Source organism: Nitrospirota bacterium, from assembly GCA_030645475.1.
In the GTDB taxonomy this organism is placed as follows: Bacteria; Nitrospirota; Nitrospiria; order Nitrospirales; family Nitrospiraceae; genus Palsa-1315.
This window is the reverse complement of sequence record JAUSMA010000014.1, coordinates 55,702-113,372: the sequence shown is the minus strand read 5'-3', so window position 1 is coordinate 113,372 and position 57,671 is coordinate 55,702. Positions and strand designations below refer to the sequence as shown.

Below are 57,671 nucleotides of genomic sequence, written 5' to 3'. Positions count from 1 at the left end.
GATGACTCTTGAGGTGCCGCTGGTGGTGCCTGAGGTGAACCCGCACGATATCCCACGGCATAAGGGCATCATTGCCAATCCGAACTGTTCCACGATTCAAATGGTCGTGGCCTTGAAACCCCTCCATGATCGGGCCAGGATTAAACGAATTGTCGTGACGACCTTTCAATCCGTGTCCGGCACGGGGAAGGATGCCATGGATGAGTTGATGACGGAGTGCCAAGACCTGTTGAGCTTCAAAGAGGCGAGTCCCAAGGTCTATCCTTTTCAGATCGCCTTCAACTGCTTGCCGCAGATCGATGACTTTCTTCCGTCAGGCTATACAAAAGAAGAGATGAAGATGCTCCATGAGACGAGAAAGATCATGGGCGATCAGTCGATTCAGGTGACGGCGACGACGGTGCGGGTTCCGGTGTATGTCGGGCATTCGGAAGCCATCAATATTGAGACTGAGAAAAAACTGTCGGTGAACGAGGCCCGCGCCATTCTGTCGACGGCGCCAGGCGTGTTGCTGTATGACGATCCGGCCCATCAGATCTACCCCATGCCGTTGGAGGTTGCGGGGAAGGACGAGGTCTATGTCGGCCGCATTCGTGAAGATGAGTCGATCTCGAACGGTCTCAATCTGTGGGTGGTGGCGGATAATTTGCGTAAAGGGGCCGCTCTCAATGCGGTGCAAATCGCTGAGCATTTGGCCAAAGGCTGATGGCTGAGTGGGGGAGTCTCGGGAAAGTCCTCGTGATCGTAGGGCTGTGCATCGCCTTGGCCGGTCTGTTGCTGTTGATCATCGATCCTGTTCCTGGAGCTGGGAGTCTCTTGGGATGGTTCGGGAAGTTGCCCGGGGACATCTCCATTCGGCGAGACAACTTCAGCTTCTCGTTTCCCCTCGCGACCAGTCTGCTCCTCAGCATCCTTCTGAGTCTGGTATTCTTTCTCGTATCATGGATATTTCGTCGGTGAAGTCATTCAAGGGTGCATTGTGCCAGGCTATCGCGGTCGGAGCCTGTCTTCTCGGCCTGTCCTCTGCCACGGAGGCTGCGCAGTCGATTCGTGTCCTGTTGTCAGCGAATGTCTCACAGTTCGATGTCCGTGCAGACCGCCCTCTGTGGGTGACGGATGCCAAAGGGCATAGCCAGACGCTGCGCACGTTGGTCCATGTTCAAGTCGGGGAGCATGGCTTCCTTTTGAACGGCGTCCCTGTGCCGACGGAGCGGTTGACGCTGCAGGGTGGAGAACAAGGCCTCACGTTGACCTTCCCGCGGCCTACCAGGAAGTCTCACGGGGCGGCGGTATCCTCTGGCGATTCCGGCGTGGCGATCTCGGTGGGTGGCCTTATTCACCTTGTGCGGAAAGGGAAAGGGTTTCTCGTTATCAACCGGGTCGATTTTGAAGAATACGTGAAAGGGGTCGTGCCAGCAGAGGTCAGTTCGGCCTGGCATCCTGAGATGCTGAAGGCCCAGGCGGTCGCGGCTCGAACCTATGCGCTCTATCAACAGATGTTGAGCGCGACACGCGACTACGACGTGGCGGCGACGGTGCAAGACCAAGTCTATCGGGGCAAGCAGGGGGTTGATGCCGGGATTCTTCGCGCAGTCGAAGACACTCGCGGGCTTGTCGTCACCTATGAGGATGCGCCGATCTATGCTGCGTTCTCATCGACGGCGGCCGGACTGACAGAAGATGCCATGAATGTGTGGTCCAAGGAGTATCCCTATCTGAAGGGCGTAGAATGTCCCTTTGACCTTGCCTCGCCCTACTATCAATGGAAATCCTCCTTCAAAGTCGATACTCTTGAACAGAACTTGCGGCAGCAGGGATTTTCCGTGGGAACGATTGCGACGATGACCCCGCTTTCATTCAGCCGCGGAGGGCGAGTCGCGACGCTGCGCATCCTGCACTCCGGGGGGGAGCTCATCCTTCGAGGCGAAGAGTTGCGGAAAGCGGTCGGCTACACCATTATCCCCAGTACGCAGTTTGCCATCGAGTCGATCGGGCGAGAGGTGGTGTTGTCGGGATTTGGTGCAGGGCACGCCGTCGGCATGTGTCAGTGGGGCGCAAAAGAACTGGCCGAGCTGGGGTACCCCTTCTCGACGATTCTTCGGTATTACTACCCCGGCACGGAATTGCAGAATATGACGTTGACTAAACCTCCGACCCCGCCGTCTTCCTGATGCAGCTCTCCGAGTTCGACTTTCCGTTCGACTCCTCGTTGATTGCGACGCATCCGGTTCTTCCACGCGATCATGCGAGGCTGCTCGTTCTGCAGCCGCACACACAGTCGCTTGCCCATCGACGCGTTGACGACTTGCCTGAGCTGCTTCAGCCCGGCGATCTCCTCGTGGTCAACAATACGAAGGTGTTGGCCGCGCGCGTGGTTGGACGGAAGCGTCCTTCCAGTGCGGAGGTCGAGATCCTTTTTGTGAAAGATCTTGGGGATGCGACATGGGAAGTGTTGATCAAGGGAACGTTTCGTCCAGGACAGACCATCGAGATGGATGCAGCGGCCTCTGCGGTGGTGATCGAGCGTGGCTCGGCCAGAACCACGGTGCGGGTGGAGAGTCCGGTTCCGTTCGTTGAATGGTTACGGGAGCATGGCCGAATGCCGCTTCCGCCCTATTTAAAACGAGCACCGACTGATCAAGATCGGGAATGGTACCAAACGCTGTTTGCGCAACATGAAGGTGCGATTGCCGCACCGACGGCCGGGCTCCATTTTACCGAGGAGTTGCTGGCAAGGCTGCAACGGCGAGGAATCGGTCTCACGAGCGTCACGCTCCATGTCGGTATCGGAACCTTCAAGCCGGTGAAGGTCGATCACATCGAAGACCATCAGATGGGCGCAGAATGGATCGAGGTTGGGGCAGAGGCGGTTCGTGCCATCGAACATGCGCGGGCGGCTGGTGGACGGATCGTCGCGGTCGGGACTACCGCGGTGCGTGCGCTCGAAACGGCGGCTCGTGCTGACGGCCAGGTCAGGCCCTATCGAGGCGAGACGGACATCTTCATGACGCCAGGGTATTCATTCAAGGTGATCGACGCGCTCTTCACGAATTTTCACCTGCCGCGCACCACATTGTTGATGCTGGTTTCCGCGTTGGCCGGGACGGAATTTCTTCGAGAGGCCTATGCCGAGGCAGTTCGCGAGCGGTATCGTTTTTACAGTTATGGCGATGCGATGCTGATTGTGTAGGCGGTGAGGGGCGATGGGCAAGCGGCTAGTGGAAAGAGGTGTCGCGAGGAAACGTTTAGCCTCAGGCTACGTGCCTGTTTGTTACAAGAGCTCGCGGTGAATGGTGATGGGTAGCGTCGTTTTGAGCGATTCGGTATAGGCCATCAGCGCGCGTTGTTGCTTTTGAAAGAGGACGTCCTGTAACGCACGGTCCTTGGCAGCGGCGGCCTTTGCCGGGTCCGACTCCGTTTGCCGCACAGTGAGGGCCTGTGCCTCGGCAAGTTCGGCGGGGGTCAGGGCTACGGCGTCACGGATGACCAGCCGGGCTTTGTTGCTCAGCACTTCTTTCGCTTCCATGGCTTCAAATATCGCGGGCGTCAGATGGTTCGCTGCCAGGAGTCGTTTGTAGATCTCCGGGTCAAATGCGCCGTTTTTTTGAAAGTCGGGGATCTGCATGATGACTTCGCGCAGATCCTCGTCCGCCACGGTGAGGCCCATGTTTTTGGCCGCGATGAGCCAGGTCCGATTATCGATGAGTTGATCCACAACAAACTGCTTGATCGTTTCGTCCTTGAACTCTCCGGGAACTTTATCCTTGTAGAAGCGGTAGGTATTTTCGTAGGCCCGTCGAAACTCGTCGCGGGATACGGTGAGGTCTCCGACTGAGGCCACGACGGCGCCGGACTGTTCGCCAAATCCCCACCAGCCCATGGTGATGACGAAGGCGAGGGCGATAATCCCCATGATGGACTTGAGGAGCCAGGGATAACTATGGGACGCTTCACGCATCAATTTGATCATGACAATTCCTCAGAAAGTTCGTGCAAACGGATTGTACTCAGGGATCTGTGTAAAGGCAAGGGACGACCGCGCTTCCAGCGTTGAGATTTCAGGATTGAGCACGGTCTCTGTCCGTGAAGCAAGACGCCGCATTCGTCATGTCGATCTGCGGGAGAGTGGTCTTTGTTTGTGCTAGGTAATGTGATTTGTTATACTTTGCCACTATTGTAAGGAGAGCACTTGGCCGAGGAGGTTCGCGGAGGTCATTCAGTCGGTGCCGGGATCTATCCGAAGGCGCAGGTCCTGAACCGATGTATTGCCAAGCTCATCGACGTATTCATCGTGGCAGCAGCCGATCAAATGATCGTGCCAGTAGGTTTTCTGGCAGGATTGGCGTATATACTGATTGCTGATGGATTTGCCGGCGGGCGCAGCATCGGGAAACGGTTGATCGGTCTCCAGACGGTGCTCCCAGACCGGCGTGAGGCTGCAGGATTTCGGGAATCCATTATTCGCAATTTGCCCTTTGCGGTCGCGCAATTAGCTTTTGCCGTCCCGTATGTGGGATGGATTGTATCGGTCGCTATCATGGCGCTCGAAGGGGTCTTGATCATTGGGAACGAACAGGGGCGGCGTCTTGGTGACGAGATAGCCGGTACTCAGGTGCTAGATGCGGGTCGACTGGCGTTGCCCGACTGAGCGCGCCGTCAGAGGTTGAGGGGAAGGGAGAGCAATCGTGGGCTTTGCAAGTGACATCTTCGGGTGGTTCTCAAACGACCTGGCCATCGACCTGGGGACGGCGTCGACGCTCGTCTATGTGCATGGGAAAGGGATCGTCCTGAACGAACCCTCGGTCGTCGCGGTTGAGAAAAAGACCGAACGAGTACTTGCGGTCGGCACGGAAGCGAAACGAATGTTGGGGCGCACGCCCGGCAATATTATTGCGGTGCGGCCGATGAAAGAAGGCGTGATCGCCGATTTCGAAATGGCCGAGCAGATGTTGAAGCGGTTTATTCAGAAAGCGCACAACCGCAGCGCGTTTGTGCGTCCGCGCATCATTATCGGCGTGCCGTCGCGTATCACGCAGGTTGAGCAGCGGGCGGTCCGTGACTCGGCCGAATTGGCCGGAGCCCGCGAAGTATATCTGATCGAAGAACCGGTGGCGGCGGCGATCGGTGCGGGTCTTCCGATCACGGAGCCCTCCGGCAACATGGTGGTCGATATCGGCGGCGGTACGACCGATATCGCCGTGATTTCGCTCGGTGGGATCGTCTATAGCGAGTCCGTGAAAGTGGCAGGCGATCGTATGGACGATGCGATCATGAATTACATTAAGAAGAAATACAATCTCCTCATCGGTGAACATATGGCGGAGCGGATCAAGTTCGAAATCGGATCCGCCTATCCCTTTGAGGAACGCAAGACTATGATGATCAAGGGGCGCGACTTGATTTCCGGAATTCCCCGCACGTTGGTGGTGGATGACTCGGAAATCCGGGAAGCGTTGCAGGAGCCGATCGGGACAATCGTCAACGCGATTAAAGTGGCACTGGAGAATACCCCGCCGGAGTTGGCGGGAGACATTATCGATCGTGGCATCGTTCTCACGGGCGGGGGATCTCTGCTGAAGGGCATGGATACGCGCTTTCGAGAGGAAACGAATCTGCCGATCATCACCGTGGACGATCCCCTGACTTCAGTTGTGTTAGGAGTCGGGAAAATCCTCGATGAGCTGGATCTGCTAGCCAAAGTGTCGGTCATGTCTCAGGCCAATACGTACCGATAAGGCTCCATCCCTCACTTCCTTATGTGGATGGTAAACTCTCGTTTTTCCTCCGGTGCCAGACGTCTGGCGTTTGCCTGCTTCGCATTGCTCGTGGCGGCGCTTTTCCTGCTTCCCGGTCAAATCCAAGGACTCTTACAATATCTGGATGGGCCAGTCGGACACGTCGTGCGTGTTCCGCTTGAGGCCGTTGCATCGATCGATACGGGCATCGCCGATCGGTGGCAGCAGTATGTGGCGTTGCAAGGGGTCCGGGAAGAGAATCTGCAATTACGGAAAGACATGGAGTCGTTGCGCGGGCAAAACAGCCAGTTGCGCGAGTCGGCTGCCGCCACTGAACGATTGACGGCCTTGCTGCAATTTAAGGAGCAAGCGCTTCCGACCATGGTGGCCGCGCAAGTCATCGGGCGTGATGCCACGAACCGCTATCGTGCCATCATCCTCAATAAGGGCGAGAGCGACGGAATCAAGCCGGACATGGGGGTGATCACGCCCGCTGGCGTCGTCGGGCGTGTGGTGAAAACGACGGGCGCATCCTCGGTGGTGCTCTTGATCACGGATCCGAACAACGCCATTGCCGGTCTCATTCAGCGGACAAGAGACGAAGGTATTGTGGAAGGGACCCAGCAGGGGCTGGCCCAGTTGAAATATATTCCGTTGCTCTCGACGCTTCGCGATGGCGATCGGGTCGTGACGTCGGGTCTGGTCGGAGGTTTCCCGCGCGGCCTCGCACTCGGCACGATTACACATATCGACAAGCAGGAAGGCGCATTGTTTCAATCGGCTGAGCTCATGCCGGAAGTCGATGTCGGCCGGGTCGAGGAAGTGTTGGTGATTCAGGCATCGTACGGACAGTCGACGAAGGCGATGGGAGGAATGGATCTTCCCGGAAAGCCGTCGCCATGAAATTTCTCTTCTATCTGACGTTGGTGCTACTGCTCGTTCCCCTGCAAACGACGGTGCTGCCGCATGTGAGTGTGTGGAATATCAAGCCAGATCTTGGGCTTATGACTGCCGTGTTTATCGGGCTTTTCGCCGGCGAAATGGAAGGCCTTCTCCTGGGGCTCGCGATCGGATGGGTGCTGAGCCTGTTTTCGGCCGGTGAACTCTGGCTCAGTCTTCTCACGTACGGTGGCGTTGGGCTCTTGGCCGGGTTCTTGGGGCGGCAGGTGTCGCAGGTGACGTCGATCTCGTTGGGTGTGGGGTTGCTGCTGGTATCCGTGGCGAGTGGGTTGCTGGCCTTGGCCAATTTCAAAAATATCGACATGTCTCAAATGTGGGGGATCGTGGAATCGATCGTCCTACCTCAGGCTTGTTTTGACGGGGCGGTTGGGGCGGGGCTCTATTGGCTGCTCTCCCAACGATTTGATGTGACCCGCCTGAGAACCGAATAACCCGTTTCTTTGATGGATGTGCTGGAATAGTGATTGTGAGTCATGGCAACAGCTGGTCTGCACGATTCTGAACTTGGTGAGCTCCAACGCCGGCTGATTATTCTGCGCGTGGGGTTGCTGCTCGTCGTGGCCTTATTGGCGTTACGGCTCTGGCATTTGCAGATTCGTGAAGGTCCCTACTACCGCGATCTCTCCGAGAACAACCGTACACGTTCCGTCATCATGGAGCCGGCTCGAGGCCTGATCTACGATCGCAACGGAGTGTTGCTGGCGAACAATGTCCCCAGTTTTACCCTCTATGTCTCGCTCGAAGACGTCAAGAATCGCGAGCTTCTCATCGAGCAACTGACCAATCTCTTGGGCCTGGACGAGGCCCTCGTGAGGAAGAAGCTGACGGCTCGCGGCAGCAAACAACTGCCGCGCAAGGTGAAGGATCGTCTCTCGCTTCGAGAGGCGACACTCATCGAGTCGCACCGTCTGGATTTGCCGGGCGTGATGGTGCAAGTCGAATCGCAGCGGAACTACCCCGGCGGCGTCACGGCCTCGCATCTGTTGGGGTACGTCGGGGAGGTCTCGCCCGAGCAGTTAGAAAAACCTGAGTTTGCCGACCTGCACCAGGGCAGCATTGTCGGGCAATATGGCGTAGAGAAATTTTTCGACCGGCTCGTGCGCGGGCAGGCCGGGCAGAAAAGTATTGAAGTCGATGCGTTAGGCCACGAGAAACGAACCGTGGTTGTGGAGCAGGCCCATGCCGGGGATAATTTATACCTCACGATCGATGTGCGGCTGCAAAAAGTGGCGGAAAGCCTCTTGGGGGAGGAGTCGGGTGCGATTGTCGCGCTTGATCCCAGGACGGGTGATGTCTTGGCCATGGCCAGCCGTCCCGGTTTCGATCCGAATGTCCTTTCGCGGGAACTCACGCCGAAACAATGGGCAGAGATCGTGCAAAATGAAGGGCGCCCATTGAACAATCGCGCCTCGCAAGGCCAGTACCCGCCTGGCTCAGTCTTCAAAGTGATGATGGCCGCTGCAGCGTTAGAGTCCAATACGGTCACGCCGTCGACGACGATTCATTGTAATGGAGGGTATCAGTTCGGGCGGCGGCTCTATCACGACTGGAAGGCCGGCGGGCATGGCTCGGTCGATCTCCGGCGCGCGCTCATACAATCGTGCGATGTGTATTTCTACACGGTCGGACAGCGGATGGGGATTGAGACGATGGCCTCCTTCGCCCATATGTTCGGGTTGGGTGAGGAGACAGGGATCGAGCTGCCGTCAGAACGGATTGGAATCGTGCCTTCTTCGGCTTGGAAGCAGAAAGCCAAGAATGAGCCCTGGTTGCCGGGCGAAACGATCTCGGCATCGATTGGACAGGGTTATGTCAACGTGACCCCGCTCCAGATGGCGAGTTTGATCGGTACGGTTGCAAACGATGGCGTGACCTTTCGTCCGCGATTGGTCAGGGCCGTGATGGATCGGGCGACCGGAGCACTTGAAGAAAGACCTGCGGTCCCTAAGCGCACCTTGAAGCTGAGGCCTGAAATTCTGCCATTGATCAAAGAGGCGTTGGCCGGGGTGGTGACAGAGGGCACAGCCACGCGGGCGAAGTCGGCGTTGGTGACCATTGCCGGAAAGACCGGTACGGCGCAGACGACGGCGTTGGGGAAAGACAAAAAGGCGGAAAAAGATATTCCCAAGAAGTTTCGCGATCATGCCTGGTTTGTGGCCTTCGCCCCGGTCGACGCGCCCACGATTGCCGTTGCGGTGCTGGGTGAACATATGGGCCACGGAGGGTCCGCTTCGGCCCCCCTCGCCAAAGTGCTGATCGAGACCTATGTGAAGTTGAATCTCCCCGCTCCTGCCGCTGTGCCGGATGGTGCCGTGGCGCGGGAAGCGGATGCCGGAGGACAGGAAACGAGATGATCGATCGGGTGATCAATAGCCGGGGCTTCGACAATTTCGACTTCCGTTTTATCGGGCTGATCTTTGTCATCCTGGGGGTCGGCGTTCTGTCGATTTATAGCGTGACGCATGACCAAGGCGTTGCGTTCCCGTTTTATGCCAAACAGATCGTGTGGATCGTGCTCGGCACGGTCGCATTTCTGGTGATGTGGCTCTCGGACTATCATCGAATCGCCCGGTTAGCGTATCCTGCCTATGCCATCATCCTCGTCCTGCTGGCGGTGGTGCTGTTTGAGGGGAAAAGCAGCCGGGGTGCGCAACGGTGGATCCCGATGGGGCCATTCGCGTTCCAGCCATCGGAGTTCGCGAAGCTGGTGCTCATTGTGACCTTGGCGCACTACTATTCAAAGGCGCCACGGGTCGGTTGGCTTCAGCGAGTGGTGCTCCCTGGGTTATTGGTCCTGCCGGGACTGCTCCTGATCCTGAAGCAGCCGGACCTAGGGAGCGGATTGAGCTTCTTGGCAGTCTATGCCGCAATGTTGTTGATGGTGGGGATGCGGTCGAAGGCATTGGGTGTGATCCTCCTGTTTTCGCTGATGTTATTTCCCTTTGCCTGGGAGATGATGTGGGGGTCATTGCATGATTATCAGCGGCAGCGCATTATGGCCTTTGTCGATCCGGCCTACGATCCTGGAGGCAAGGGATACCATGCGCTCCAATCGAGAATTGCCATTGGCGCGGGAGAGCTGACAGGGAAGGGCCTCTACGGAGGGACCCAAAGCCAATTGAAGTTTTTGCCCGAGGGGCACACGGACTTTGTCTTTTCTGTTTTTGCCGAGGAATGGGGATTTATCGGAGTGTTGGCGCTCTTGATCTTGTTTGTGACGTTGATCTGGCTGTCATTGGAAATTGTCGCGCGCGCGAAGGATCAGCTCGGGGCGCTGCTGGCGGTCGGGATCATCTGTATGTTGTGTTTTTGCGTGGTGGTCAATATCGGAATGACGGCAGGGATGTTTCCCATTGTGGGCATTCCCCTTCCGCTCATGAGTTACGGCGGGAGCGCGACGATTATGACAATGGCGTCGCTCGGCCTGCTCTTGAATGTCAAACGTCGTCGATTAAGTTTTTTTTAGCGAGCGGGTGATTGTGCGGTCTCGAATCAATCGGGATCGAGCAAGTGCAAATATTATGTATGGTGTGGACCGTCAGCCGATGAGGTGTCGAGTGGAGGCCGGAACCTGGGGATTCCCCCGCGTTCGTCCTGCACATCGGCTCGGCGGTTCTCCTGAATGGAAGGGGTGGGTATGGGAGTAGAAATTGCCATTACAGTCGCACGCGAGGAAACTCGCGTGGCGGTCTTGGACGGCGGAGTCGTGACGGATCTTTTCGGAGATCGCGCCAAGCACAAGGACTTCGTCGGAAACATTTATAAGGGAAAAGTCGCGAAGGTCTTGCCTGGCATGCAGGCGGCCTTTGTGGATATCGGCCTTGAGAAGGCGGCCTTCATGCACGTGTCGGATCTGTCGTTGGACTCCGAGCCGGGCGACACGCTTGTCGATGCGGATGAAGACGACAAGGATGCCGACAAAGATGGGGATATGCTGGGCCCCCGTCGTCAAAGCTCCAAGCCGATCGAGCAGTTGCTGAGTGAAGGGCAGGAGCTGATGGTGCAGATCTCCAAGGGACCTATCGGCACCAAAGGCTCACGGGTGACGACCTATGTGTCGCTCCCGGGCCGGTATCTCGTCTTCATGCCCAACGTGGAGCACATCGGCGTGTCTCGCCGGATCGCCCGTGACGAGGAGCGCGCCAGGCTCAAGGACATTATGAAGCGTGTCCGGCATCCCGGCTGTGGCTACATTGTCCGTACGGTGAGTGAAGGGGTCAAAGAAGACGAATTGCGATCCGACGTCGACTTTTTGCATGTGCTCTGGCAGGACATTCTGTCGAAGCGTGAGCAGAAGGGGGCCCCGGCGTTGCTCCATGCCGACTTGAGCTTGAGCTTCCGCGTCGTGCGCGATCTGTTCGGAAAGAAAGTCGATCGACTCTGGATCGACTCGCGGGAGGAATATCAGGCCGTCCGTGACTTCGTGCAGCGATTCTCTCCTGAACAGACCTCGCGCATTCACTTCTACGACAAAGAGGAAAGCCTGTTCGATCATCTGGGCGTGGAGCAGGAAATGGCGCGGGCGCTCAGCCGCAAAGTCTGGCTCAAGTCCGGCGGGCATCTCGTGATCGACCATACGGAGGCGATGACCGTCATCGACGTCAATACCGGCCGGTTCGTGGGAAAGCGCGATCAGGAGGAGACGATTCTTCGGAATAATCTGGAGGCTGCGAAAGAAGTGGCCTATCAGATGAAGTTGCGCGGAATCGGCGGGATCATCATCGTCGACTTCATCGATATGGAACGGGAGAAAAATCGCGACAAGGTCTATCACGCGTTGCTCGACGCGATGTCCACCGACAAGGCCCGCACTAGAGTGTCTAGAATTTCCGACTTGGGGTTGATCGAGATTTCTCGTGAACGGGTGCGAGAGGACCTCCTGCGTTCGCTCTCAGAGCCCTGTCACTATTGCGAAGGACGAGGTTATACGAAGTCTCCGACCACAGTGGTCTATGAGATCTTCCGCGATGTCCGCCGAATCGGCAGCGGTCCCGAGCCGCAACGGATCGTCGTCGGCGCCCATCCCTCAGTCGTCGGGCTGATGCAAGATGAAGAGCGGCCTGGTCTTGAGGCCGTGGAGCGCGAGTGTGCCGCAAAAATCATTGTCATGCCGGACGAACACTTGCATCTGGAACAGTACGATCTCGCAGTGCTGTAACGATTGCAGTTTTCCATGCGACGAGGCCTATGCCGCCTTCTAGCCACTCTGTACCTGCGGACTCCTCCGCTGAGGTCGCGAGGCCTTCTTCGAGCCAGCCTATGACTAGGGCTCGGTTAGAGTCCTGGCTCCGCCTGCAAGCGATCGATGGAGTAGGGGACCTGACGGTTCTTCGACTCGTTCGGGCCTGGCACTCACCAGAAGCTGTCCTGGGCGCCTCCCGTGATGAATTGATTCAACGCGGGTGCAGCCTGGAGCTGGCGGACGCGATCCGGCGTGGACCTGATGGTGCTGCCTGCCGGACCCTTGAGCGGGAGATCCGGGCGATCGAGCGTGCGCATATTGAAGTCCGGAGCGTGTTGGACCTCACCTATCCCGCGCGGCTGAAGATGATTGCGGATCCTCCACCCCTCTTGTATATCACCGGCACATTGACGGAGCAGGATGAGCTGGCGATCGCCATCGTAGGCGCCAGGCTGGCAACGGCAGCCGGGCGTGCCATGACTGAAGAGCTCAGCCACGATTTGGCGGCAGCGGGCATGACTGTGGTGAGCGGTCTTGCGCGCGGCGTCGATGCGGCAGCCCACCGTGGCGCTCTTGCTGCGCAGGGGCGCACAGTTGCCGTTCTTGGCTGCGGAATCGATCGAACCTATCCGCCGGAACATGACCGATTGCGCCGACAGATTGAGGAACGCGGGGCCATCCTATCTGAGGCGCCGGTGGGCGCGCCTCCCCATAGCCACCACTTTCCACGGCGAAATCGTATTATCAGCGGTCTGTCCCTGGGGGTGATCGTCACAGAGGCGGCCATCAACAGCGGATCGTTGATTACCGCGAGACTGGCCGCTGAGCAAGGCCGAGAGGTCTTTGCTGTTCCTGGTTTTGTGAAGCAGGACACCAGTCGCGGGACGAACGCCTTGCTCAAAGATGGTGCGGCCTTGATCGAGCGGGCGCAGGATGTCCTCGATGCGGTGCTGCCGCAGCTGGAGCCGGCGCTACGCCTGCGCCTGCAACCTTTTCAGACGAAGAAGGGGCCCAGCGATCAGTTGGGTAAAGAAGAACAGCTGGTGTATGATGCCTTGTCGTACGATCCGCTCACCGTGGACGACGTGATCGTTGCCACAGGGATGCCGGTGCCCACCGTGATGGCCGCGCTCTTGTCCTTGGAGCTTCGACAGCAAGTCGTACAGCTGCCGGGACAGCGGTATCTTCGAACATAATTATCGAACAGTTGCACGGATGTGTATTATTTGGTACGGATGAGAGGGTCACCCTCGTAGCGAATCGGAGTCTTCATGGCCAAGTCACTCATCATTGTCGAGTCCCCGACGAAAGCGCGCACCATCAGTAAGTATCTGGGGCGTGGCTATACCGTCATGGCCTCGGTCGGACATATTAAGGATCTTCCCACCAGCAAGCTTGGCGTTGACCTGGAGCACGATTTTGAGCCCCAATATGTGACGATCAAGGGGAAGTCGAAGGTTTTGGCGGATATTAAGAAAAAGGCGGAAGAGGCCGACAAAGTGTATCTTGCGTCGGACCCCGATCGAGAAGGCGAAGCCATCGCCTGGCATCTCGAACAGGAATTGCTCGAGAAGCCAAAATCAAAGTCGAAGTCCAAACCCAAGTCTAAATCGAAGGATCAACCAGGGGGCAAGGTGTTCCGGGTCCTCTTCAATGAAATCACGGAATCGGCCATTAAGCGCGCACTGCAGTCGCCCGGGCAAGTCGATATGAAACTGGTGAATGCGCAGCAGGCCCGCCGGGTGCTGGATCGGATCGTCGGTTATCAAGGCAGCCAATTACTCTGGACCAAGGTGCGGCGCGGACTTAGCATGGGTCGGGTTCAGTCCGTGGCGATGCGATTGATTTGCGAACGGGAACAGGAACGAGAAGCGTTTCGGGCGGAAGAGTACTGGTCGATTGCCGTGCTGTTGTCCGGGACCAACCCTCCGTCGTTCGAGGCCAAGCTACAGAAGGTCAATGGACAGGACGCATCGATTGAGACCGCGACCGACGCGCAGCGCATCGTCGATGCCATCCAGGGGAAAGAGTTCGTCGTCGATTCGATTGAGCGAAAAGAAAAGAAACGGAATCCGGTCGCCCCCTTCATCACCAGCCGGCTGCAACAGGAAGCGGCGCGCAAGCTGCATTTCTCGTCGAAGAAAACGATGACGTTGGCGCAGAAGCTCTATGAAGGCATCGAAATCGGGGCGGAAGGCCAGACCGGTCTCATTACCTACATGAGAACCGACTCTCCTCGTATCTCGGCCGAGGCGATGAACGAAGCGCGTCAGGTGATCCAGGAGCGGTTCGGGGCCGAGTATTTGCCCGCCACGCCGAACCTGTATAAAACGCAGAAAGCGGCCCAGGAAGCACATGAAGCGATTCGCCCCACGTCGGCGTCCCGTGATCCGGAATCGATCAAGCAGTACTTAGAGCTGGATGTGTATCGGCTGTACCAGTTGATCTGGAATCGATTTATTGCCTCGCAGATGGTTCCCGCGATCTTCGACGTGACTCGCGTCGACTCGAGCCCCGTCAAGACGAAGGAGAAGTTTCTCTTCCGCTCGACCGGCACCGTCGTGAAGTTTCCCGGCCATACGATCGTCTATATGGAGGGAGTCGATAAGGAATTGCTCGCACAGAAGCAAAAAGGCGAGCAGGAGGTTGAAGACGAGGCGGAACGTCAGTTGCCGATGCTGAACGAGGGAGAGAAGTTACAGCTTGTGTCGTTGGAGGGGCAGACGGTTCCGGGCGTCCTCTCGAAACAGCATTTCACCCAGCCGCCGCCACGGTATAACGAAGCCTTGCTGATCAAGGAATTGGAAGAAAAAGGCATTGGTCGGCCATCCACGTACGCGAGCATCATTTCCACGATTCAGGATCGCAAGTATGCCGAGAAGGTGGATGGGCGGTTCGGTCCCACCGAAACCGGGAGGACTGTCAACGATTTCCTGCTGAAGGGATTTCCGGATCTGATCAACGTCGACTTCACCTCGCACATGGAGGAGGAGTTGGACGCAGTCGAAGAAGGCAACAAACCCTGGGTGACGGCCGTGCGGGAGTTTTACGGGACCTTCACCACGGATCTGGAGAAGGCCAAGACCATTCCCGGCCCCAAGGACACGGTGGAGCCACCGACGGATCTTCCCTGCGAGAAGTGCGGCAAGATGATGGAGATTAAGTGGGGACGGAATGGAAAGTTTCTCGCCTGCCCTGCCTATAAGGACAAGCCGCCCTGCAAGAACACGCAGAACTTCGAGAAGCTCGAGGATGGCACCATTAAGATCGTTCCGAAGATTGAGCTGACGACGGATGAGAAGTGCGAGAAATGCAGCAGTCCGATGGTGGTGAAGACTGGACGATTTGGCAAGTTCATTGCCTGCTCTGCGTACCCGGAATGCAAGACGACCAAGCCGCTTGCGCTGGGCGTGAAATGCCCACAGCCAGGCTGCGGTGGCGATCTCGTTCAGAAGCGCACCAAGAAGGGCGCGCGGGCATTTTTTGCCTGCAGCAAATATCCGGCATGCGAATATGCCATGTGGGATCGTCCGATCAACAAGGCCTGCCCGACCTGCAGCGCCCCGTTTCTCATTGAAAAAGTGACCAAACAAGTTGGACGAAGCGTCCAATGCCGCGACGAAGAATGCGGCTATCGCGAGGCCGGGTAAGCATCGTTCACGCCATTTCGATCAACGGCTGTTGTCTCGCCCCTTTCTTCGCCTCCTCGATTGAATCGACAGTGAACATTCATGTCATCGGTGCCGGCTGATGGACGGCCTTGTCTCCTGCCGCTTGGTTGACGAATGGCCTGCAGGTGCCGATAATGAATGTATGTGTCCTGCCTGAGCCTTCGGCTTAGATGACCCACATGTGCGCCCCTAACGATGAGGGCCAATCCAACGTAAGAAAGGGGAGAAACCATGAAAGCAAAAGAGGGTGTCGTCAACGTCCTGAATAAGGTGCTGACCGCAGATCTGACCGCGATCAATCAATATTTCGTCCATGCCAAGATGTGTGAGAACTGGGGCTATGAGCGGCTCCAGCATACAGTGCGGGAGCGCAGCATCGACGAGATGAAGGATGCCGATGAACTTATCGGGCACATTCTCTATCTGGAAGGTGTGCCGAACGTACAACGCATGAATACCGTCCAGGTGGGGGAAACGGTTCCTGAGCAGCTCAAGCTCGACCTCAAAGCTGAGCAGGAAATGCTGACATTGCTGAACGAAGGCATCGTCCATTGCACGAAGGTTCTGGATTTCACGACCCGCCACATGTTCGAAGATATGGCGAAGGATGTCGATGTGCATATCGACTGGATCGAAACGCAGATGGAAACGATCAAGCAGGTCGGCCTGGAGAACTATCTCGCCGAACAGATCAAGAAAGAGAGCTGAGGGCGATCATGAAAGCCAAGGAAGGCGTCGTCGAGTTCCTCAATCAGGTCTTGAAGTCGGAGCTGACGGCCGTACACCAATACCTGCTGCATGCGGCCATGTGTAAGAATTGGGGTTATGAGCGACTGCATGAACACTTCAGCCATTTGGCGCAAGAGGAAGTCAGTCATTCCTCCGGCCTGATCGATCACATTCTCTATTTGGACGGGACCCCGGATGTCGCGCATCTCGATCAGGTGGGGGCGGGGCGCACGGTGGAAGACCTGTTCAAGGCAGATCTGGGATTTGAACGTGAAGATGTCGAGTCCCTCCGAAAAGCCATTGTCCATTGTGCCAAGGGTGGAGATTTCACAACCCGCCACTTGATGGAAGACATGGTGGTCGACTCGGAGGAGCATGTCGATTGGTTTGAGACCCAGCTCAGGACGATCGGTCAGGTTGGCCTCGACCGGTATCTCGCCGAGCAGATCAAGAAGTAGCGGATCTTTCCTCGTGGCGCTATAGGGTTTCCCTATCCCTGTTCGAATGAGAGGGCGGAGGGCCTCAGGAGGACGAGAGGGTCCCCGCCCCTGAAGTGGGAAGGCACAACTCCCACTTCAGGGCTGGTGTATGTGAGCAGGAGACCGATCTTTCAGCCTGAAGGCCGCATGATTCTCTTAGTTATGATGTGCATGTCAACGTTCTCGCCGATGCCAGTTGCTAACGCCGGTTATGGCCAGGAGCAGTTTTCTCCAAGGTGGAAGCATTCCGGTCGAGTCTGTCGTGAGCTGAAGAGGATGAATTGATCGAGGCCGATGCTCCGCAGTTGATGCATTTCCAGCGCTCTATGTGAGCATAGAAATCCAAGACTCTTTCAGAGATCAGTAGCCCATTGCATTTTCTGCAGGTCATTTCATGTTCCCTCGTTCGGTTGCTCTTGCGATTGAAAGTACTGGTTGCCTATTTGAGCTCGAAGATCAGCAGGGCCAGCAATGGCGGCAGCATCCCGGCCGCTACCAGCCATTTACCTCGCCGAGCCATCCCATGCTTTCCCCGTAAGACGAAGAGCCCGGTTAGGCTGAGAATAATGAGGATGAGCGCGAAGACGTCCGAAGCCCATTTCCAGCCTTTGAGACGATTGAGGTGCAAGGCGTTGGCTTGGTACAACACTGGTCGCCTCGCCACTTTCTCATAGGTCCCTTTCCCGGTCGAAAAATTGAGATGCAGCGAGGCGTTGTCATAGTAGATCTTCACTTGATCGGGGGTCGGGAAGTCATAGACTTTGTAGGTCTCTTCATTCACGAGCGTTCCAAAATCGCTGATCGCTTCTTGTGTTATGGCGGTCTTCTCATACGAACGAGGTAAGGAAATCGTTCGTTTCGAAATCACGAAGTCCGGGTTCCAATCGCCAATGTGGTTGAGGGCGATGCCCGATACACAATAGGCGAGAATGAGGGAGGCACAGATGTATCCAATATCTCTGTGCGCGGCCAGGTTAAACCGCGCCAGGGCTTCCCGTTCCGGCCAGCGGAATCTATTTCTTGTCCATCCCAGCATCAGTTGGCTCGGGATATCCGCGGCTGAACCTTGCGCAGATACTCATCCGTCACAGAGACCACCCAGCGCTCGACATTCGGATCGGGCAGGATCGAATCCGGTTTATAGAGGACCCGGCTCTTGTTGTCGGGCACTTTGGCAATCCCATCGCCGATAATCTTGATTTGAAACTGTTCATCGTGCGCGACGAGTACGGGGATCACGAGGGCCGTGCGCGCATTCTTGAGCACGGTATTGATTGCCGCGGTCGTTTCTTCAGGCTTATAGTTTGCGATGTGACCGCACCAGCCATAGGAGTACCCGGCAATCCCTGTGTGTTGCCGAACGTAGTCTGCCGCCTTATCGAACAGTTCGACCCACTCCTTGTCGTAGGTCTCATCGCCGTATCCGATGAGGACCAGCCCTTCCTGGGCCGGATTCTTCGAGAGGGCGGTCACTCGTCTCAGCAGGTTTTGCTGAAGGATATCCGTAAAGTCGAGCGGCGGGGTGATGTGAGGTTTGGCCTTCGAGGTGTAGCGTTCGATATTTTCGATCTTGAGTTGCTGCATGGAATGCGCATCCTCTTTCAAGCCCACAATGGTCGGAATATCGTCGAACGTGTGCGGGCTGACGGTGAGGAACACCGGCACAATGATGATATCCGTAAACCCTTCCCGGTCGAACTCCTTCATGCGGGTGGCGATAGACGGTTCCGTATATTCCATAAAAGCGGTTTTCAGACCCTTGACGGTCGAGTGCGCCAATATTGGCGAGGCGACTTGCGCTTCGAGGTTCAAGAGCGATTGACGCCACGTAACGGACCGAGATCCGTGATTGACCAGCAAGACCCCGATCTTTTGCTGACCGCTGTCTTGCGGCGAGGGGGCACCTGCCGCGAGCAGGTCGTCAGGACCGACTACGAGAGGCAGGGCAATGAACAACATGATGAGGAACAACATAGAGCACCTCCAGTGAAAGAAACGTTCGCAGTCCAATTACATCGTCATCTTCATGCCCACGTAGTAGAGATGCTGGCCTTCCAGAGGAAAAGATGTGCTGACTGGGACCCGCGACTCTGTAATATTGTCGGCGCCAAGATACAATTCGATCCCGTTCTTCAGAGTTTTAGAGAGCCGCATGTCCACCTGAATATTTGAGGGTGCAAGCTCGCTCGGGTTCCGATCGATTCGTCCGTTCGAATTGGCATCGGTGAACCCAAAAGAGGAGAAGTAGCGAACGCGAGTGGTGAAGTTCCATCCCTCGTACTCGACGTTCATCCGTGTTTTCCACGCATGCCGGGAACGATTGAAGAGGTATTGCCCGGTATTGTCGTCTTTGGAGTCGAGGTACATGTAGCCGGTTTCGAAGGACAGCCAATCTACGGGTCTGGCACCCGCCTCCAACTCGAACCCTTGGCTCGTTGTGGCCGCAATGTTCTGTGCTTTGAGGCAATTGGGGGCTGCAATACCCGGCAAATTTGCAAGGTCGGAGCCTGAGCAGGTTCCTCCAATAAATTGGATGAGATTGCTCACTTCATGGCGGAAGAGCGATGCTCCGATCTTGCCCCGTGGGAAATAGTATTCGAGATTCCCGGTATAACTCGTCGACTTTTCAGGCTCCAGATTGGCGTTGCCGACGACTCCAGCAAATCCTCCCTCGATGAAGGAGGCGCTGAGTTCGTCCAGGCCAGGACTTCGGAAACCGCGTGTATAGGTAAATCGTCCCCGAAAGTTTCCGGGCTTGAGAAGAAGGGTCGTTTGGGGACTCCAGAACCCTCCGGCCTCGCTGTTCGTGGTGTAGCGACTGCCGAGGAGGATATCCATCCAGGGGAGAACCGAGATCTCATCTTGGAACCATCCTGCCGACTCTGTAAGATTGAGGATGGGGCTCCCGTTGGAGAAATTCTGTCCGCGAATCTTGCGGATATCGTGTTCGCCGCCGACTGTGAAGAGCTGGTGCTGCCCGAGTTGTCTCGTGTATTGGAATTGTGGTTCCCAGAGCTCTTGCGTAAATCGCGAGAGCCTATTCTGAACTCCGTTGCTCAAAATGTTGGTTCGTGAATCGTTCTGAAAGGTCTGGTGGTGGCCCCAGAAAGACAACGTAGACACCGCGTCAGGACTCCAGTCCCAACGGAGTACGGTTTGGGCACGCTCATTGTTGCTGGTTGTCTGGGTTCTCGTGGAAGCGGAGGTGGCCCCTCCGCGGCTCACGCGGTCATCGTCGGTGTAGTGTGTGTAGAGGGAGAGCTTGGCGGAATTCGAAAGGGCATAGTCGAAATTTCCGCTCACGGTTTTGGTGGAAAAGTTGGGATCGCCATTAGTGGCAGGTGTGTTCTGCGTGTAGTCAACTCCGTCCGACTTGGAGACCCCGGCCGAGATGTATCCGCCGAATTTCCCATCCGCGCTTCGGAATTCAGGTGCAGCGAATGTCGTCACGGTGTTGAAACGACCGTATTGGCCGATGAGAGTGGCGCCCACCGGCTGAGTGGCTTTTCTCGTGCGGATATTGATGACGCCGCCGATGGCGTCGCTTCCGTACTGCACAGAGGCTCCACCTTTGACGATTTCGATCGATTCGATTTCCGGGGAGGCCAGCAAATCTCGCGAAAATGTGGCGCCTTCGACTGAACCGATGAGCTCCTGGCCATTGACCAGAAACAGCGTGTGCTTGCTTTCCAGACCCTGAATTTGAAAGTTTTGGAATCCGCCCGCGCTCCGGCGTAACTCGATGGCGGGAACGTCCTGCAAGACTTGCCGTATGCCCGTTGCCCCGGCTTGTCCCAGCATTTTCGACGTGATCCGCTCAATCTCGACCGGAGAGTCCTTCTGCGCGTGTGGCGTCCAGGTCCCGGTGATGACAATATCGTCGACACGGAGACCGTTCTGTCCTGTGGCGGCGGAGGGAAGCGTCGATGATCGTTGGTCGGAATTGCCTTGGGAAGAGTCGGTCGCGGGTACCGGAGGCTCTTCTGCGGCCTGCACTGGTGGTGGGGCGATCTGGAGGAGCGAAACAGTCAGGACAACGAGCAGCAACGGAACATTCGGGGGACAGTTCTTCTCTAGCAGCTTCATGCAACAGATCCTTTGTGTGTGTGATAAACCCGGTGTGTTTGTGAATCGTTCCTTCATCGGATGGCGGGCAGCCTAGGGATGCGCCTGCGCCGGTTGCTCGCTCTTTGACGGGATCAGTTCAGCCGTTATGCGTGTCATGCCGTCCCGCAGCCAATCGGTCAGAACGGGATCGACCAGTCCTTTCTCGTTGATCTCGTAGGTCAATCCCTTGAGCATCGATTTATAGGGACCGGAGCCATACAGCCGGTTGGCGATTACGAGGACACGTCCATGCTTGCTGGCTTCCTCGATCGTGGCACGAACGCCCGCGACGGCTTTCTCACGTTCTTTGGGCCAGTCTTCGCGGACCGTAAGCGCCCTGATCGTTTTCAGCTTGGCGCAGTGCGGGTCCTGCCGGAGTCGGTCGATGTTCTGGCTCATGACGGCCAGCCATTTGTCGTTGCCTTCGTCTGTGGCTTCTCCATGTGCGAGCAGCAGCACGGTCTCATTTCTGGGGTCTTTGCTGAGCTCGGCAATCCGCTTATGAAGGACGAGCGCAATCTCTTGGTTCTGCTCATAGCCTCCAAACGTCGAAAACAGCGTGGCTGTGCGGACTTGAGGGGGTGCGACGGATGTTTGGCTATGTCCGCTGCCGTGACCGTCGGCAGGAGCATGCTCAGTCAAACCCAGAATGTAGTCGGTCGTCGGTTTCATTTGATGGTCCAAGGCATACATCCGGACGAAGACGATTCGTCTGATCCCGCGCTGCTCCAATCGCGAGACGGCATCTTGAATGATGTATGGATCGCTCATGCCGTAGGCCATCTCGATCGGATATTTCTCCATGAGGGGTTGGATCGTGCTTTCTACGGCATCGTTCCACGGTTGGGTCGATCCGTGCGGCATGATCACGACACCGATTTGGCTTGCCGTCAGAGGCGTTTCTCGGTTCGCGGTTTTCTTCAGCCAGAGCAGCGCATTGGGGTGGGGGAGTAATTCCTCCGGTTTGTAGGCGACCTGTGTCTGCTTGAATTGACCGTCGAGCCAACTGCTGAGGGACATGGCATGGTCGAACTTGGGTCCGATGAAGGCAGGCACCAGTAACGTACGGCCTTGCTTGGCCATCTGGGCCAACAAGCGCGCTTTGATCTCTGCATTTTTCTGCTCTGCGTTCTCCGCTTCGCGATCGTAGTAGACGACGGCCTCGGCCTCTCGAAAATGCTTATATCGTGCGACGTATTGGACGAGCTGTTCGGCGTCTGTTCGAATCGCCTTCTCGCTGGCGCTATCGAGCGCGCCGGTGGCGACCACGATCAAACGTTCCGATTCGGGATGTTCGCTCAAGGCCTCCACACGATCGAGCACGATCTGGCCGATGAGATAATCGTGCGCCATCGCCGGGGCCCATCGGACGGGAAGACCGCCGGTGTAAGCGGGAACCAGCGGCATGACTCGTTTGAGCAGTGGATCGGCTTCGGAAAGAAACAGGGGAATCGCAACGATCTCGGTGGCGCCTGCTTGCTTCAGCTCCTGGGCCGCACGGGTGAGGTATGCGGCATATTCGCCTTCTACGCCGGAGTAGTTTCCCCCGACCAACGCTAGTGTGGCCGGGTAGGATTTCTTAAATTCGTCCAGAAGAGATCGGAGTTCCCGATTGCCGAGAAAGCCTCGGTCGGAAGCAACCACGAGAAATCCGATCTTCGAGGGGGCAGCGTCGGCCGGGATCCAATTTGCACCGAGCATCATCACTGCTGTGATGACCGATATCGATTGTTTGAACATGGAGGTATTTCCTTTCTTCATCGTTCGAGTCTGTAGTGAATCGGGATCAGCACATCGATCTGTGATTGACCAAGGTCCTGCTGTAGGCGAATGGGACAGGCGCGCTGCATAAGCTTCAGTGCGTCTTCATCTAAGGAGGCGTATCCCGAGCTTTCCGTGACGACCGCGTCGAGCAAGCTGCCGTCGCTCTTGATCCTGGCCTTGACGACGACGACACCTTCCCATCCCTGCATGCGTGCCAGGCGAGGATAGGCTTGCAGGCTCATGATCCGACGTTTCAGTAATTCATTCAGCCATCCATAGTCCGGCCTCGATGGAATGGTCCGCGTGATAGCGGGATGGTTCATCACGACAGTTTGTTGCGGAGTGGTAGCAGGTAAACCTGAATCCATTTGTGACATGGGCGACGAAGAGTTGCCGGTCTGAGGCCCTGGTTGAGGCGCGGTGGCGGAAGATTGGCTCGTCGGCTGCGATGAGGGAGCGTGGTCAATGGGAGATGAAGCAGGTGAATTGACTGAATCCGATAAGAGGCTCTTAGTAGTCTCAGTTGTATCCTGAGCGCTCTCGGATGCAGCAAATGAAGAATGCGACATGCCATCTTGGAGGCTTTTGATAATTGGCTCCGCAGCAGGACTCGCTGTAACGTGTGCGAATGCGGTCAGGACCGGGCGTTCAATCGCCTCGGCGGTATTCATGGTGGCAGGCTTGCTGGATTCGGTCACAGGCGGCAGGGTTTCAAGCTGTTGTTCAATTGGCGCAGGCTTTTCTATGGGAGTGGAATCGTGCATCGTGGCCGACGGATTCTTTTCTCGCTGTACCACGGTAGCCGTAGCGACTGGGTTCACCATCCGTTGAACGATCGAAGACTCGATGGGAGTCCGTTGCTCGATCACGCGCGTAGGCGAGGTGCTGGTCGTGCGGGGGGAGGATGGCATTGCGGGGGAGGGCGGTTCGGTGGCGGTGTCTTGGGGGGGCGCTGCGTCAGTCACACTCTTGGGATCGGTTAAGAGGAACTCCATGCGCAGCACAGGAGGCTGTGGTCTGGGAAGATCGTGAAGCAGCGAGATCGCAATGCCCATCACGATTGCGTGAATGGATAACGAGAAGCCCCAGGCTGGCAACAGATGTCGGGGGTGATGTGTCGGCGCGGTCATGGCGATATATGGATTCCTGTATGTGAACCGACGGGCGAGCTCCTCGGTCTATGATGATATCAATTCTCAAAATCATATACATGATTTGGTTTTGCCTTGCCCATGTCTGGTCGCCAGGTGTGCATGTTCTGTTTCCTGAAATCGTGGCTCAGGGAGAAAGAAGTTGCTGGGATGGGAGGGAATAGGCGCTACCGGCCTGGGGCGCGCAATGCGGCGGTTACAGGAAGACGGGCGGCTCGAATTGCCGGAGGGATTCCCCCGACGATGCTGATGCCCAACGCGAACCCCATCGTGATCAGCGCGGATGCAGGGGTCAGTGTCAGGCGAAATGCGAGTTCTGAAAAGGTACTGAAGTTCATCGTTGAAAGTGTGACAAACTGCAATGCCATGCCTCCCCCGATGGCGAGCAGGCCCGCGAAGGCTCCGAGCATGAGAGACTCAAGGAGAAACGCGGCGAGTATTTTCCGCCGGGGAAATCCCAACGCGCGGAGCATGCCGATTTCTCTGGTGCGAGACGCGACCGCTCCGTACATGGTCATGGTGCCTCCCAGAATGGCGCCGAACGCGAAGATGATAGTAAAAGTAAGTCCGAGAAGACGAATGAAGGTCGACATCGCGACTGATTTCTCCTGATAGTAGTCGCGCTCCCGCTTCACTTGGAGGAGGAGGCGCGTGTCCGATCCGATCGCGTCCTCGATGCCTTGGAAGGCGGAGGGGGCGGGCAGGCGCAGCGTTAAGGACGAATAGGAATCCCGTCCATAGGTGGACATGAGTTGGTCGACATCTCCCCAGATTTCCGATTCGAAGGCTGTTCCCTGAGCCTCCGTGATGCCAACGACGAGCCACTCCCGTTTTCCTATGCGCAGGTGAGAGCCGATGCCGTCGCGGAGAAATCGCTTGGCGACTTGCGCGCCGATGACGATTTCCGTCGTGCCTGGTTGCCAGGCGCGCCCCTGTCTCAGCCGAACCTGTGGCCGCAGGAGGAATGCCTCCGGTTGCGTGCCTCGGACGACGACATTCGCAGGGGTATCGGCTCCATCTTTTGCGAGGCTGATCAAGACAACCAATTCAGGAATAGCCAGGGGGGCGCCGCCAGTAGCTTGTGCGACGTCAGCGAGTGTGCGCACGATATGCGCTTGGTCGCGGTAGATCCCACTCGAGATTTCCGTGGTCGCGCCTTTGCGCAGCAGCAGGACGTTCTTCGGTGAACCGCTTTCAACCAGCGCCCGGTTCAACCCATTTCCCAGCATGAGGACCGCCAGCAGAATCAAGCTGACCAGTGCCAGCCCGGCTACGGTCAGCGCCGCCGTATTGCTCCGCACCCAGACGTTTCGAACACTGTAGGCCAAAAGAAGTTTCATGGATCAGGATCCTATCCGGCGTTATGCAAGTCCTCCGCGATCTTATCGCGCAAGAGTGCAAGAATGGGGAATACCGCTGCGCAGACGGCGATGCAGAGCGTGACCGATGCGCTCAACAGTAGTGTGCTTAGGTGCAATGTCAGATGTTGGAAGAAGTTTCCCAGTTTGGCGGCAACGAGCACCCCATAGAAGTGCGAGGCGGGGATTGTGATCGCGATGCCCAGGGCAGAGCCGATCCCTGCAATGAGCAGCGCTTCTCCCGTGACCAAGCCCGCCAGGTGGCTTGGCCGAAAGCCGAGCGTTCGCAGCACAGCCAATTCCTTCGTGCGCTCGCGCACCGCCATGACGAGGGTATTGGCGAGCACCAGCAGCGTGACGCCGTTCAGCACGATCGCCAGAAGTTTCAGCGCGCTGATAATGGCCCCGGACATGGCGACGAATCCGGCTTGAAACGCTTGCTCGGTTTCCGTTCTGGTCTCTGCCGTGGAATTGCCGAATTCCGCATCCACCGCCCGGCTCACACGCCCGGCAAGGGACGGATCGGCGATGCGGATGACGTACCAGCCGACCGTGCCGGCCCGATCGGGGTCTATTTGCTGCCGGCGTTCGTTCATGTAATCCCAGCGCAGCAGCATCCAGGTTTCATCCGTGGCACTGTCGTTGCCGCGGTATATCCCTCGCACGACGAATTCCCAGTCTCCGGGATAGATCGTGCCCTTGAGCGCGATCACGTCTCCGACTTTCCAGCCGTACAGCGCCGCCAGCCGACGGCCGATCACACAGCCACGCCGATCGCTGAGAAAGGCGTGGCGCTCTTCGTCCGTTATCGACAGTTCGGAGTGGAGATCCAGAAACGAAGCCGGTTCGACGGCGAACTGAGGGAAAAATCCCTTGGCGTCACGGTATACACCGCCGAACCAGTTGGCGTAGGTGACGCCGGTCACTCCATCCAGCGTGGCGATACGGTCTCGATAGGCGAGCGGAAGATGAATGGACAGCGAGGCGGCATGGCGAGCGATCAGTCTGTTGGGGATTGAGGCCTCGACGCCCGCGTACCAGGCACGAACCGTTGTGACGATGAGGTTGAAAGCGAGGATGACGGTGGCGATGCCGAGTGCCGTCAGTACGACGCGCAGGGAATGCCGCCGGAGATTGCGAACGATCAATGTTCCAAGCGTCATGAGCGCGTCACCGTTCCTTTGTCGAAATGGAGAGTCTCCTGGGCATAGTCCGCGGCCCGTGGATCGTGGGTCACCATGAGGATCGTCTTGTTGAGTTCGTGATGCAGCCGCGAGAGAAGCGCCATGATGGCTTCGGCTGCGGTTCGATCGAGGTTGCCGGTGGGTTCATCCGCCAATAAGATTGTGGGGTCGCTGACGATGGCACGCGCGATCCCGACTCGCTGTTCCTGTCCCCCCGACAACTGACGGGGGTAATGATGGACCCGATCATGCAACCCGACAAGACCGAGGGCTGCCTGGACATGCGTGAATCGCTCTCGTCGTGTCAGCGTGCTGAGCAGTAGCGGCAGTTCCACGTTTTCCGCTGCGGTTAATACCGGAATGAGATTGTAGAATTGGAATATGAAGCCGATGTGCCGGGCCCGCCATCTGGCGAGATCCGACTCCCCTTGCTGCGAGACGGCAAGACCGGCTGCGTGGATGGTGCCCTGAGTGGGACGGTCTAGGCCTGCGACCAGATTGAGGATCGTGGTTTTGCCGGATCCAGACGGTCCCATGATGGCAAGAAATTGTCCCCGTGGAACGGACAAGCTGAAATCTTTTAGGACCGGTATCTCTTGTTCCTCTCGAAAATAGGATTTGGAGACACGTTGGAATTCAACGACAGGCTGATTCATGGCTGATGCTCCTCTTGCTGGGATATTCGGAGACGGACTTTCATGCCCGATTGTAGCGATGACGGTGGCGCGAGGATCACTTGTGCCGATGCCGCCAGCATCCCGCGGACCTCGCTGTCTCCACCGCTCATGGACACTTCTTCTACGGAGACTTCACGGGCGGTCTCGTTTTCGAGTACATAGAGGACGGGTCGGCCGTTTTTCTGCACGAGTGCGGACGAAGGAACAAACAGCCGAGGTTGTGCCGAATCGCTCGATCGAGCGACCGGTGTGAAGGAAACCTTGGCACTCATTTCCGGGAGTACGCGATCGTCACGCTCGACGAAGCGAACTTTCGCCAGCACTGTGCCCTTGGATCGGTCGGCAGTCGGCACGATTTGGTCGACCGTCGCGGGGTAATGCTTGCCTTGCACTGCATCTAGGGTGATATCGGCCGATTGGCCTTGCTCGATCTGAGAGATCGAGGATTCCGAGATCTCGGTCTCGACCGAGAGCGATGTCATGTCCGTGATGAGCACCACCGCTCCGCGCGAACTGGCAGAGCCGGCCATGGGCGCGACGACTTCACCGATCTCGGCGAACTTCTTGAGGACTGTTCCCTCGAACGGAGCCCGAATCAGCGTGTTTTCCAGCATCACATCGGCGGTTTGCACGTCCGCTTCAGCGGCGGTAATCGCGGCTGCGGACGACCGCACGGCCGCTTCAGCCCGCCGGAGGCGCGTCGAGGCCGTATCGAACTCGGCTTGCGAGACGAATTGATTCGGCAACAGAGCTTTGGTGCGGGTATAGCTCAGTTGAGCATCCCGTAATTCTGCTTGCGCATTTGCCAAGGCTGCTTTGGCTACGTTCAGGCGTGCGCGAACCTGGTTGTGGATCGCCTGCACGTCGTCTTGCTGGACTCGTGCAATGATGTCTCCCGTCTTGACATGGCTTCCGACTGTGACGCCGAGATATTCGAGGCGTCCGGTCCCTTTGGAAGCCACAGAGGCCTGGCGCTGTGCCACCACGTAGCCGCTTGCGGTGAGAGGTGAGGTCAGGGTCTGTCTGCCAACGACACGCATCGGTACCGTGTCCACTTCCGGCAAGGACGATGAGCGGGGTGCATACCAATATAATGCTGTTAGAGAACAGCCTGCGGCGATTCCTGCCGTCACCCATTTGAGCCATGACCGTGGCGGGCGTGGAGTGCGAGGGGCTTCGTCTCGCGGCAAGGTCAGGACGGACACATCGGCATCGCGTATCGGTGCGCCTGTCATCGGGATCCTTCCGGCAAAAGTAAGGGGGAACGGTGTTGGTGCTGACTGTGCTGCAATCGAAAGTGAACCGGCGATTGGCCGGTGGCGCGTTTGAAGAAATGGCTGAAGGCGAATTGATCGCTGAATCCCAGCGCCGCCGCGATTTCAGCCATGCTTTTCTCTGTGGCGGCGAGCAGGAGCGTGGCTCTCTCCAGTCGACGATGTTTGAGATAGGAAGAAAAAGACTCCCCCATGGTCGATTGAAAGAAGTCGGAACAGTATTTCTCCGAATAACCGAGGAACTGCGCCAACGTCTTGAGGGTCAGTCCTTTGGGCAGATTGAGGTCAATGTATTGCGCGATGTGCAGAGGAAGATTCTTCGGTGTGACTGTGGCGTCATGTGCGTCTGTCGGCACGGAGGTGAGGTCGAACAATTGACAGATCACATCCCGGACCTCACGCTCCGTTTGAGCATTCAAGAGTTGTTCGGCTGCATGCGGAGCATGCCGACGAAGCTGCGCAAGCAGCGTTTTCATACGGTCAGGCAGCATCATCGAGTGTGCCGGTTTTGCCATGGATGATCGGACACCTCTAGGGTGTTTTCGCTCCTGCCAGGCCGCCTGACCAACGAGTAGGGGCCGTGCCTGGGTCATGTTGGGCTCAGGATTCATATCCTCTGGTCTATATACCCTGCGTCAAGCATCGGGTGCGTATGACTGTCGATCGCCTACGTCCGATAGGGGGGCCTGCCCCCAATCGATTCAAATGGTATGTGCAGGAGCCGTCGGCAGCGCTTGCACTTGAGTTCCAGTCCGTTACGTGTCCATCTCGCCAGGAGTTGCCCGCACGCGCAGCGGATGTCATGGCCGTCGGGTCGTTCCTGGGTGTGTCTCTCCACGGGATACTCCTATGAAAACAAAAGCCCATGGCTGTTGAACAACCATGGGCTCTGGACTTTCTGTCCTTTGGCCTAGTCTATCCTGATCGACGGGCGAATCAGGACGGACAACTCAATTCAATAAGGTGGGGCGGAGGGCCTCAGGAGGACGTGAGGGCCCCCGCCTGCGAAGTGGGATGGCACTCCCACTCCGTGGCCGGTGTGTCGGTCACCGGCTGCACGGTCTATGCTCTTTCGAGCGCTCCTATTGGTAGTCCTCGTTCAGCGATTTTAAAAATGCAACCAGCGACGTGACATCGCCGGCTGTCAGCGCGATGCCTTGGAGTTGGGAGGCGCCGTTTCGCAGTGACCCCGCACGGGCTTGCGAGGAGACTCCTCGATAGAACCCGATGATGTCGTCCAATGTGTCGAACTGTCCCGTATGCATGTAGGGAGCAGAGTGGCTCAGATCCCGAAGACCGGGGGTTCTAAACCGCGCGATAGCCCGATCGAGCAGGACACTGTCCGATAGCGGGCAGGGCTGTTGGTCATCGCATAAGATGGTTCGAATTTTTGCCTGGGGGCCAGGCATGTCGGGATTGGCAAAAATATTCCAGACTCCAAGGTCGGTCAATGCTGGATCTGCCAGAAGTGGGATTGCCCGGAAGGGCTCTGCTGCCGCAGGGTGGAGCTCGGTCGCAGGGAGAAACTGATTGTAGTTTCCATTGCGGGTCACCAGGTTTGGAATCGATAGTCCTGCGAACTGGTTGGCTCCGTGAATGGCATCATATTCATTTTGCGCAGTGCCGGTATTGTGTAGCTTGAAATCCGTGAAGTTCGGCGCAGCATGGCAGCTGATACAGTTGCCGATCGTCCCCGCAGTCAATTCACCAGGTGAAGCGGGAAGCGCCGCCGGCTCTGCCAGAAACATCTTTAACCCTGCCAGCTCAGCCGCTCCGAATTCGAAGTTCTGCGAGGGATGGAACTGAAATTGGCCATCCGTCCGGTTCGGGTTGGACGTCACGAATTGCGGGCTGAACCCTGGCGCGTTGATTAAGGCCCGTAAGCGCCGGCTATAATCGAGTTCAGTTTCGTTCGGGTTCGGCTGCTGGGGAAGCCCGTTGACTTCTAGGAAGACATCGAACGGTGAGCGGATGGGGGCTCCACTGTCTTCTGTTTGCGAGAAAAGCAGCCCGTTGACGTAGGCGGTGACCACTTTCACCACGGCGTCGAATATCTCCTGATCGGTGCCCGATCCCACAAAGGCGCGGAATTGAGGCGGCAGGCGGAAGTCGTCGGGGATGGCGGAGTTCGTCCCTGTAAAAAGAAGTCGATACGATAATCCGTCAAATTGCTGTGCCAGGTCGCCGGTTCCATTGTCGCCTCGCACCACTTGTGCGAGATGAGTGATGGCCTGTGGGCGTTCACCGGGGAGCCATCCGAAGTTCCTCCCTGTGAACGTGGCCGCGATCAAATCCTCCATTGAGTTGAACTCCGCATCGAAATGGAACAGAACTCCGCCGGTTCGATCCAGAGTAGAATTGACCAGCGCAGGTGAATTGCGAGGTGCGTGAGTCTTCCCATCGGCCCTCGCCGGAATTGGACTCCGGCGCGCGAAGTCGGCATAAGTCCGCATCCCGCCACCTGGCGCTGTCAACACATCATCAACCATGTGACAGGCACGGCAATTTATCGACAGACCGTTGAATGGACCTGGGTTAATTGAACCGGGTATCGGCGAGCCGGGCGTCGAGGTTTCTACTGTTCTCACGACCGCGTCGTCGGTGTTCGGATCGTTCACGTTGCCGCCATTATCCAAGAACACTTTGAAGGCTTGCGCGAATCTGGTTTCAAGAAACAGTCGTTCACCGACTGCTTGTTCGGCTCCTGGAGTCCCGGTTGTCAGTGGACTAGAAGATCCACCGGATGAATTGCCTCCGGCTGAGCAGCCATTGGTCGTCACTGCTGCAACCAGCACGAAGAATGCGATGGAAAGACTAGGCATTGCTGGGAACGTGTGATGGTTCATGGCGATTCCTCATGAAATAGGTCTGACACAACATCATGGCGCGAAACCGATGGTGCTATTAGGGGACGATGATCCGGCTGCTCAAGGCAGTGGCCGCACACCTCAATAAGCTCACGGTCAAATTGCGTTCCTGCTGAAACTCTCAGAATTCGGTAGGCTACTTTGGTCCGGATGGCTGGGGCCTCGATCTCCGGCACTTCGATCGCATCGAAGGCGTCCGCAATGGAAAGGATCCTGGCTTCGAGCGGGATGAATCGCCCCCTGATTCCGTAGGGGTAGCCTGACCCATCCCATCGTTCGTGGTGATGGGCGATGAAGACGCGGGCTTCTCGAAGAAAGTGAAAGGGTTCGAGGAGTTCTGCTCCGACTCTCGGGTGGCATTGTATGGCGATATAGGTTTCGGCCTCCAAGGGGCGACGTTCTGAAAAGATGTGTGGAGGAAGTGTCAGGAGACCAATGTCATGAAGCAGGGAAGCAAGCTTGAGCTGATGCAGGGCCTCATGGGAAAGCCCAGCACGTTTGCCCATGCTCACTGCGAGCGCTGCGGTTCGTCGCCCGTGCCCCTGCTGCCAGGGGAGGGCGTGATCCAACTCCTTGGTCACTTGTCGAACGAGGATACTTTCGACGTCGCGGCGAGAGGAAGCGGGTAGGCGAAGGCGATCAATCTTGTGCAGCATAGACAAGATGTGTGTTAGCGGAGATGCAGTTTTGGCTTGATCCTTGGTCGTCATAGTTTTTGTCGAATGCGTCTCGTCTGGCCGACGGTCTTCGAGGACCGCCGGTTTTCATTTTCTTAGAAGTACGTGGCTATGGAGAGCACCAGCGCACTGTTGTGAATTCTCGACGCAGAGTTCGGGTCAAAGGCCTTGGGTTGATACTGGTAGCTTGCTTTAATGACGGCATCTTCGATGGGGCGATAGTTGACCCCGAATGAATATTGCTCAAGCTCTCCAAACCCGCCCTGTTTATTATCCAGGTTGGTATTTACCCGGTCGTAGCGAAAGACGGCTGTGAATGTTGAGCCAGGTCCGAATCGTTTAGGTGATAGTTTCGACAGCCATTCAGGCATGAAATGATAGTTGCCTTGAATATAGAGACCGTCCATGCGCTGAGGGGCGATGCCGAGGCTGCTACCGCCGAGACTAGTAAGGAGTGATCCTGGTGCGAACCCCAATTGATTATTCGGGATGGCTCTGGAATTGCCTCGGGCATAGGCCCATGCTGCTTCGCCGATGATTTCAAATGGTCCTCGTTGGAGCGTCCAATCGAGTGCGGTTATGCTCAGGGGGTTGTAGCTGCTGGGTGAGGCATTGCCGTAGTATCCAGACCCGGCAATTTCAACACCGAGAAAGGGGCTATATGCGAGCCGACCGGTAACCGCTTTGCCGTTATTGATATCGAAGCCGTCGTCGGCTCCGCATTTCCGCTGACGGGCTCCTCTGGTCCCACTTTCTTCATTGATCGTTGGAGTTCCGTCCGGTTCATGACCGCAGGGGCCAGTGCTCACATAGAGCTCATAGTCGACCTTGCTCGTGGTTCCTGGGTAAAACGTTCCGTAGAACCCGGCTCCAGTTTCCGACACTGTGGTGGGAATGATGAATTGGCTGACGAGGGGGCGATCCGTCAAATCGTTCAAGGGGGAGTCGTGCAGCAGGTTGAATTTTCCGATAGGCAAGAGAAGGATGCCTGCCCGAAAATTGATGGCTTCCTTGATCAAGTAGTCGAAATGTGCGAATTCAAGTCCGAATTCGATTTCGCGATCAGGCCCGCCTTCCTCGCGAATCCCGTGTTCGATCTCAATCTCTGCGGCGAACTTGAGGTGTTCGGTAATGTCACCGTAAATAAAGGGGACAAATCGTTGTTGGTCGAAATTGTTGGTGATTCCCTGGCCATTGCGGATGGTTGAATAACCATTCTCGATGGTCCCCTTTCTTTGAGCGCGGAAGGTGGCATCTGCATAGCCGCCGACGATTGCTTTTGGCGCGGTGACGAACGGCTTGGCATAGACGAGCCGACCCGATCCGGTTGACCCGAATGACAGTGTCTGCGGTTGATCGGCACGTCGCTCACGCCCGACCTCTGGGAGCGATCCTATTCCCGGTTCCTCAGCCGGTCCCGCAGATCCTTCTGGTCGATTGCCGGCGCCTTCCCGGCGTTCATGTTCCTGGTATTGCTTGATCGTCTCGCGGTGCTGTCGAAGCTCGTCTTCGACCTGTTTAAGGCGTTTCTCCAGTATTGTGTCGTCGGCAAATACCGACAGGTCAGGCCACAATGCGATGATGAGCGCTCCGAGTCGTAATGTCGTCTTCATAGACGTTCTCCTGCATTGTTACGAAGTAGATAGTGACTCGGGACTCTGAGGCCTCTGGTCTATGTGTGGTTGAATAACCTTGTTACGCTCACTCCTTTCATCATGAACATTGGGCAGTAAACACAAAGCCCAAGACCACTCTCGTGATCTTGGGCTCTGGGTGAAAAACCTCTGGCCGAGATAGACTGTGTGCGCACTGCTACCCGGTCATGTCGGGTCAGGGCGTTTGCCGGACATGAGCGGCTGTTTCAAAATCCACATTTCATACAGGGGAATCCACATCATGATGAGAAAGGTCGCCATCATGAGCGTATCGCCGGTCAGCATGGTCAATACGAAGATAGGCGAGACATAGCTGATGAGCCAAGGAGACAGGAGATCGAGCCCCACGCCGGCGAAGGACAGCCATGAGAGCCACACTTTCATTGTGGGGCTGGCGTTGGTCAAAAATAGGACATGGACGAGAATCATGAATACCACCGGCATGGTAAATAAATGGAAGTGTGTGATCTCGGCTAATTCACGGAACGACATCGGTTCGCCGAAGGTGGCGTCCGATCCGCGGTAATGGTCGGCAATGCCCTGAGGAGATAAGCTGGTCATGCTATGGGCCCAAAAGAATGAAAATAAAAATCCGATCAACATCAGCAGTAAGAACTGTGTGTAGAGCATTCTAATGTGGCGATCGGAGTCACGAATTTTGAATCGTTGATTGAAATTTTTCATAGTGGGACGCTCGGTCCTCTTCTCTTAGTTGCCGAATATTGAGGTGAAAAAGCCCTTGTCACTCTTGCGGGATGCGACTGTATCGCTGCCCAACCCTGCCGGTTTTAAATAAAACTCATCCACGAGGACGAGGACTCGCTTGACGCCGGCGCTCATGGAGCGAACGGACATGGTCGCTCCGCTGATGTTGATGATGTCCTTATTGATCCGAATCGGATCCGTCACCGTTTTGCCGTCGTACTGAGCGTTGAAACGCTTTGTCCTGACTTCACTGCCTTTGGCGTCCCGAAATACGAGGAGTTCCACATCGGTGCAGGTACCCTTGGCATCGACCCCGACCATGTAGGTCATGGGCTTATATTTGCCGATGGTATTGTGAACCATGGCATAGCCGTCGATCTTGTCGCCGGTTTGACCGATGTAGAGTTCGAACGAATCCTCAGGAAATTTCCATCCGATCCGCTGTTCGATCAGCTCTTTTTTCTCGGCGGTGAGCCGAATCAGTTCCTTGCGTACCTGCTGAGATTTAGGCATGACCGTTTTGAGGGCTTGTTCTTCTGTCATGAACTCTTCGTATTTAAAGTCGTCTTCCGTGACATAGCGGCGCAGCTCACTGTCCCAGATTTTCTCACCAGCCAGGGCTGGAAGTGGTGAAAATGTGAATAAGCCAACAATGACAATGGTGCGGTACGCACTCAGGTTAGTGAACATCCGTGCTCCTTCAGTTTGGCATCTAGGCGATTCTGCACGTCACGCATGACGTCGTCGGACGGGTCTGTCGAGGCCCAGCCAAAGAGACGAGAGCCGCCTCGGAACGCCCATCGTTGCCGCTCTTCTACGAAGTTGATCTTCGTCACGTCGTCGAGCCGTTTGACCGAAAGCGTAATACGGGACCGATCTTTGCTGTCCCCCACGTCGCGTTGGAGGGCACCAAAGGTCCGTCCCGGCATCGGGATTTCCAGCCAGCCGGTGACGATGAGACCGGCATCTTTGTCATTCGTATTGATTGCGCGATCCTTGACTGCTTCAAGAGCGGCTTCCCAGGCATGGTCATAGCTGCAAACGGCAAATCGCTGCTGCATGCCGCTCATGGAGGCGCATGCTGTCAGGAAACCGGCCATAATGAAGAGGCTGAGCCGAGTACAATACATGAAAACCTCGATCCCTGTCCGGTGCTCCCCACCAGGATGGTGGGGAGCACCCATAATATCAATATCTAGAAGTATGTCGCTGCTTGAATCAGGAATCCGTTTCCATTCATCGGACTATTTGCGCTGCCAAGGTCTCCAGCGTTGACTAGGCCTGTTGCATTTTTCTGGGTATTGAATTGCCAGTCGAACTTGAACACGGTGTCCTCGATCGGTCGAAAATTCATTCCGAGCGTCAACCGTTCGAGTTCCCGACGATTCCCTAAAGTATTAGGAGCGTTTCGAGTGCGATCGTCGGTGTCGGTATCGACATGTTCCCAGCGCACAACCGCCGTGAAGGTTGAGGCATCTGAGAAATGGCTTGGGGCCCATTTCTTCAGGAAGTCCGGCATGAAATGGTAGTTCCCCTGAATGTAGTAGCCCTGCATGCCGGCTGGCCCGATCCCGCTCCCGGCGGTACCAGTTGCATTGTTGTTGCTGATTCTGGACCAGGCGGACTCACCGATGATTTCGAACGGCCCTTTTTGGAGAGTCCAGTCGAGCGCGAATATGCTGATCCTTCCGGTTCCGATGGCCCCAGCGGAGGGTTTGTAGGCACCATGATAACCGGACCCTGCCACTTCAATCCCGAGCATCGGGCTGAAGGCAAGGCGGCCGACGACGGCCTTGTTATCGTCGCGATCCCGAGAGACACTGCCTCGCGCGCCTCGCACTCCCGCATCGGTAATTGAGCCTGCTGTCTGACTCATGCCGTTAACCGCATAGACTTCATAATCCAGCTTGGACTGGGAGGAAGGATAGAGGGTGCCGTAGATGCCGGCGCCCGCCTCGAACCAGGTGCTGGGGATGACGATCCTCGAGACCATTGGTCGATCGACGAGATCGTTCAACGGTGAGTCGTGCAACAAGTTGAACTTGCCCACCGGCATGAGGAGGATACCGGCACGGAGATTGACGGCCTCGTGGACCAAGTAGTCGATTTGCGCGAATTCAATCTGCATGGAGCCGTCAGTGCCTTGCGGAGCATTCGTTCCGCCGCGCTCTATCTCGATTTCCGTGGCGAACTTGATATGATCGGTGATGTCCGCATAGATAAAGGGCACCAGCCTCTGCTGACCGAAGGAGTTCCGGCTGGGGTTGTCCAGGTTCTGACGCGATAGGCTGTTGTACATGACGTCGGCGTAGCCACCGACTGTGGCCTTCGGGGCGCTCAAGAAGGGCTTGGCATAGATCAGTTTTCCTGACCCGGTTGAACCGAAGCCTAAGGCGACCTTTTCTTCTCCCTTCCGCTCGACCCTGATATCGGTCATTGGTCCGGTCGCAGTGGGGTATTGGACGGCACCTGGCTGGCCTTCTTTCTTTTCCATGGCTCGTTCCATGGGGCTTTCTCGGCGTTCATGTTCCTGCATCCGTTTGTTGACGGCTTCGTCGACGAGCTTCTTAATGTCCTCCGGGGTCATGTTCTCTGCCAAAGCCGGCATGACCGGCAAGCTGGCGATGATAAGAGCCCCGAGGATTGACCGGATCTTCATCGGTATCCTCCACGGTGAGTAGGGTTGTGGTCTGACTCGGGACTCGGCGGTCTCTGGTCGTGTTGATGTTCCATAGTGACTGCTCGCACGAGAGATGCGTGATAGCCTCCTTTCATGATCATGACGCATTGCGAGACGTGAGATCCGTCCATCCTTCAATGGACGTGAAGGGGATGACAACAATCCGTTTGCAGCGTTTGCATTTCAACTCGAGGCCTTGCCCCCGTACCTTGGCCATGAGCTGTCCGCACTCGCAGCGTGTTTCGTCGCTATGATGGGTCTGTGATGTAGGAGATTTTGTTGTGACCATTGTGAGTGCCTGTTGATCTAAATGAAATTGAGAACGATTATTAATATCCTGACAGGGCCTCGGTTGTCAAGGGGGGCCTGCATACGATTTTTGGAGGGTGGAGCGCATGCTTTCTTGCGGGAGATTGCCTATAATTCTGCCATGATGGCTCAGTAGGCCTTGCGATCGATCAGGTGTCGGGGCCTCGGACCTCGTTGGCTGGCTCAGGATTTGGTGAGGCGAAGCCGTATTCATGGCTCTCCTTGCGATCGTTTACGGTATGTCAGGTAGGAGGCTGCTCATGTCTATGGTTCGAACAATTGCATCCTCATGCTGTCTCTCCCTCCTTCTGATGATGGAATCCGGGTGCGTTAGGCTGTCACCTGGCTCTCCCTCCGTGGTGGTGAAGCGGACGCAGATCCATATGGGAACGTTCGTGTCGATCACGGCTGTAGCGCCCACCGATCAGGACGCGAACAGGGCAATCAATGCGGGTTTCCAAGAAGTGAAGCGCCTTGAGCAACTCCTGAGCACCTGGATCCCAAGCAGCGAGCTTTCTCGCGTGAATGTTTCGGCGGGAATCAGGCCGGTCGCTGTGAGCCTTGAGACCTGGACGGTCGTCCAGCGTGCAAAGCAGGCGGCAGAGTTAACCGGTGGTGGATTCAATATTGCCATCGGTCCAGCCGTCGATCTATGGCGCGTCACTGAAGACCAACGCATACCGACAGAGGCTGAGTTAGCGGCGCTTCATTCCTTGGTGGATTTGCAGGCGATTCTGGCCGATCTGCATGAGCAGACGCTCTATCTAGAAAAGCCTGGTATGCGGATCGATGTCGGCGGAATCGGAAAGGGCTTTGCCGCGGATCACGCGGTCATAGCGATGAAGCAGGCTGGGGCATTGGCTGGAGTGGTGGCGCTCTCGGGGGATATCAAAACATTCGGCCAGCTGCCGGGCGGAAGAAAGTTCCCCGTCGGCATTCAGCATCCGCGCAAAGAGGGAGCGGTTCTTGTCTTTATCGACTTGGAAGATGAAGCGATTTCAACGGCGGGCGACTATGAACGATTTTTCGAGCGTGACGGGGTCCGGTATCATCACATTCTGGATCCGAATACGCTTCAGCCGGCCCGTGGCTGCCAAAGTGTGACGGTGATTGCCAAAGAAGGGGTCTGGGCGGATGGACTCGATACGGGCATCTTTGTCATGGGGCCGGAGCGGGGTATGGAACTCGTCGAACGGCTGCCGGATGTTGAAGCCATTATCGTCGGTGCTGATGGCCGCCTGTTTCTTTCTTCAGGGTTACAGAATCGGGTTCGGTTTCCAGGGCAATCGGATGGCAGAGGGCAGGGCCAATGATGCGGACGGTTCAGCAGCTTCTACTTCTCTGTACCCTAGGGGCAGTCGGCGCCTGTTCGGAGATCGAAACCCACTATTTCAAAGATCGTATCAATGAAGCCACGGCCGAACGGGTGGCGAAGCGTTATGGCTCGCCCCATAAGGTTGAGGAGCGTCTGGACCATCACGTAGTCTGGACGTACTTTGACCGCGGGAGCGCCAACTCCGGCTACGCAGGTACGGCCCGTTCATCCTTTTGCCGTGCCTATGTGCTGACCTTCGATCGAAAAGAGATTCTGAGAGACTGGCAGCAGCAGGATTGTTGAAATGGGCAGGATCCTTCCCGCTTCCCGTTCGATCTACCGATCCAAACGATAACTCATCGGAATCTTGATGGTCATGCGTGGCTGGCCCAATGGGTGAGGCAAGTGAAAGGGTGCTGCCTGTTTCATGGTGTCCATCGCGGCCTTGTCGAGACCGGGATGCCCGGAGCTCTGAAAGACTTCCATCTCGCTGATATTTCCGTCCTCGCTGATCACGGCCTTCACCACGACTTTTCCTTCAGCTCGCTCCGCCCGAGCTGAGGCAGGATAGCGCTTCAGCTCTTCTACCCGTCGTAAAATTGCTTCTGAGAGCCAGCCATAGTCGCGCTTCATCGGTGCGTTTGCTGGTGCCTGAGAGATGGCGGCAGTCTGAGCGGGCGCTGCGTCAGTCAGGGGTGCTGGTGTCGGGGAAAGGGTGGCCGTCTGGATCGGTGGTGAAACGGGAGTCGCGGGTGGGGTCGATGGCGCTGGATGTGTATCGGATGGCACTGGCACGGTTGGCGGCTCCTCGGCTGGTTTCTGAATCGGTGAAGCTTCGGGAGCTCTTGGTGCCACAGCCTCATGCCTGATGGGCTCGGCTGGTCGTGCGGTATGAGCGGCTGACTGTGAGGGCGGCACTGGTTCGAGTGGCATTGGTGTGGGAGGCTCCGCAACCAGGGGAGTAACGGTCGTTCGCTCAGCAATCGCCGGAGTCGTCTGTTGCGCAAGGGGCTGAGGTGCTGCGAGGGGCTGTGTCGGCGCATTCTGCTGCATGGGAGCGGCGGGAGTAGGGGGTGAAGGTGGAACTGAGTGAGGTGTGGATTGATGGGGAGGCGATGTCGTGTGTGTCGCCGGTTGTGTCGGCGACACCATGGCGACATTCCACTTGAAGGGTTCGTCTTGGGGCGAGAGTTGGGCCTGTGTCATCAGTATGAGTGCGATGAGCGCCACGGTACCATGCAAGAGGATGGAGACGAGCCATCCAAGGCTATGCGCCTCTTTCCTGGTCCCTGATCGATGTGGTTCGGCAGCGATCACAGGCGAATAACCTCCAGACTGACCTGTTGAAACCCCAGGCCCCGTACTTCATCCACCACAGACACGAATCGTTCGAGCAAGGTGACCTTGTCTGCCCGCACGACGACAGCCGACTCTCGAGGTTCCGTGGCCAGAGCATTGGGAAGCCCTCCCTCAGGAATGGCATGGTCGTTGAGAAAAAGCGCACCGTCGGCAGTGAGGGTGATTACGACGGGGGTCTCTTTGCGATCGCCGACCTCTTTTGCCTTCGCTAAATTGACGGGAATCTGTCCACTGCTGATGAACGTGGCGGTGGTCAGGACGATGACCAACAGGACCAGCATCACATCCACAAGGGGGATGACGTTGATCTGATCAATGTCTCGTTGCATGGCGTTCCTTGTGTTGGGCGAGGAGTTCGGTCACCTTCCGCCTGAGTACATTGTTCATGACGACACAGGGAATGGCGACCAGTAGTCCGACCGCCGTGGCTTTGAGCGCAAGGCTGAGTCCGATCATGATGGCATTGACCGCCATGGTGCCGGAGGTTCCCATCGTATGGAAGGTGAGCATGATCCCGAGCACGGTCCCCAGCAAGCCGATGTAGGGAGCGTTTGCGGCTACCGTGCCGATGATGACTAGATGTTTGGTGAGCGCCATTTCCAGCCCTAGGTTGGTGGGGTATTGCGCGAGATCGACACGGCGGTAAAAGAGCCACCGTTCCACCGCAACGGCGACGGTCCAGAGGCTGAGTGCCAGTAAGAGGCCGATGATTCCGTAATCGACCAGGTTTTGTAATGCGTTCATAGGCGAGGTCTCACTTTCTCTCTGTGATTCACGGGCCGGTAAGGTTGGACCAGTCGTGAGGATCTATCAATGCCAGATCGTGAAAAAGCCTGTCAATGCTCTCGCGTGATCGGCCGGACCAGTTGACCTTTCGCAGGCTTCGGGAAATCTATTTTTGCACGTAAGAATTTCGACGGTCTGCACCCCTGAGACAAGAGGAGTGCACTCTCGCAGGATGCTCAAAAAGGCCAGACTTCTCACCCGCCCAACCCTGGCGTGCCGAGCGCGCCTTGTCCCAAGCAAGGCCGCAGCGAGCGAAGGCCTGAGGCGTACCCGTAGGGTACGTTGATGGCCTGAACGATGCGACCTGCCTGCGCGAAGCCGCTTCGGCGAAGGCAGGGAACGACGCTGGCGGACTTTTTCAGCATCCTGCTAGCTCGCGGATTTTTCTTGCCGAAAGAGCACCGTATGGGTCGCCAAGACACGAAGCTCTACGGTTGTACCTGCTTGATATACGCTCGTAGAGCTCTGACTGCTATGGACGATTTGACCGGAGGGGAGTCTGACGGTGTACAGATTTTCAGAGCCGCGGAATTGACGGGAGAGGACGCGAGCGCGGGCGCCTTCCGTGGGCACGAGGTGAATGTCGTCCGGCCTGATCATGACGACGACTGCCGTGTCGTCTTTGCACCCGATCGTGTCAGGAAACTCTCCCAGTTCTGTCTGGACCATGCCGCGGGATACGGTTCCGGGAATGAAGTCCGCTTGGCCGACAAAATCGGCCACGAACGGCGTCGCCGGCATGTGGTAGATCATTTCCGGGGTGTCGAATTGCTCCAAACGCCCTTGGTTGAGCACGGCGATTCGATCGGCCATGGCAAACGCCTCGTCATGGTCATGTGTGACGAGCACGGTTGTTGTCTTCGTCCGGCGGAGCAGTTCGTGCAATTCCTGGCGCATGCGCCCGGCCATGTCTGGGTCCAGATTGCTGAAGGGCTCATCGAGCAGCAGTACGACGGGGTTTTGGACCAGGGCGCGAGCGAGGGCAACCCGCTGTTGCTGGCCTCCCGATAATTCGTGCGGGTATCGCCGCTCGAACCCCTCCAGCCCCGTGAGCCTCAGCATTTCCTGGACCCGCGCGGCACGTATGTTTCGAGTGAGCTGTTGGAGCCCAAAGGCGATGTTGTCCTGCACGCACAAGTGGGGAAACAGTGCGTATTCTTGAAAGACCATGCCGACCCGCCGGTTTTCGGTTGGGGTCATCACGTCCGGCGACGACATGAGTAGGCCGGACAAGAAGATCTGGCCTGAACGAACCGGTTCAAAGCCTGCAATCGCGCGCAGAATCGTAGTTTTGCCACAGCCGGAAGGGCCGAGCAAACAGAGAATTTCTCCCTCCCGTGCCGCGAAGGAAATCTCCTTGACCGCGGGGCGACCGGTTTCATATGAACAGGACACATGGCGTAGTTCCAAGACCGAGGAGGCCGGGGTAAAGAGGTTGCCCTGGAAGGTGCTCTCCTCGGATGGACTTGGTGCGGTGGAATGGTCTGAGATCACGAAATCACAATCCTTCCTATTAGGCTGCGCGCCAATCTTTTGAAACCAACAAGGCCAATGCCGGAAGACTCAGTACGACGATCAAGAGTGCGGAAGGGGCCGCGAGTTGAAAATATTCCTCGCTCGCTTCCATCCAGACGCGAATGGCCAGGGTGTCGAATCCCACCGGCCGCAACAAGAGGGTTGCGGGCAACTCCTTCATCGTTTGCAGGAACATCAAGACCCAGGCGACGACGAATCCGTTCCGCACGAGCGGCAGGGTGACCCGGCGCCAGGTACCACGCATTCCAAAGCCGAGCGTGCGTGCGACTTCTTCCAGATTTGGCGTAATTTGCTGGAGCGCCGGCTCCAGAGACTGGAGCCCGGCCGGGAGAAAGTGGATCACGTAGGCCACGATCAGGATCAGGACTGAGCCATAGAACATCGGGGCCAGTTTGGTAAAGAGGACGAGGACAGCTAGGGCGGCAACCGGTCCCGGCAGCACATAGCCGGCATAGGCAGCCTGGAGGCAGCTTAGATTCAGGAAGGTCGGGCGGCGGCTCGCCAGATAGGCGAGCGGCAAGCCGATTAAGACGCCGCCGGTGGCAGCACTGGCCGCTAGGACGCCGCTGTTCCAGACGAATCCGAAGAAGCGGCTGTCGAGAGTGGCCTGTGCCTCAGGCGACAGGCTCCATTGAATCAAGAGTGCAGCCGGAAGTGCGAAGGCTGCGCCGACGATCAGTCCGAGATAGCTTGTGACGGCAAGCGTGCCGATCCATCCATAACGCTGCCGTTGCGGCGCCCGGTAGCGACCGGTGGTCTGATAGAACCGGCTCTTCTGCCGGAACCAGCGTTCCGTGATCAGGAAAATCAGCGCCAGCCCGACCAGTAAGAGGCTCAAGATGCTCGCCGCGGTATTGTCGGACCGGCCGGTCATCTGCTGGAACACGGCATAGGTGAGGGTCTGGTAGCGCAGCAAGGAGACCGCGCCGAAGTCCGACACGACATACAAAATGACGAGCGCGACACCGGCGGCAATCGAGGGGCGCATCAGCGGCAGGGTGACGCGCCAGAGGGTCGAGAGGCGAGAGACGCCGCTGGCCCTCGCCACTTCTTCGAAGGACACGTTCATGCTGAGGAGCGCACTCCGGCTGAGCAGATAGACGAAGGGAAACGTATCCAGCGCCATCACCAGCGTTGCACCCCAATAACTATGAGGAGAAAAAATCCTGGCCTGGGGCCCTGCCAGGAGTTGCCAGACATGCTCGACGGGACCGCCGAACCCAAGAATGTAGGAGTAGACGTAGGCCAGCACATAGGTCGGCATCGCCAATGGAAGGACCAGAGCCCCCTCCCATAGTCTGCGACCGGGAAATTCCACACGTGTGACCAGCCAGGCGGTCGACACGCCGAGGAACAAGGTGATGACGGCCACGCTGGCGGCTAGTGAGACGGTGTTGAACAGGAGCTCGGGGATACGGGTTGCCCACAAACGGCTCCAGACGGCGGGATCAGCGGAGAGGGCTTGTGATGTGACGTACCCGAGCGGGAGCAGGATGATGCCAGCCGTGGCTAAGGCGAAGAGTTGGAGTGGCGACGTCAGTTGGCGGCGAATCGTGTTCACGGTGGGTTCCTTCGATTACCGGAGACCCACTTGTTCGATCAGTGTGAGGGTCGGTTCGCGCAATTCAGCCAACTTGGTGAGGGGGACCAGCGCGGCACGGAAACTCTTCCGGTCCACGAGCGCCGGATCTGCTTTCACATCTGCATGGAGGGGGTACTCCTTGTCGAGATCGGCAAACAACTTCTGTCCTGCTTGAGCGACCAGGAATTCCACGAGCAACTTCGCACTGTCGAGGTGCTTGGTTGACTTGATGATGCCGACACCGGCGACATTCATGATCGCCCCCATGCCGCCTTCCTGCTGGTCCGGCATCAGCACGGCGATCGGCGCGGTGGGTTGCGAGGCAAGATGACGATAGACGTAGTAGTGATTCACGATGCCCAGTGCGACCTGTCCCTTGGCCACGGCATCCACGATCTGTGAGCTTTTCTGGTAGACCTGGCTATCTGCATTGGTCTTGAGACCTTGCAGAAATTGTTTGGTCTTCTCCTCGCCATGCGTGGCGCGAATAACCGACACGCCGGCTTGCAGATATTCACTGCCAGAATTTGGAATCGCAATCTTATCTTTCCATTTTGGATCGGCGAGGTCGAGGAGCGATTTCACCTGGTCCGGCTTCACCATGGTCGTGTTGTAGACCACGATCCAGAATCGTCCGGAGAGACCCACCCAGGCATTGTCCGGTGCGCGAAACTGCGCGGGGATGGCCCGTTCGATTTCCCTCATGTTCAGGGGGCGGAGGAGGCCGGCGGTCCGTGCCAACTCCAGGCTGCCGGCATCGTTCGTGATCAGGAGGTCGGCCGAAGTGCGCTCGCCTTCCGCCTTCAGCCGATTGACCAATTCCGTCGTGCCGGAGGACAACAGTTCGACCTGGATTCCGGTACTTGCCGTAAAGGCATCGAGCACCGGTTTGATGAGACGTTCCGAGCGGCCGGAGTAGATGGTGATTTTATCGGCGGCCGGGGCGGAGGGTACGAAGATCCAGGCGACCACGAGCAGCATGAGAGAGGAGAGCATGGTCCGTCGCCATATTATTGGGAGAGAGCATACAAATGCCATGGGGATCCTTATGGAATTGAAATTGATAAGCTGTCTCAAAATGATACTAAAAAAAAGCGGTTTCGTCAATGGCGGCAGCGAGAACAGAGGCCGTAGAGCTCAAGTCGATGAGTTTTGATGATAAATCCGTTCTGGGTCGCCACTTCTTCCTGGAGGCGCTCAATGTCGCAGTTTTCAAACTCTACAATCTTATCGCAGCCGGTGCAGATCAGGTGATCGTGGTGGCCCTTGTGCGCGATGTTGTCGTACTGCGTCTGAGAGCCGAAGTGGCGCGCTTGTGCAAGACCGGCATCGCAGAACAGATTGAGTGTTCGATAGATGGTGGCGAGCCCGAGATGCGGATCGGACTTGGCTAGTTGGTGGTACATGGCTTCTGCGGTAATATGTTCTTGCCGGAGGAAGGCGCTCAGAATCAATTCACGTTGGCGCGTGAGTTTGAGCTGATGTTTGCCGAGGTGCTCCTTGAGCGCCTCCATTTCCTTCACATGCTTCGCTGCCATGACGGGCCTCCGATGGGGCCTCATTAAAGACGAAACTGCCTAGCCGGTCAAGGGGCATTGTGTCTGGAGCGGGAAGGGGAAGAGGAATTGACGGAGAACTCCGGCGCTGTTTATAGTGTGCCGTCCCAACCACGGCATGAGCGAGGCATCAGCGAATGCGAAAACCTAATCAAATCACGGTCGACCGGGCCCTCCTGCTCTATGTCCTGCATCTGGCGGAGCCGCATGGGCTGCTCAGCGATGTGAAACTGCAGCAGCTCTGCTTCTTATGCGAATTGCAAATGTTCGGCAAGGGATTCAAGGGCTTCCACTTTGAATTTTTCCGGTTCGCCTACGGGGCGTTCAGCAAGGATCTCGACAACGATCTCACCTCACTGCGCCGGAAAGAGCGGGTGGAAAACTTCACCCTGTCTGACCAGGCACGGGAAGAGGCCATTCCCTTGTTGGAGAAGGGTATCGAGGGAGTTGAGACGAACGAGAAGGTCATGGAGATTTTGAAGGCGGTCGTGACGGTCTATGGCCCTCAGGATAGCGGAGCCATTACCCAGTCGGTCGAATCAGTTGAACTCAGTACGCCTCAGGATCCTGAATTTAAGATCGCCATTCGCGATATTGTCTTCCATACGACGCTTCTGGTGCCGTCACGAATCGAGGTGCAGGCGGAGTTTCTGCTGCCTGCGCCGGCGCTCGCCAAGCTGAATCAGGCGATGGGTTATTAGCCTCGTCGAGGAGGCAAGGGTTGCGAGGCGCTTGGCGAGGGGATGTCAATAGGTTCGGTGGGCTCTCGCCGCTTGCCCCTAGCCCTGCGCCTCTCGCCTAGAGCTTGTAGATCTCGCCATATTTTTTCTCGACATACGATAGAAACGGTTCAGGGTCGAGGCTCTTTCCCGTCACGCGCTGGGCCAAATGGTCTGGCGTGAACATCCGGCCCCAGCGATGAATCTTCTGCTCGAGCCAGCGCCGCAGCTCGATGAGTTGCCCTGCCGTAATCTTTTCCTCCAGCCGTGGAATTTCCCGCAGGGCCTGTTCGTAGAATTGAACGGAGTAGAGGTTTCCGAGCGTGTAGGTCGGGAAGTAGCCGAAGGCGCCGAACGACCAATGCACGTCTTGCAGCACTCCTTCCGCATCGTTCGTGGGGACGATGCCCAGGTATTCTTCCATCTTCCGGTTCCAGATCCCCGGCAGGTCCTCCGGATTCGTCCGCCCTTCGATGAGATCCTGCTCAATCTCAAACCGCAGCATGATGTGGAGATTGTAGGTGAGCTCGTCGGCTTCGACTCGAATCATCGATGGTTTGACGCGATTGATGGCAGCATAGAATTGTTCCCCATCGAGCGCGCCTAATTGCAGAGGAAACGTCTGTTGCAGCAGGGGATAAAAAAAGCGCCAGAAGGATCGCGAGCGGCCCACGCAGTTTTCCCACATGCGCGACTGGCTCTCATGAATGCCCAGCGAGACGGAGTCGCCGAGCGGCGTCCCGTAGTAGCGCGTATCGAGCCCCTGGTCGTACAGGCCATGGCCCCCCTCATGGATACAGCTGAATAAACAGGATTGCAGGTCATGTTCGAAGACACGCGTCGTGACACGCACATCCGTCGGGTGAAAGGAGGTCGTGAAGGGGTGGGCTGACAGATCGAGGCGTCCCCGTTCGAAGTCGTAACCCATGGCAGTCAAGACCATTCGGCCGAATTCCATCTGTCGGGTCACGTCGAAGCTGCGGAAGAGCGCGGCATCGTCGACTTGCACTGAACTATTCTGAATCTTCTGCAGTAGCGGAACGAGACGTGCCTTCACCTGTGCGAACAGCGGGCGGAGCGCGGCAATCGTCGAGCCTGGTTCGTACATATCCAATAACGCATCGTAGGGCGAGTCCTTATAGCCGAGATACTGGGCCTCCTGCCGTTTGAGCGACAGAATAGTCTTGAGATTGGGAAGAAACATGGCGAAGTTGCTCGCCTTCTTCGCCTCGGCCCACACTTGTTGCGCCAGCGAACATTCCCGGCTGAGTGTCACCACAAAATCGGAGGGGAGCTTTCTTGCGCGACTATAGTCGCGCCACACTTCACGGAGTAAGGAGCGAGAGGGTTCGTCCCAGGCATCTCCGGGGCTGTCACGAATCTCACCCGTCTCAGAATCGATCCAGGCGACGAGCAATCGTTCAATGTCCGGTGAGACAAGCTTCTGGTGTGCAATGCCTTGGAGCGTTGAAATCTGCTCGGCACGGGCTTCGCCTCCGCCGGCTGGCATATAGGTCTCTTGATCCCAGGAGAGAAGTGCGGCCGCGCTGTTAATGCGCTGGATCTCCAAGAGTCTGGTCGTCAAATCTTCCACAGTCTTCAGGGTCTTCACGGTAGGGTGTCTCCTCCAGGAATCGTCATGGTATGATCGCGCTGATCTGCACGTTCGAGGCAGTGTACGCAAGGAACCAGCCGTTTTCAAACCAGGAGTGAGCCAGAGGAATGAAGACTCTCGTTTCTGCCGACATCGAAGCCTATGCCCAGGCCCATTCCATGCCGGAGTCCGACCTCTGCCGCGCCTTGCGGGAAGAGACGCAGCGGCGCATGGAGTCTCCGCAGATGATCGTGGGGCCGCTCGAAGGGGCCTTTCTCAAAATGATGGCGCAGTTGGTGCGTGCCAGGCGGGTGCTGGAGATCGGCACGTTCACCGGCTATAGCGCCCTTTGTTTTGCGGAAGCGTTACCGGCGGATGGAACGGTGATCACCTGCGAAGTCGATGAAGAGTCAGCCTCGCTCGCGTGCCAGTATTTCGCGCGCTCGCCCATTGGCAAGAAGATCGAGGTTCGCATGGGGCCTGCACTCGATACGATGCGGCAGCTCACGGGACCGTTCGATCTGATCTTTATCGACGCCGACAAAGTGAGCTATCTGAATTACTACCGGCGGGCGTTGGATCTGCTCTCGCCGACCGGCGTGATCCTGATCGATAACGTCCTGTGGGACGGGGATGTGCTGAAGCAGCCTCCGCCGGATGAAAAGACGGCGGCTATTCAAGAGTTGAACCGAACAGTGTCGAACGATCCACGCGTGTCTGCCGTGCTCGTCACGATCCGGGACGGAGTTCTGGTGGTAAGGCTGAAAGGCGGAGGTAGGTAGAGATACTCTGTCGCAAGGAGGATGACCGCCCTACTTTGCGCGACAGGGCCAGAGGCGATCATCCGTTATTTGTCTGTTTGCTAGTCTTTTCCCACTGGCGCTGAAACTGGTCATACGGCACCGACAACTTTTGTTGCATGGCCGCGTCAAGCGACTGCCCTTCTTGTAGGGCCCTCATCACCCGCCGCACGTTGTACAGGCTATAGCGATCCAGAAGAAGTTGCGTTGCTGAGCTGGCCGCAAGGTAGGCGGTCAGCACCGATTCACTCGGGAGCGTTCCCCATGCTCCTTGTAGCGACGTTAGTGGAATGAGAGCTGCGCCAGGTTGTTTGCTCTCTTCCATGTCAGCCCAGGGATCCTCCGCTAAGTGCATCGCGAGACCCTCTATGAGCCAGGTGGGCGCTACGGTGCTGCGCCCTTTCATGTACTCAAAGAGAAGGGCATGGACGAATTCATGTCGAACGATGCGGCTGAACAAGCCCAAGTCCTCCATCGCACCCTGTGTCGGAATGTGGATGGCTCCTGAGGCGCGATCAAACAAGCTATCGGCCCAGGCGGGGGAGCCAGGCGGTCCGGAAAATTTCTGGTTGGTATGAAGGATGACCGTTATGGGTTTAGAGGGGACGTGGCCAAATTTTTGAGTGACCTCTTCGTACGCATAGTCCAGGATTGCCTTCATGCGGGTCCAGGTTTCCTGATCAGGAGATCCGTCAAACTGAACGGTGAAGTGCCCGGTTTCAGGAGGAGAGAGTTGTCGTGGCCGTTCCTCCGAAGGGCCTATGCTCACGGTGAGGGCCTGGCTCGCGGGTGCTACAAGGGATGGAGGGGGCTGCCTGTTTTGTGGGCCGGGAGTCGGTGCGACGAATGTGAGGGACGGGGCTACGCGTACGACCGATTGGTTTACTGGAGTAGCGAACTCGGCTTTGGCGGTCAGCTTTTTCAGATAAGGCCGCAGTGTGGCATCGGCCTCTGCTCGTGTGCGGGCTTGGCTCAGGTGGGTAGCTGCCGCGGTGACCTGGCCTTTCTCCAGCAGGAGATCCGCGAGGGCGAGATGAGGGAACGGATCCTGAGGGATGAGGCGGATCACTGTTTCAAGAAACTGCGGCGTCATGGCTGGATCGCGTAGCCCCCAGTAGGCCTGGGTCAAGTTGAGGTGTGCGACGGGGTTCGATGGATCGAGCGACACGGATCGCTTGAAAGCTTTGACCGAGACTTCTATCCCACCGAACTTTTCCTGTTGAATGCCGAGATTATTCCAGAGCGCGGCAACATATTTACGGATTTGTCTATTCGTGAGCGTTTTTTCAGGGAGTGCGAGTAGATGACGTTCGGTCTCAGCGTAGTTTCCCTTCTCAAGGTCCTCGCGAATCGAACCAAGTTTCGAGTTCGGGGGCTGATTGAATTCTAGGAGTCGTGTTTGCGGCTCGCTCCACCGCCCATGCTCTGACCTGAGGATTTGATCAGGGTCTGAGGGAGGGGGAAATGCCGCAGTCCCCTCGGACGGTTGAGGCAATGGCACTGGACTGAAATAAGTTGGTTTCATCCAGATCTGGTAGGCCAGGAACAGAACGAGGGAAAAAGCAAAGAAGCGAATAATATGTGAAATATCTTTGTAATACATGGATTAACCATTCTCTATTGTGTGCGTTCACAGAGAGCATACAGCTTACCGAAAACGAAACGATCCCGTTCCGGGCTTGAGGCTCTTCCATATCGACGTGTCATGGCAGCGCTCGCATTGCAGGCCGTAATTCCCCTCGTGTTTATCGTCTTTCTTATGGCAACTGACACATTGTGCTGACGTCTTGACCTTCGCCTCCATCCGATCTTTATGGCACGCAGCACATTCGACTCCTTTGTGCCCACCTTCCAGCTTGAATCGGGTCCTGGTATCGTGATCGAAGTCCCAGAGCTTCCAGTCGCGTATGCTATGGCAGCTCTGGCATTCGGTGCCCAACCTGCGCCGGTGTACGTCGTCGAGCTTATGGCAGGCGTAGCAGGCTGTGGGTGTCTTGTCTTGATAGAGCCGTCCCGTATGGCAACTCTCGCAGGTCGTGGTTCGGTGTTTGCCTTGTAGCGGATACGTTGTGTCGTGGTCGTGCTCAAAGAGGAGCAGTTTCCAATTCCGTTCCGTGTGACAGGTTTCACATTGTTCGGCAAACTGGCCCTTGTGCTTGTCGTCTTTTTTGTGACAGGCCAAGCAGGCGACCGGCGTGGTGTCTTTATAGAGATGCCCTTTGTGACAGGACTCACACCTTGTCGTTCGGTGCTTCCCTCTCAACGGATATTTTGTGTCGTGGTCATGCTCAAAGAGGAGCAGTTTCCAATTCCGTTCCGTGTGACAGGTTTCACATTGTTCGGCAAACTGGCCCTTGTGCTTGTCGTCTTTTTTGTGACAGGCCAAGCAGGCGACCGGCGTAGTGTCCTTATAGAGGTGCCCCTTATGGCAGGACTCGCATTTTGTCGCGATATGCCGGCCTCGTAGCGGGTACTTGGAGTGCAGGTCATGATCGAAGGTGATGGTCTTCCAATCGCTTTCCGCGTGGCAGGTCTCGCATTTCTCTCCGTAGGTCCCTTTGTGTTTGTCGTCTTTCTTGTGACAGGCGTAACAATCTAGTGGCGCATCTTTGAAGGCGGGGGTCAGGTGGCACTTCTTGCATTCGATCTTGGCATGTTTGCCCATCAACGGGAAACGCGATTTATTATGGTCGAACGGCGATTTCTTCCATGACCGGTCGTCGTGGCATTCCTCACACTTCGTCCCCTCCTGTCCTTTGTGTTTGTCGTCCTTCTTATGGCAGGAGAAGCAATCCATCGGCGTGTTCTTGTACCGCTCATTGGCATGGCAGTCTTGGCACTTGGCGTCGATGTGTTTGCCGCGGAGGGGGTAACGCGTCTTGTCGTGATTGAACTTCGCAGCCGTCTCCTTCCAGTTCTTCTCGGTGTGACAGTCTGAGCAGGCAGGGCCCAAGTTTTCTTTGTGTTTGTCGTCTTTCTTGTGGCAGGCATAACAATCGGACGGCGCGTCGCGATACTTGGCTTTGGACTTATGGCAGGCCTTGCACTCGACCTTCTTGGTGTTGGCATGGGCGCCCTTCAGCGGGAAGTCTGTCCGCTCGTGATCGAACGTCTGGTCCGTCATCGGAGCGATATTCTCCGCTCGTCCCTTATGCTCCGTGTGGCATGACTTGCAGTCCCGCTGCCCTTTGAACCGTCCGTGGGAGCCCTGCTTTTGCTCGACGTCCTTGCGGATGTCTTTGTGGCAATCTTGGCAGAGCGCATTCTGCGCCCCCTTGTCGAAGCGTTTGTGACATTTGGCGCAATCTTCTTCCCATTTGGCATGGCCTTCGATCACTTGTCCTGGCATCAACGCCGTCTCGACGTTGTCTGCCAGGGCCGGTATGGCCATGAGCATCAAGGTGCTGAGGAGAAACAGGGAAATGTAATTTGATGAGGCGCGCACGATCGTTGATAGGCCTCAGTACATGTACACGGCCATGATATGAAACACCGTACTCGCGGCCATGATGTAGATCAGTGGAATGTGAAGCACGTGCCACAACGCAAAAAATCGTTCGTAGGTGCTAAATTGAGAGACACGCTGGCTTTCTCTCAAATAGGATGACGCCAACTGAATCGCCTCCGACACCCCGCCGGGGAATTCCGCACACCGTTGGGTCTTCAGAATTCGTCGCAGTTCTCTCGCACAACGGAATCCCAGGATGCCTCTCCTGACGCCAAGCGTCAGGAAGTGGAGGAGATGCGAGAGGAAGGAGCGATCGATTTGCGTCGAGTCGCGTTCGAATGAATGGAGCCATTGCTCGACACGAGGGGCGAAGTGCAGTCTGGATTTGGCATCATTCGAGCGGCCTGCAAATTCCTCCTGAATTTTTCCCAACGTCGCGCGACTGCCGTAGAGGCCATAATGAATTTTGGTGTAGACGAAGCGGCCGATGATGCCGCTAATGACTACCCCCAGCATGCTGAAGAGCGCCACGGCTGCATTGGTGGATCGGATATGAAAGGTCGAATGGAACAGGATAAGGGTTGGGCCGACGATGCCCATGATCATGTGGATGCGAAACCAGTTTTTGAGTGCCCCCCACCGCTGCATCCACGGCACATGTTTGCGGAACGGATAGGCCAGCAATAAGAGCATCATGACCGTGCCGACGACGCCGAGGTAGAACCCAAAGTTCGAGCGGGGCGTGTAGTACTTCCCATAGGCTGCCTCATAGGAGGCCCAGCCTAAGACACTTAAGATAATAGCCCCACCAAGCTGGCCTAACGTAGAGGCAGAGGGTGGCTGTTCCTTCGCAGGTCTGGTGCGAACGGGCGACGGCCGAGGGGGCGCGGTGCGTTGTTCTGCTTGGATTAACTCTGCCGACGGCATGTCATCGTACTCCTCCTGCGGAAAATCCGCCGAAAATAGCGCGAGGCTTCTTTCTCGAACCCTGTATGTGAACGCAATTCCCACGCCCGCAGGGGTGGCGGTGGGCTGCTAGATTTTGCACGTAGTTATCATTTGGGATCATATTCCCATTTGTATTAGGTGTCTGCGTTTCCCTTCAGCTTCGTTCCAAACAGTCTTATTAGTACGCGATGAGTGGGTTTGTTCTGTCTGGTCTTCTGTGACAAATCGTGGCGTTAGGGGATTGAGCCGGAACGGTACACCTATTGCGTAGCACTGACTCAGATAATTTGGGATTGCTTTCCCATCTTGAGATGATATGGTGCACTTCTTGAATTGGGATTATATTCCCAATAATATTGTCAGGCAAGAAGAACCGAGGTGCTTGGGCGGGCTGATGTATGAGGATGTGTAGGGGAATGAACATGGACGTTACCAATATGAACAGCCGGCTTTGTATGGTGTGGCTGATCGGAGTGCTCCTTATCTCGCTCGTGTTGTGCTTGGGCTTCATGTGGCCGAGCGAGGCAGCGGCCCAAAATCGTACCAGTCGTTCCGACATCGAATTCGATCACAGCAGTACCGGCTTCCAGCTCAGCGGCGGCCATGCGCAAGTCGTGTGCGAGCGGTGCCATTTGCAGGGCATATTTCGAGGCACGCCGACGCAATGTATGCAATGCCATTCACCCGGCGGGCGAGTCACAGCCACCTTTAAGCCGGCGAATCACCTGCCGACCTCGGTCAACTGTAATAGTTGCCACCGGACGACGAATTGGAAGCCTGCATTCTTCACGCACAACGGCGTCGCTCCGGGAACTTGTGCGAGGTGCCATAACCAAAGCACCGCAGCAGGCAAGCCTGCGACGCATATTCCGACCGCCATGACTTGTGATAGCTGTCACCGAACCGTGGGCTGGACAGGCGCAGGGTTCAAGCATCAGGGAGTCGGATCAGGTACATGCGTTACCTGCCATAACGGGATTCAAGCCCGCGGAAAGCCGTCCGGGCACATGTCGACGCCCTCCTCGTGCGATAGCTGCCACCGGATGGGTGCTGCCAATTGGATGCTTGTGAGCACAGGCTTCAACCACTCAGGCGTAGTGCCTGGTACCTGCGTGTCTTGCCATAACGGGACGAAGGCAGTCGGCAAACCGGCCACACACGTTCCCACGACAGCTTCCTGTGACAGTTGCCACCGCACGGTGGCCTGGAGGCCCGCGACGTTCAGCCATACAGGGGTGACACCGGGGAGCTGCGGGACGTGCCATAACGGGACGCAAGCCCGGGGCAAAGCGGCGACGCATGTGCCCACGACACAAGCCTGCGATACCTGTCATCGGACGACGGCTTGGGTGCCCGCGACGTTCAGCCATACAGGGGTGACGCCGGGGAGCTGCGGGACGTGCCATAACGGAACGACGGCCCGCGGGAAAACCACGAACCACGTGCCGACGACGCAAGCCTGCGATACCTGCCACCGGACCACGGGATGGATTCCGGCGACGTTCAGCCATACAGGGGTGACACCGGGGAGCTGCGTAACCTGTCACAACGGGAGCACCGCGCGGGGGAAGACGGTGAATCATGTGCCGACGACCGCTGCCTGCGACAGCTGTCACCGGACGACGGCTTGGGTGCCCGCGACGTTCAGCCATACAGGGGTGACGCCGGGGAGCTGCGCGTCGTGCCACAATGGAACGACGGCGACAGGCAAATCGGCGGGCCACTTCATCACCACGCAATCGTGCGATTCGTGTCACCGTGCTGGGGTAGCCTGGACGCCGGTCACTGCCTATACGCATCGAACGGCTTTCTATAAGGCACACAGGGCGAGCGTGACCTGTAACGCCTGCCATACGAACAACAACGAGGTCATTGCCTGGAGGTTCGCGGCGTACAAGCCAGACTGCGCCGGCTGCCATGCGGGTGACTTCAAACAGGGGCCACACAAGAAAGTGGATTCCCCGGTGATCTATTACAATGTCTTGGAGCTGAAGGACTGTTCCGGCAGCTGCCACGTCTACACCAACTCCACATTCACGACGATTCGGACGAGCCGCACCGGTCAACATAGACCCACCGGCAGTTTCTAACTCATCAGCAGAAGCGCCTCGCCCGTAAGGGCGGGGCGCTTCATCGTTGAATTCTCCATACCGACGGGAGCGAATTTTGAAGGGGAGCTATACAAGCAGGTTGCGTCGTGCAGTGCGAGTGGTCTTGTTTGGAGGCCTCCTCGTCTTTGCGAGTTTGTGGTCAGCGGCTCCGGTTGTCGCGCAAGTGCTTGACCGCATCGAGATCGTCGAGACTCCGACTGCGGCGGAGATTCATATTGTGTTCAATACCCGAGCGCTGTATCTCCGTCATACTCCCTCCGAGAAGGGCGATCTCATTCGGGTGTTTCTCGACTTTCCAGACCAGGATCGCTCTCGCCGATTTGCACGTGAATTGGCTGCGTCGCCCCCCAGTGACTTGATCCCAAAATTTACCGTCACGTTTCCCGACCAAGCGACAAACGGCCTTTCGATCCGATTCGCCAAGCCAGTGCGATTTCGGGTGAGCCAGCGGGACATCAGAAGCAGCAGCCGTATAGTGATTTCGGTCAAGCTGGACAAGGCTGTGGCTCCTCTCCCGCCTCTATCAGAGGTAAAGGCGCCTCCCTCGGCGACGCCTCCCGCGATCACGAGCAAGAAGGAATTGGCCGATATCCCTCCATTCCGTCCAGGCATGACGACTGAGCAGTATGCGGATGATCTCATCAAGCTGGGGCGCGCCGCGCTGGCGTCGGGAGACAACGAGAGGGCCGTGCAAGTTTTCAACGCCATGCTGAATCTTCCGCCGAACAAGCAGTCCCAGGAGGCTCAGGAGATGATTGGGGTGGCGCGAGAGCGGAATGGAGAAACTGCGAAAGCGAAGGCCGAATACGAGCATTATCTGAGAATCTATCCGGACGCTGAGGGAGCCGTGAGGGTGCAGCAGCGGCTGGCCGTCTTGGCCGAAGCCAATGCCCAGATGGCTCAAGCCAAGGCCGGAGGGAAAGGGCGGAGGAAGATCGATGAAATGCGGGTCTACGGGAGTGTCTACGAGTATTATTATGGCGGGTACTCCCAGACGAAAATTACAGACAAGGTGACGAATAGTACGACGAATATCAACAATCAGGACCAATCGCTGCTGCAGTCAGCCTTCGATGTCACAGGGCGGTACCGTAAAGATGAATACGACAACAAGCTCGTGGTGCGTGGTACGCAGTCGTACGATCTCTTGGCTACCTCCGATATACGGCGAAATGTCAGCCGCCTCAGGGCTCTCTACTATGAGCACTCGAGTCAGGATTCGTATCTCGTCCGGGTTGGCCGTCAACCGGGGAACAGCGGCGGCGTGTTGGACTTTCGATTCGATGGCGCCTGGGTTCGTTACACGGCCGTCCCTCAATTCTTGAATGTGAACCTTCTCGCGGGCCAGCCTCGGCAATTCAGCTTGAGCTCCAACTACGTGCCCGACGATCCCCGAAACTTCCGGGCTGATTTGAAACGATATTTTTATGGAGCGAACGTCGACATTGGTCCGGTCTGGCAGGCCTGGAGCGGCAATGCCTACTATATCAATCAGATGGTCAATGGTGTGGTGGACCGTCGGGCAGTGGGGACAGAACTCCGGTATGCGGCGAACGGGAAAAATGCCTTCGGCCTGATCGACTACGACGTGTCATACAACGTCCTCAACGTGGCGATGCTCAACGGGACCTGGGTGACGGAGGGAACCACCTATACCCTGATGGCTGATCATCGTAGAACGCCGTATCTGCAAACCACGAATTCGCTCTTCGGGACTCCGAATGCCACTCTCCAGACCATCAACACATCGAACGAAAGTCTCTTACGGGACCAGGCGAGAGCGGTGACGGCGACCAGTGATCTGTTCCTTGCCGGCGTGCTTCATTCCGTGAGCAAAGATTGGCAGCTCGGAGGGGATGTCCGCCTCAATCGTATTTCCGGTACGAGCGCCACGAACTGTTTGGTGATCCTGCCAGGCACCAGCACTCTCTTTCTCAATCCGAACGCCACGACCGATGCTGCTTGCTCCTTGCAAGCGCAGCCCGGGACTGGCAGTATCTTGACCTATACGGCCCAAGTGATCGGGGCGAACTTTCCGTTTGAAAGTACGACCTTTGTGGCGAATGCCAGTTATATTACGAGTCCAGCGTATCGTGGGGAATCACTCACGCTCAATTCGTTGGCTCGTCTCGGGCAACAATTGCAGTTCGACACGTTCGTGCTCCTCTATCACCAGAAGGATAGTTTTGGCGTAGAGCTGTATCGCGTGACGCCGACAGTTCGTATCGACTATCGTTTCCTCGATAGTTGGACCTTCGAGGCTTCAGGCGGGGTGGAGAAAACGCTGACGGATAGCTCGACACAAAAGGATTCGACGTCGAGACAGTTCTTTTTCTTTGGTCTCCGGTGGGACTTTTCCTAGCATGTTGAAGGTAGACAACGTAAGTTGTGTTCGCGGGGAACGCCGCCTTATTACCGCGCTGAGCTTCGCGATACCGCGAGGCAGGCTCCTCGCGGTGACGGGCGCAAACGGGAGCGGAAAAACCAGCCTCTTGCGTATGGTGTGCGGTCTGCTGCCGGTGGAGCAGGGACGCATTCTGTGGGACGGGGAAGACGTCCGTGCCTGCAGGGAACGGTACCTGGCTAGCCTGGTCTATATTGGGCATTTGAATAGCTTGAAAGATGACCTGACGCCGGTCGAGAATGTCACGATCTCGGCTCGTCTGGCCGGTGAAGAAATCTCGGAAGGGAAAACTTGTGAGGCCTTGGAGGCGGTCGGCCTTGCGCGGACCATTCACCGGTTGCCGGCGAGG

Annotated in this window: 52 protein-coding genes (2 of these 52 only partly in view); 23 read left to right on the top strand and 29 right to left on the bottom strand. The window is 56.9% G+C overall.

Going from position 1 to position 57,671, the window contains the following annotated elements; genetic code table 11:
• The 4 genes in view from Q7U76_02410 to queA are tightly spaced (each overlapping or abutting the next) and all read left to right on the top strand, a layout consistent with a single transcriptional unit that may run on beyond the window.
• On the top strand, positions 1–706 hold the 3' portion of the coding sequence (locus Q7U76_02410) for an aspartate-semialdehyde dehydrogenase (protein ID MDO8355230.1). Its footprint begins 311 nt before the window's first position; 706 of the gene's 1,017 nt are visible here — the last part of the coding sequence; the start codon falls outside the window, past its left edge; it ends in the stop codon at positions 704–706.
• Positions 706–960: a DUF2905 domain-containing protein gene (locus Q7U76_02405; GenBank protein ID MDO8355229.1), complete on the top strand. Its 255-nt coding sequence runs from the start codon at positions 706–708 to the stop codon at positions 958–960. Before Q7U76_02410 ends, Q7U76_02405 begins: the two co-directional genes overlap by 1 nt.
• Positions 942–2,171 (top strand): SpoIID/LytB domain-containing protein, encoded by a 1,230-nt coding sequence (locus Q7U76_02400; protein MDO8355228.1) that lies wholly within the window; start codon positions 942–944, stop codon positions 2,169–2,171. The genes Q7U76_02405 and Q7U76_02400 overlap by 19 nt, the downstream gene beginning before the upstream one ends.
• Positions 2,171–3,190 carry a tRNA preQ1(34) S-adenosylmethionine ribosyltransferase-isomerase QueA gene (gene queA / locus Q7U76_02395; GenBank protein ID MDO8355227.1) on the top strand — a complete coding sequence of 340 codons (1,020 nt, stop codon included), beginning with the start codon at positions 2,171–2,173 and terminating at the stop codon, positions 3,188–3,190. The genes Q7U76_02400 and queA overlap by 1 nt, the downstream gene beginning before the upstream one ends.
• Positions 3,191–3,271: 81 nt before the next feature.
• Here the strand turns inward: queA and Q7U76_02390 are convergent, their stop codons facing one another.
• A complete protein-coding gene (locus Q7U76_02390) occupies positions 3,272–3,970 on the bottom strand; it encodes a SurA N-terminal domain-containing protein (protein ID MDO8355226.1) in 699 nt (232 codons plus the stop codon).
• A 219-nt stretch (positions 3,971–4,189) separates the two neighbouring features.
• On the opposite strand from Q7U76_02390, the gene Q7U76_02385 reads away from it, so the two are divergent.
• From Q7U76_02385 to bfr (Q7U76_02335), 11 genes are all read left to right on the top strand, one after another.
• Entirely contained in the window at positions 4,190–4,648 is a 459-nt protein-coding gene (locus Q7U76_02385; protein MDO8355225.1) for an RDD family protein, read from the top strand.
• A gap of 37 nt (positions 4,649–4,685) precedes the next feature.
• Entirely contained in the window at positions 4,686–5,735 is a 1,050-nt protein-coding gene (locus Q7U76_02380) for a rod shape-determining protein (protein MDO8355224.1), read from the top strand.
• Positions 5,736–5,756: 21 nt separating this feature from the next.
• Positions 5,757–6,638 carry a rod shape-determining protein MreC gene (gene mreC, locus Q7U76_02375; GenBank protein ID MDO8355223.1) on the top strand — a complete coding sequence of 294 codons (882 nt, stop codon included), beginning with the start codon at positions 5,757–5,759 and terminating at the stop codon, positions 6,636–6,638.
• On the top strand, positions 6,635–7,126 hold the full coding sequence (locus Q7U76_02370) for a hypothetical protein (GenBank protein ID MDO8355222.1): 492 nt from the start codon (positions 6,635–6,637) through the stop codon (positions 7,124–7,126). The genes mreC and Q7U76_02370 overlap by 4 nt, the downstream gene beginning before the upstream one ends.
• A 42-nt stretch (positions 7,127–7,168) precedes the next feature.
• The gene (mrdA, locus tag Q7U76_02365) at positions 7,169–9,049 is read left to right on the top strand and encodes a penicillin-binding protein 2 (protein MDO8355221.1); all 1,881 of its coding nucleotides are present in this window, start codon (positions 7,169–7,171) and stop codon (positions 9,047–9,049) included.
• A complete protein-coding gene (rodA, locus tag Q7U76_02360; GenBank protein ID MDO8355220.1) occupies positions 9,046–10,161 on the top strand; it encodes a rod shape-determining protein RodA in 1,116 nt (371 codons plus the stop codon). The genes mrdA and rodA overlap by 4 nt, the downstream gene beginning before the upstream one ends.
• A 171-nt stretch (positions 10,162–10,332) precedes the next feature.
• Positions 10,333–11,853 (top strand): Rne/Rng family ribonuclease, encoded by a 1,521-nt coding sequence (locus Q7U76_02355; protein MDO8355219.1) that lies wholly within the window; start codon positions 10,333–10,335, stop codon positions 11,851–11,853.
• Positions 11,854–11,954: 101 nt separating this feature from the next.
• Complete coding sequence (gene dprA, locus Q7U76_02350) at positions 11,955–13,073, top strand: DNA-processing protein DprA (protein MDO8355218.1); 1,119 nt, start codon at positions 11,955–11,957, stop codon at positions 13,071–13,073.
• Positions 13,074–13,148: 75 nt separating this feature from the next.
• Complete coding sequence (topA, locus tag Q7U76_02345) at positions 13,149–15,527, top strand: type I DNA topoisomerase (protein ID MDO8355217.1); 2,379 nt, start codon at positions 13,149–13,151, stop codon at positions 15,525–15,527.
• A gap of 252 nt (positions 15,528–15,779) precedes the next feature.
• The gene (gene bfr, locus Q7U76_02340) at positions 15,780–16,256 is read left to right on the top strand and encodes a bacterioferritin (GenBank protein ID MDO8355216.1); all 477 of its coding nucleotides are present in this window, start codon (positions 15,780–15,782) and stop codon (positions 16,254–16,256) included.
• Positions 16,257–16,264: 8 nt separating this feature from the next.
• The gene (bfr, locus tag Q7U76_02335; protein ID MDO8355215.1) at positions 16,265–16,735 is read left to right on the top strand and encodes a bacterioferritin; all 471 of its coding nucleotides are present in this window, start codon (positions 16,265–16,267) and stop codon (positions 16,733–16,735) included.
• Positions 16,736–17,195: 460 nt separating this feature from the next.
• Here bfr (Q7U76_02335) and Q7U76_02330 read toward each other — a convergent pair whose 3' ends face one another.
• The 17 genes from Q7U76_02330 to Q7U76_02250 all read right to left on the bottom strand — a co-directional run bounded on the left by Q7U76_02330 (position 17,196) and on the right by Q7U76_02250 (position 36,834).
• On the bottom strand, positions 17,196–17,792 hold the full coding sequence (locus Q7U76_02330; GenBank protein ID MDO8355214.1) for a PepSY-associated TM helix domain-containing protein: 597 nt from the start codon (positions 17,790–17,792) through the stop codon (positions 17,196–17,198).
• Positions 17,792–18,730 carry a CbiX/SirB N-terminal domain-containing protein gene (locus tag Q7U76_02325; GenBank protein MDO8355213.1) on the bottom strand — a complete coding sequence of 313 codons (939 nt, stop codon included), beginning with the start codon at positions 18,728–18,730 and terminating at the stop codon, positions 17,792–17,794. Before Q7U76_02325 ends, Q7U76_02330 begins: the two co-directional genes overlap by 1 nt.
• Positions 18,731–18,766: 36 nt before the next feature.
• Positions 18,767–20,842 carry a TonB-dependent receptor gene (locus Q7U76_02320; GenBank protein ID MDO8355212.1) on the bottom strand — a complete coding sequence of 692 codons (2,076 nt, stop codon included), beginning with the start codon at positions 20,840–20,842 and terminating at the stop codon, positions 18,767–18,769.
• Positions 20,843–20,914: 72 nt separating this feature from the next.
• Positions 20,915–22,624 (bottom strand): hypothetical protein, encoded by a 1,710-nt coding sequence (locus Q7U76_02315; protein MDO8355211.1) that lies wholly within the window; start codon positions 22,622–22,624, stop codon positions 20,915–20,917.
• The gene (locus Q7U76_02310) at positions 22,621–23,757 is read right to left on the bottom strand and encodes a TonB family protein (GenBank protein ID MDO8355210.1); all 1,137 of its coding nucleotides are present in this window, start codon (positions 23,755–23,757) and stop codon (positions 22,621–22,623) included. The genes Q7U76_02315 and Q7U76_02310 overlap by 4 nt, the downstream gene beginning before the upstream one ends.
• Before the next feature lie 188 nt (positions 23,758–23,945).
• On the bottom strand, positions 23,946–25,118 hold the full coding sequence (locus Q7U76_02305) for an ABC transporter permease (protein ID MDO8355209.1): 1,173 nt from the start codon (positions 25,116–25,118) through the stop codon (positions 23,946–23,948).
• An 11-nt stretch (positions 25,119–25,129) separates the two neighbouring features.
• Positions 25,130–26,299, bottom strand: a complete 1,170-nt coding sequence (locus Q7U76_02300; GenBank protein MDO8355208.1) for an FtsX-like permease family protein — start codon at positions 26,297–26,299, stop codon at positions 25,130–25,132.
• Positions 26,296–26,976, bottom strand: coding sequence for an ABC transporter ATP-binding protein (locus tag Q7U76_02295; protein MDO8355207.1), 681 nt, complete (start codon positions 26,974–26,976; stop codon positions 26,296–26,298). Before Q7U76_02295 ends, Q7U76_02300 begins: the two co-directional genes overlap by 4 nt.
• The gene (locus tag Q7U76_02290; GenBank protein ID MDO8355206.1) at positions 26,973–28,232 is read right to left on the bottom strand and encodes an efflux RND transporter periplasmic adaptor subunit; all 1,260 of its coding nucleotides are present in this window, start codon (positions 28,230–28,232) and stop codon (positions 26,973–26,975) included. The genes Q7U76_02295 and Q7U76_02290 overlap by 4 nt, the downstream gene beginning before the upstream one ends.
• A complete protein-coding gene (locus Q7U76_02285; protein MDO8355205.1) occupies positions 28,229–28,747 on the bottom strand; it encodes an AraC family transcriptional regulator in 519 nt (172 codons plus the stop codon). The genes Q7U76_02290 and Q7U76_02285 overlap by 4 nt, the downstream gene beginning before the upstream one ends.
• Before the next feature lie 606 nt (positions 28,748–29,353).
• Positions 29,354–31,117, bottom strand: coding sequence for a hypothetical protein (locus Q7U76_02280; protein MDO8355204.1), 1,764 nt, complete (start codon positions 31,115–31,117; stop codon positions 29,354–29,356).
• Positions 31,114–31,794 (bottom strand): HD domain-containing phosphohydrolase, encoded by a 681-nt coding sequence (locus tag Q7U76_02275; GenBank protein MDO8355203.1) that lies wholly within the window; start codon positions 31,792–31,794, stop codon positions 31,114–31,116. The genes Q7U76_02280 and Q7U76_02275 overlap by 4 nt, the downstream gene beginning before the upstream one ends.
• Before the next feature lie 116 nt (positions 31,795–31,910).
• Positions 31,911–33,428 carry a hypothetical protein gene (locus Q7U76_02270; GenBank protein ID MDO8355202.1) on the bottom strand — a complete coding sequence of 506 codons (1,518 nt, stop codon included), beginning with the start codon at positions 33,426–33,428 and terminating at the stop codon, positions 31,911–31,913.
• A 207-nt stretch (positions 33,429–33,635) separates the two neighbouring features.
• Entirely contained in the window at positions 33,636–34,154 is a 519-nt protein-coding gene (locus tag Q7U76_02265; GenBank protein MDO8355201.1) for a hypothetical protein, read from the bottom strand.
• Positions 34,155–34,178: 24 nt separating this feature from the next.
• Positions 34,179–34,865 carry an FMN-binding protein gene (locus Q7U76_02260; GenBank protein MDO8355200.1) on the bottom strand — a complete coding sequence of 229 codons (687 nt, stop codon included), beginning with the start codon at positions 34,863–34,865 and terminating at the stop codon, positions 34,179–34,181.
• The gene (locus Q7U76_02255) at positions 34,850–35,245 is read right to left on the bottom strand and encodes a hypothetical protein (protein MDO8355199.1); all 396 of its coding nucleotides are present in this window, start codon (positions 35,243–35,245) and stop codon (positions 34,850–34,852) included. Before Q7U76_02255 ends, Q7U76_02260 begins: the two co-directional genes overlap by 16 nt.
• 125 nt (positions 35,246–35,370) lie before the next feature.
• The gene (locus Q7U76_02250) at positions 35,371–36,834 is read right to left on the bottom strand and encodes a hypothetical protein (GenBank protein MDO8355198.1); all 1,464 of its coding nucleotides are present in this window, start codon (positions 36,832–36,834) and stop codon (positions 35,371–35,373) included.
• Between the two features lie 590 nt (positions 36,835–37,424).
• On the opposite strand from Q7U76_02250, the gene Q7U76_02245 reads away from it, so the two are divergent.
• The gene (locus Q7U76_02245; GenBank protein MDO8355197.1) at positions 37,425–38,477 is read left to right on the top strand and encodes an FAD:protein FMN transferase; all 1,053 of its coding nucleotides are present in this window, start codon (positions 37,425–37,427) and stop codon (positions 38,475–38,477) included.
• Positions 38,474–38,782, top strand: a complete 309-nt coding sequence (locus Q7U76_02240) for a hypothetical protein (protein ID MDO8355196.1) — start codon at positions 38,474–38,476, stop codon at positions 38,780–38,782. The genes Q7U76_02245 and Q7U76_02240 overlap by 4 nt, the downstream gene beginning before the upstream one ends.
• Before the next feature lie 33 nt (positions 38,783–38,815).
• Here Q7U76_02240 and Q7U76_02235 read toward each other — a convergent pair whose 3' ends face one another.
• The gene (locus Q7U76_02235) at positions 38,816–39,112 is read right to left on the bottom strand and encodes an energy transducer TonB (protein MDO8355195.1); all 297 of its coding nucleotides are present in this window, start codon (positions 39,110–39,112) and stop codon (positions 38,816–38,818) included.
• A 2-nt stretch (positions 39,113–39,114) separates the two neighbouring features.
• Between Q7U76_02235 and Q7U76_02230 the strand changes: the two genes are divergently transcribed.
• Entirely contained in the window at positions 39,115–39,348 is a 234-nt protein-coding gene (locus tag Q7U76_02230) for a hypothetical protein (protein MDO8355194.1), read from the top strand.
• Between the two features lie 444 nt (positions 39,349–39,792).
• On the opposite strand, the gene Q7U76_02225 is transcribed toward Q7U76_02230, so the two are convergent.
• The 6 genes from Q7U76_02225 to Q7U76_02200 form a co-directional block, all read right to left on the bottom strand.
• Positions 39,793–40,167 carry a biopolymer transporter ExbD gene (locus Q7U76_02225; GenBank protein ID MDO8355193.1) on the bottom strand — a complete coding sequence of 125 codons (375 nt, stop codon included), beginning with the start codon at positions 40,165–40,167 and terminating at the stop codon, positions 39,793–39,795.
• Positions 40,151–40,582, bottom strand: a complete 432-nt coding sequence (gene exbB / locus Q7U76_02220) for a TonB-system energizer ExbB (protein MDO8355192.1) — start codon at positions 40,580–40,582, stop codon at positions 40,151–40,153. Before exbB ends, Q7U76_02225 begins: the two co-directional genes overlap by 17 nt.
• Positions 40,583–40,993: 411 nt before the next feature.
• Positions 40,994–42,118, bottom strand: a complete 1,125-nt coding sequence (locus Q7U76_02215; protein ID MDO8355191.1) for an ABC transporter ATP-binding protein — start codon at positions 42,116–42,118, stop codon at positions 40,994–40,996.
• 19 nt (positions 42,119–42,137) lie between these two features.
• Entirely contained in the window at positions 42,138–43,721 is a 1,584-nt protein-coding gene (locus tag Q7U76_02210; GenBank protein MDO8355190.1) for an iron ABC transporter permease, read from the bottom strand.
• A gap of 15 nt (positions 43,722–43,736) precedes the next feature.
• On the bottom strand, positions 43,737–44,723 hold the full coding sequence (locus Q7U76_02205; GenBank protein MDO8355189.1) for an extracellular solute-binding protein: 987 nt from the start codon (positions 44,721–44,723) through the stop codon (positions 43,737–43,739).
• Between the two features lie 122 nt (positions 44,724–44,845).
• Positions 44,846–45,280 (bottom strand): Fur family transcriptional regulator, encoded by a 435-nt coding sequence (locus Q7U76_02200; protein MDO8355188.1) that lies wholly within the window; start codon positions 45,278–45,280, stop codon positions 44,846–44,848.
• 155 nt (positions 45,281–45,435) lie between these two features.
• Between Q7U76_02200 and Q7U76_02195 the strand changes: the two genes are divergently transcribed.
• On the top strand, positions 45,436–45,999 hold the full coding sequence (locus Q7U76_02195; protein MDO8355187.1) for a hypothetical protein: 564 nt from the start codon (positions 45,436–45,438) through the stop codon (positions 45,997–45,999).
• 97 nt (positions 46,000–46,096) lie between these two features.
• On the opposite strand, the gene Q7U76_02190 is transcribed toward Q7U76_02195, so the two are convergent.
• The gene (locus Q7U76_02190; protein ID MDO8355186.1) at positions 46,097–47,629 is read right to left on the bottom strand and encodes a carboxypeptidase M32; all 1,533 of its coding nucleotides are present in this window, start codon (positions 47,627–47,629) and stop codon (positions 46,097–46,099) included.
• A gap of 110 nt (positions 47,630–47,739) precedes the next feature.
• On the opposite strand from Q7U76_02190, the gene Q7U76_02185 reads away from it, so the two are divergent.
• Positions 47,740–48,393: a class I SAM-dependent methyltransferase gene (locus Q7U76_02185; GenBank protein ID MDO8355185.1), complete on the top strand. Its 654-nt coding sequence runs from the start codon at positions 47,740–47,742 to the stop codon at positions 48,391–48,393.
• 58 nt (positions 48,394–48,451) lie between these two features.
• Here Q7U76_02185 and Q7U76_02180 read toward each other — a convergent pair whose 3' ends face one another.
• The 3 genes from Q7U76_02180 to Q7U76_02170 are packed head-to-tail and all read right to left on the bottom strand — an operon-like array spanning position 48,452 to position 52,786.
• Positions 48,452–50,014 carry a hypothetical protein gene (locus tag Q7U76_02180; GenBank protein ID MDO8355184.1) on the bottom strand — a complete coding sequence of 521 codons (1,563 nt, stop codon included), beginning with the start codon at positions 50,012–50,014 and terminating at the stop codon, positions 48,452–48,454.
• 45 nt (positions 50,015–50,059) lie between these two features.
• Positions 50,060–51,856, bottom strand: coding sequence for a cytochrome C (locus Q7U76_02175; protein ID MDO8355183.1), 1,797 nt, complete (start codon positions 51,854–51,856; stop codon positions 50,060–50,062).
• Positions 51,857–51,871: 15 nt separating this feature from the next.
• Positions 51,872–52,786: a hypothetical protein gene (locus Q7U76_02170; GenBank protein MDO8355182.1), complete on the bottom strand. Its 915-nt coding sequence runs from the start codon at positions 52,784–52,786 to the stop codon at positions 51,872–51,874.
• Positions 52,787–53,229: 443 nt separating this feature from the next.
• On the opposite strand from Q7U76_02170, the gene Q7U76_02165 reads away from it, so the two are divergent.
• From Q7U76_02165 to ccmA, 3 genes are all read left to right on the top strand, one after another.
• Positions 53,230–54,897, top strand: coding sequence for a hypothetical protein (locus Q7U76_02165; GenBank protein ID MDO8355181.1), 1,668 nt, complete (start codon positions 53,230–53,232; stop codon positions 54,895–54,897).
• Positions 54,898–54,997: 100 nt separating this feature from the next.
• Positions 54,998–57,280 (top strand): hypothetical protein, encoded by a 2,283-nt coding sequence (locus tag Q7U76_02160; protein ID MDO8355180.1) that lies wholly within the window; start codon positions 54,998–55,000, stop codon positions 57,278–57,280.
• A gap of 1 nt (position 57,281) precedes the next feature.
• Positions 57,282–57,671, top strand: the 5' portion of a protein-coding gene (gene ccmA, locus Q7U76_02155) for a cytochrome c biogenesis heme-transporting ATPase CcmA (GenBank protein MDO8355179.1). 231 nt of this gene lie beyond the right edge of the window; the window shows 390 of its 621 coding nt (coding positions 1–390); its start codon is at positions 57,282–57,284; its stop codon lies beyond the right edge, outside the window.

Coding starts and splice junctions, on each gene's coding strand:
- Q7U76_02405 (MDO8355229.1), top strand. CDS start 706: ATGGCTGAGTGGGGGAGTCTCGGGAAAGTCCTCGTGATCGTAGGGCTG.
- Q7U76_02400 (MDO8355228.1), top strand. CDS start 942: ATGGATATTTCGTCGGTGAAGTCATTCAAGGGTGCATTGTGCCAGGCT.
- queA (MDO8355227.1), top strand. CDS start 2,171: ATGCAGCTCTCCGAGTTCGACTTTCCGTTCGACTCCTCGTTGATTGCG.
- Q7U76_02390 (MDO8355226.1), bottom strand. CDS start 3,970: ATGATCAAATTGATGCGTGAAGCGTCCCATAGTTATCCCTGGCTCCTC.
- mreC (MDO8355223.1), top strand. CDS start 5,757: ATGTGGATGGTAAACTCTCGTTTTTCCTCCGGTGCCAGACGTCTGGCG.
- Q7U76_02370 (MDO8355222.1), top strand. CDS start 6,635: ATGAAATTTCTCTTCTATCTGACGTTGGTGCTACTGCTCGTTCCCCTG.
- mrdA (MDO8355221.1), top strand. CDS start 7,169: ATGGCAACAGCTGGTCTGCACGATTCTGAACTTGGTGAGCTCCAACGC.
- rodA (MDO8355220.1), top strand. CDS start 9,046: ATGATCGATCGGGTGATCAATAGCCGGGGCTTCGACAATTTCGACTTC.
- Q7U76_02355 (MDO8355219.1), top strand. CDS start 10,333: ATGGGAGTAGAAATTGCCATTACAGTCGCACGCGAGGAAACTCGCGTG.
- dprA (MDO8355218.1), top strand. CDS start 11,955: ATGACTAGGGCTCGGTTAGAGTCCTGGCTCCGCCTGCAAGCGATCGAT.
- topA (MDO8355217.1), top strand. CDS start 13,149: ATGGCCAAGTCACTCATCATTGTCGAGTCCCCGACGAAAGCGCGCACC.
- bfr (MDO8355216.1), top strand. CDS start 15,780: ATGAAAGCAAAAGAGGGTGTCGTCAACGTCCTGAATAAGGTGCTGACC.
- bfr (MDO8355215.1), top strand. CDS start 16,265: ATGAAAGCCAAGGAAGGCGTCGTCGAGTTCCTCAATCAGGTCTTGAAG.
- Q7U76_02330 (MDO8355214.1), bottom strand. CDS start 17,792: ATGCTGGGATGGACAAGAAATAGATTCCGCTGGCCGGAACGGGAAGCC.
- Q7U76_02325 (MDO8355213.1), bottom strand. CDS start 18,730: ATGTTGTTCCTCATCATGTTGTTCATTGCCCTGCCTCTCGTAGTCGGT.
- Q7U76_02320 (MDO8355212.1), bottom strand. CDS start 20,842: ATGAAGCTGCTAGAGAAGAACTGTCCCCCGAATGTTCCGTTGCTGCTC.
- Q7U76_02315 (MDO8355211.1), bottom strand. CDS start 22,624: ATGAAGAAAGGAAATACCTCCATGTTCAAACAATCGATATCGGTCATC.
- Q7U76_02310 (MDO8355210.1), bottom strand. CDS start 23,757: ATGACCGCGCCGACACATCACCCCCGACATCTGTTGCCAGCCTGGGGC.
- Q7U76_02305 (MDO8355209.1), bottom strand. CDS start 25,118: ATGAAACTTCTTTTGGCCTACAGTGTTCGAAACGTCTGGGTGCGGAGC.
- Q7U76_02300 (MDO8355208.1), bottom strand. CDS start 26,299: ATGACGCTTGGAACATTGATCGTTCGCAATCTCCGGCGGCATTCCCTG.
- Q7U76_02295 (MDO8355207.1), bottom strand. CDS start 26,976: ATGAATCAGCCTGTCGTTGAATTCCAACGTGTCTCCAAATCCTATTTT.
- Q7U76_02290 (MDO8355206.1), bottom strand. CDS start 28,232: ATGACAGGCGCACCGATACGCGATGCCGATGTGTCCGTCCTGACCTTG.
- Q7U76_02285 (MDO8355205.1), bottom strand. CDS start 28,747: ATGAAAACGCTGCTTGCGCAGCTTCGTCGGCATGCTCCGCATGCAGCC.
- Q7U76_02280 (MDO8355204.1), bottom strand. CDS start 31,117: ATGAACCATCACACGTTCCCAGCAATGCCTAGTCTTTCCATCGCATTC.
- Q7U76_02275 (MDO8355203.1), bottom strand. CDS start 31,794: ATGCTGCACAAGATTGATCGCCTTCGCCTACCCGCTTCCTCTCGCCGC.
- Q7U76_02270 (MDO8355202.1), bottom strand. CDS start 33,428: ATGAAGACGACATTACGACTCGGAGCGCTCATCATCGCATTGTGGCCT.
- Q7U76_02265 (MDO8355201.1), bottom strand. CDS start 34,154: ATGAAAAATTTCAATCAACGATTCAAAATTCGTGACTCCGATCGCCAC.
- Q7U76_02260 (MDO8355200.1), bottom strand. CDS start 34,865: ATGTTCACTAACCTGAGTGCGTACCGCACCATTGTCATTGTTGGCTTA.
- Q7U76_02255 (MDO8355199.1), bottom strand. CDS start 35,245: ATGAGCGGCATGCAGCAGCGATTTGCCGTTTGCAGCTATGACCATGCC.
- Q7U76_02250 (MDO8355198.1), bottom strand. CDS start 36,834: ATGAAGATCCGGTCAATCCTCGGGGCTCTTATCATCGCCAGCTTGCCG.
- Q7U76_02245 (MDO8355197.1), top strand. CDS start 37,425: ATGTCTATGGTTCGAACAATTGCATCCTCATGCTGTCTCTCCCTCCTT.
- Q7U76_02240 (MDO8355196.1), top strand. CDS start 38,474: ATGATGCGGACGGTTCAGCAGCTTCTACTTCTCTGTACCCTAGGGGCA.
- Q7U76_02235 (MDO8355195.1), bottom strand. CDS start 39,112: ATGAAGCGCGACTATGGCTGGCTCTCAGAAGCAATTTTACGACGGGTA.
- Q7U76_02225 (MDO8355193.1), bottom strand. CDS start 40,167: ATGCAACGAGACATTGATCAGATCAACGTCATCCCCCTTGTGGATGTG.
- exbB (MDO8355192.1), bottom strand. CDS start 40,582: ATGAACGCATTACAAAACCTGGTCGATTACGGAATCATCGGCCTCTTA.
- Q7U76_02205 (MDO8355189.1), bottom strand. CDS start 44,723: ATGCTGCTCGTGGTCGCCTGGATCTTCGTACCCTCCGCCCCGGCCGCC.
- Q7U76_02200 (MDO8355188.1), bottom strand. CDS start 45,280: ATGGCAGCGAAGCATGTGAAGGAAATGGAGGCGCTCAAGGAGCACCTC.
- Q7U76_02195 (MDO8355187.1), top strand. CDS start 45,436: ATGCGAAAACCTAATCAAATCACGGTCGACCGGGCCCTCCTGCTCTAT.
- Q7U76_02185 (MDO8355185.1), top strand. CDS start 47,740: ATGAAGACTCTCGTTTCTGCCGACATCGAAGCCTATGCCCAGGCCCAT.
- Q7U76_02180 (MDO8355184.1), bottom strand. CDS start 50,014: ATGTATTACAAAGATATTTCACATATTATTCGCTTCTTTGCTTTTTCC.
- Q7U76_02170 (MDO8355182.1), bottom strand. CDS start 52,786: ATGCCGTCGGCAGAGTTAATCCAAGCAGAACAACGCACCGCGCCCCCT.
- Q7U76_02165 (MDO8355181.1), top strand. CDS start 53,230: ATGGACGTTACCAATATGAACAGCCGGCTTTGTATGGTGTGGCTGATC.